Origin of the sequence: Planotetraspora thailandica, assembly GCF_016863335.1 — a bacterium.
In the GTDB taxonomy this organism is placed as follows: Bacteria; Actinomycetota; Actinomycetes; order Streptosporangiales; family Streptosporangiaceae; genus Planotetraspora; species Planotetraspora thailandica.
The window spans coordinates 113,000-170,670 of sequence record NZ_BOOR01000017.1 but is presented as its reverse complement, the minus strand read 5'-3'; the positions used below and the strand labels follow the sequence as shown (position 1 = coordinate 170,670).

General features: G+C 69.9%; 50 protein-coding genes (1 of these 50 cut by a window edge). 35 read left to right on the top strand and 15 right to left on the bottom strand.

From position 1 onward, the window contains the following. Positions 1-208: 208 nt before the first annotated feature. The 6 genes from Pth03_RS13955 to Pth03_RS13930 all read right to left on the bottom strand — a co-directional run bounded on the left by Pth03_RS13955 (position 209) and on the right by Pth03_RS13930 (position 5,902). On the bottom strand, positions 209-1,093 hold the full coding sequence (locus Pth03_RS13955) for an alpha/beta hydrolase family protein (RefSeq protein WP_203944657.1): 885 nt from the start codon (positions 1,091-1,093) through the stop codon (positions 209-211). 44 nt (positions 1,094-1,137) lie between these two features. After that, on the bottom strand, positions 1,138-2,328 hold the full coding sequence (gene kynU, locus Pth03_RS13950; protein ID WP_203944656.1) for a kynureninase: 1,191 nt from the start codon (positions 2,326-2,328) through the stop codon (positions 1,138-1,140). A gap of 13 nt (positions 2,329-2,341) precedes the next feature. After that, complete coding sequence (locus tag Pth03_RS13945) at positions 2,342-3,190, bottom strand: tryptophan 2,3-dioxygenase family protein (RefSeq protein ID WP_203944655.1); 849 nt, start codon at positions 3,188-3,190, stop codon at positions 2,342-2,344. A gap of 206 nt (positions 3,191-3,396) precedes the next feature. After that, on the bottom strand, positions 3,397-4,800 hold the full coding sequence (locus Pth03_RS13940; RefSeq protein WP_203944654.1) for an MFS transporter: 1,404 nt from the start codon (positions 4,798-4,800) through the stop codon (positions 3,397-3,399). 6 nt (positions 4,801-4,806) lie between these two features. After that, the gene (locus Pth03_RS13935; RefSeq protein ID WP_203944653.1) at positions 4,807-5,253 is read right to left on the bottom strand and encodes a MarR family winged helix-turn-helix transcriptional regulator; all 447 of its coding nucleotides are present in this window, start codon (positions 5,251-5,253) and stop codon (positions 4,807-4,809) included. A gap of 124 nt (positions 5,254-5,377) precedes the next feature. Next, positions 5,378-5,902 (bottom strand): DUF2306 domain-containing protein, encoded by a 525-nt coding sequence (locus Pth03_RS13930; RefSeq protein ID WP_203944652.1) that lies wholly within the window; start codon positions 5,900-5,902, stop codon positions 5,378-5,380. A gap of 87 nt (positions 5,903-5,989) precedes the next feature. Here Pth03_RS13930 and Pth03_RS13925 point away from each other — a divergent pair, with 87 nt between their 5' ends. Continuing rightward, a complete protein-coding gene (locus Pth03_RS13925; RefSeq protein ID WP_203944651.1) occupies positions 5,990-6,328 on the top strand; it encodes a PadR family transcriptional regulator in 339 nt (112 codons plus the stop codon). After that, on the top strand, positions 6,310-6,891 hold the full coding sequence (locus Pth03_RS13920; protein ID WP_203944650.1) for a hypothetical protein: 582 nt from the start codon (positions 6,310-6,312) through the stop codon (positions 6,889-6,891). Before Pth03_RS13925 ends, Pth03_RS13920 begins: the two co-directional genes overlap by 19 nt. Here the strand turns inward: Pth03_RS13920 and Pth03_RS13915 are convergent. After that, complete coding sequence (locus Pth03_RS13915; RefSeq protein ID WP_203944649.1) at positions 6,878-7,102, bottom strand: MmyB family transcriptional regulator; 225 nt, start codon at positions 7,100-7,102, stop codon at positions 6,878-6,880. The genes Pth03_RS13920 and Pth03_RS13915 overlap by 14 nt on opposite strands. A 230-nt stretch (positions 7,103-7,332) precedes the next feature. On the opposite strand from Pth03_RS13915, the gene Pth03_RS13910 reads away from it, so the two are divergent. From Pth03_RS13910 to Pth03_RS13900, 3 genes are all read left to right on the top strand, one after another. Then, positions 7,333-7,770, top strand: a complete 438-nt coding sequence (locus Pth03_RS13910; RefSeq protein ID WP_203944648.1) for a GFA family protein — start codon at positions 7,333-7,335, stop codon at positions 7,768-7,770. An 82-nt stretch (positions 7,771-7,852) separates the two neighbouring features. Next, the gene (locus Pth03_RS13905) at positions 7,853-9,223 is read left to right on the top strand and encodes an NAD-dependent succinate-semialdehyde dehydrogenase (RefSeq protein ID WP_203944647.1); all 1,371 of its coding nucleotides are present in this window, start codon (positions 7,853-7,855) and stop codon (positions 9,221-9,223) included. Positions 9,224-9,333: 110 nt separating this feature from the next. Next, positions 9,334-10,347 carry an LLM class flavin-dependent oxidoreductase gene (locus Pth03_RS13900; RefSeq protein ID WP_203944646.1) on the top strand — a complete coding sequence of 338 codons (1,014 nt, stop codon included), beginning with the start codon at positions 9,334-9,336 and terminating at the stop codon, positions 10,345-10,347. A gap of 74 nt (positions 10,348-10,421) precedes the next feature. Here the strand turns inward: Pth03_RS13900 and Pth03_RS13895 are convergent, their stop codons facing one another. The 3 genes from Pth03_RS13895 to Pth03_RS13885 all read right to left on the bottom strand — a co-directional run bounded on the left by Pth03_RS13895 (position 10,422) and on the right by Pth03_RS13885 (position 12,645). Then, entirely contained in the window at positions 10,422-10,808 is a 387-nt protein-coding gene (locus tag Pth03_RS13895; RefSeq protein ID WP_203944645.1) for an SCO5389 family protein, read from the bottom strand. A gap of 94 nt (positions 10,809-10,902) precedes the next feature. Beyond that, positions 10,903-11,835, bottom strand: a complete 933-nt coding sequence (locus Pth03_RS13890; protein ID WP_203944644.1) for an ATP-binding protein — start codon at positions 11,833-11,835, stop codon at positions 10,903-10,905. Between the two features lie 195 nt (positions 11,836-12,030). Next, positions 12,031-12,645: a CGNR zinc finger domain-containing protein gene (locus Pth03_RS13885; RefSeq protein WP_203944643.1), complete on the bottom strand. Its 615-nt coding sequence runs from the start codon at positions 12,643-12,645 to the stop codon at positions 12,031-12,033. Between the two features lie 93 nt (positions 12,646-12,738). Here Pth03_RS13885 and Pth03_RS13880 point away from each other — a divergent pair, with 93 nt between their 5' ends. Together Pth03_RS13880 and Pth03_RS13875 are read left to right on the top strand one after the other, a co-directional pair. Next, positions 12,739-13,485 (top strand): metallophosphoesterase, encoded by a 747-nt coding sequence (locus tag Pth03_RS13880; RefSeq protein WP_203944642.1) that lies wholly within the window; start codon positions 12,739-12,741, stop codon positions 13,483-13,485. Next, complete coding sequence (locus Pth03_RS13875; protein WP_239119016.1) at positions 13,482-14,147, top strand: LysE family translocator; 666 nt, start codon at positions 13,482-13,484, stop codon at positions 14,145-14,147. The genes Pth03_RS13880 and Pth03_RS13875 overlap by 4 nt, the downstream gene beginning before the upstream one ends. 10 nt (positions 14,148-14,157) lie before the next feature. Here the strand turns inward: Pth03_RS13875 and Pth03_RS13870 are convergent, their stop codons facing one another. Together Pth03_RS13870 and Pth03_RS13865 are read right to left on the bottom strand one after the other, a co-directional pair. Beyond that, positions 14,158-15,504 carry a dipeptidase gene (locus Pth03_RS13870; protein ID WP_203944641.1) on the bottom strand — a complete coding sequence of 449 codons (1,347 nt, stop codon included), beginning with the start codon at positions 15,502-15,504 and terminating at the stop codon, positions 14,158-14,160. Next, positions 15,501-16,673: an MFS transporter gene (locus Pth03_RS13865; protein ID WP_203944640.1), complete on the bottom strand. Its 1,173-nt coding sequence runs from the start codon at positions 16,671-16,673 to the stop codon at positions 15,501-15,503. Before Pth03_RS13865 ends, Pth03_RS13870 begins: the two co-directional genes overlap by 4 nt. 103 nt (positions 16,674-16,776) lie before the next feature. Between Pth03_RS13865 and Pth03_RS13860 the strand changes: the two genes are divergently transcribed. The 3 genes from Pth03_RS13860 to Pth03_RS13850 all read left to right on the top strand — a co-directional run bounded on the left by Pth03_RS13860 (position 16,777) and on the right by Pth03_RS13850 (position 22,832). Next, positions 16,777-19,626: a helix-turn-helix transcriptional regulator gene (locus tag Pth03_RS13860; RefSeq protein ID WP_203944639.1), complete on the top strand. Its 2,850-nt coding sequence runs from the start codon at positions 16,777-16,779 to the stop codon at positions 19,624-19,626. Between the two features lie 152 nt (positions 19,627-19,778). Next, a complete protein-coding gene (locus Pth03_RS13855; protein WP_203944638.1) occupies positions 19,779-20,105 on the top strand; it encodes a DUF6343 family protein in 327 nt (108 codons plus the stop codon). Between the two features lie 168 nt (positions 20,106-20,273). Beyond that, positions 20,274-22,832: a DUF4118 domain-containing protein gene (locus tag Pth03_RS13850; RefSeq protein ID WP_203944637.1), complete on the top strand. Its 2,559-nt coding sequence runs from the start codon at positions 20,274-20,276 to the stop codon at positions 22,830-22,832. A 111-nt stretch (positions 22,833-22,943) separates the two neighbouring features. Here Pth03_RS13850 and Pth03_RS13845 read toward each other — a convergent pair whose 3' ends face one another. Beyond that, on the bottom strand, positions 22,944-23,828 hold the full coding sequence (locus Pth03_RS13845; RefSeq protein ID WP_239119015.1) for an alpha/beta fold hydrolase: 885 nt from the start codon (positions 23,826-23,828) through the stop codon (positions 22,944-22,946). A 122-nt stretch (positions 23,829-23,950) separates the two neighbouring features. Here Pth03_RS13845 and Pth03_RS13840 point away from each other — a divergent pair, with 122 nt between their 5' ends. The 6 genes from Pth03_RS13840 to Pth03_RS13815 all read left to right on the top strand — a co-directional run bounded on the left by Pth03_RS13840 (position 23,951) and on the right by Pth03_RS13815 (position 30,577). Further along, positions 23,951-26,689 (top strand): helix-turn-helix transcriptional regulator, encoded by a 2,739-nt coding sequence (locus Pth03_RS13840; protein WP_203944636.1) that lies wholly within the window; start codon positions 23,951-23,953, stop codon positions 26,687-26,689. A gap of 24 nt (positions 26,690-26,713) precedes the next feature. Further along, a complete protein-coding gene (locus tag Pth03_RS13835) occupies positions 26,714-27,595 on the top strand; it encodes an alpha/beta fold hydrolase (protein WP_239119014.1) in 882 nt (293 codons plus the stop codon). Between the two features lie 18 nt (positions 27,596-27,613). Next, positions 27,614-28,450, top strand: coding sequence for an alpha/beta hydrolase (locus Pth03_RS13830; protein WP_203944635.1), 837 nt, complete (start codon positions 27,614-27,616; stop codon positions 28,448-28,450). A gap of 26 nt (positions 28,451-28,476) precedes the next feature. Then, positions 28,477-29,256 carry an MBL fold metallo-hydrolase gene (locus Pth03_RS13825; RefSeq protein ID WP_203944634.1) on the top strand — a complete coding sequence of 260 codons (780 nt, stop codon included), beginning with the start codon at positions 28,477-28,479 and terminating at the stop codon, positions 29,254-29,256. A 160-nt stretch (positions 29,257-29,416) separates the two neighbouring features. Next, the gene (locus Pth03_RS13820) at positions 29,417-30,193 is read left to right on the top strand and encodes an SDR family NAD(P)-dependent oxidoreductase (protein ID WP_203944633.1); all 777 of its coding nucleotides are present in this window, start codon (positions 29,417-29,419) and stop codon (positions 30,191-30,193) included. A 75-nt stretch (positions 30,194-30,268) separates the two neighbouring features. Next, positions 30,269-30,577, top strand: coding sequence for a dihydrofolate reductase family protein (locus tag Pth03_RS13815; RefSeq protein WP_239119013.1), 309 nt, complete (start codon positions 30,269-30,271; stop codon positions 30,575-30,577). Between the two features lie 62 nt (positions 30,578-30,639). Here the strand turns inward: Pth03_RS13815 and Pth03_RS13810 are convergent, their stop codons facing one another. After that, positions 30,640-31,548, bottom strand: coding sequence for an SDR family NAD(P)-dependent oxidoreductase (locus Pth03_RS13810; protein ID WP_239119012.1), 909 nt, complete (start codon positions 31,546-31,548; stop codon positions 30,640-30,642). 186 nt (positions 31,549-31,734) lie between these two features. Next, positions 31,735-32,184 (bottom strand): carboxymuconolactone decarboxylase family protein, encoded by a 450-nt coding sequence (locus tag Pth03_RS13805; protein ID WP_203944631.1) that lies wholly within the window; start codon positions 32,182-32,184, stop codon positions 31,735-31,737. 83 nt (positions 32,185-32,267) lie between these two features. Here Pth03_RS13805 and Pth03_RS13800 point away from each other — a divergent pair, with 83 nt between their 5' ends. The 19 genes from Pth03_RS13800 to Pth03_RS13710 all read left to right on the top strand — a co-directional run. Continuing rightward, positions 32,268-33,146: a sigma-70 family RNA polymerase sigma factor gene (locus Pth03_RS13800; protein ID WP_203944630.1), complete on the top strand. Its 879-nt coding sequence runs from the start codon at positions 32,268-32,270 to the stop codon at positions 33,144-33,146. A gap of 615 nt (positions 33,147-33,761) precedes the next feature. Further along, complete coding sequence (locus Pth03_RS13795; protein WP_203944629.1) at positions 33,762-36,818, top strand: AfsR/SARP family transcriptional regulator; 3,057 nt, start codon at positions 33,762-33,764, stop codon at positions 36,816-36,818. Between the two features lie 370 nt (positions 36,819-37,188). Continuing rightward, the gene (locus Pth03_RS13790; RefSeq protein WP_203944628.1) at positions 37,189-38,106 is read left to right on the top strand and encodes a hypothetical protein; all 918 of its coding nucleotides are present in this window, start codon (positions 37,189-37,191) and stop codon (positions 38,104-38,106) included. 6 nt (positions 38,107-38,112) lie between these two features. After that, positions 38,113-38,721, top strand: a complete 609-nt coding sequence (locus Pth03_RS13785; protein WP_203944627.1) for a hypothetical protein — start codon at positions 38,113-38,115, stop codon at positions 38,719-38,721. After that, positions 38,718-38,915, top strand: a complete 198-nt coding sequence (locus tag Pth03_RS13780; RefSeq protein ID WP_203944626.1) for a MerR family transcriptional regulator — start codon at positions 38,718-38,720, stop codon at positions 38,913-38,915. The genes Pth03_RS13785 and Pth03_RS13780 overlap by 4 nt, the downstream gene beginning before the upstream one ends. 287 nt (positions 38,916-39,202) lie before the next feature. Further along, positions 39,203-40,282, top strand: coding sequence for a histidinol-phosphate transaminase (locus Pth03_RS13775; RefSeq protein WP_203944625.1), 1,080 nt, complete (start codon positions 39,203-39,205; stop codon positions 40,280-40,282). Between the two features lie 15 nt (positions 40,283-40,297). Continuing rightward, the gene (locus Pth03_RS13770) at positions 40,298-40,933 is read left to right on the top strand and encodes a mycothiol-dependent nitroreductase Rv2466c family protein (RefSeq protein WP_203944624.1); all 636 of its coding nucleotides are present in this window, start codon (positions 40,298-40,300) and stop codon (positions 40,931-40,933) included. 38 nt (positions 40,934-40,971) lie between these two features. Beyond that, the gene (aroF, locus tag Pth03_RS13765; protein ID WP_239119011.1) at positions 40,972-42,042 is read left to right on the top strand and encodes a 3-deoxy-7-phosphoheptulonate synthase; all 1,071 of its coding nucleotides are present in this window, start codon (positions 40,972-40,974) and stop codon (positions 42,040-42,042) included. Positions 42,043-42,184: 142 nt separating this feature from the next. Beyond that, entirely contained in the window at positions 42,185-42,970 is a 786-nt protein-coding gene (locus Pth03_RS13760) for a DUF3050 domain-containing protein (RefSeq protein WP_203944623.1), read from the top strand. Positions 42,971-43,065: 95 nt separating this feature from the next. Then, the gene (locus Pth03_RS13755; RefSeq protein ID WP_203944622.1) at positions 43,066-46,911 is read left to right on the top strand and encodes an amino acid adenylation domain-containing protein; all 3,846 of its coding nucleotides are present in this window, start codon (positions 43,066-43,068) and stop codon (positions 46,909-46,911) included. A 42-nt stretch (positions 46,912-46,953) separates the two neighbouring features. Further along, entirely contained in the window at positions 46,954-47,178 is a 225-nt protein-coding gene (locus Pth03_RS13750; RefSeq protein WP_203944621.1) for a tautomerase family protein, read from the top strand. A gap of 9 nt (positions 47,179-47,187) precedes the next feature. Then, positions 47,188-47,790, top strand: a complete 603-nt coding sequence (epsC, locus tag Pth03_RS13745) for a serine O-acetyltransferase EpsC (RefSeq protein WP_203944620.1) — start codon at positions 47,188-47,190, stop codon at positions 47,788-47,790. A gap of 25 nt (positions 47,791-47,815) precedes the next feature. Continuing rightward, complete coding sequence (gene cysK / locus Pth03_RS13740; protein ID WP_203944619.1) at positions 47,816-48,784, top strand: cysteine synthase A; 969 nt, start codon at positions 47,816-47,818, stop codon at positions 48,782-48,784. Between the two features lie 41 nt (positions 48,785-48,825). Continuing rightward, a complete protein-coding gene (locus Pth03_RS13735; RefSeq protein WP_203944618.1) occupies positions 48,826-50,115 on the top strand; it encodes an ATP-grasp domain-containing protein in 1,290 nt (429 codons plus the stop codon). Continuing rightward, positions 50,112-51,371: an ATP-grasp domain-containing protein gene (locus Pth03_RS13730; RefSeq protein ID WP_203944617.1), complete on the top strand. Its 1,260-nt coding sequence runs from the start codon at positions 50,112-50,114 to the stop codon at positions 51,369-51,371. The genes Pth03_RS13735 and Pth03_RS13730 overlap by 4 nt, the downstream gene beginning before the upstream one ends. Next, positions 51,371-52,663, top strand: coding sequence for an MFS transporter (locus tag Pth03_RS13725; RefSeq protein WP_203944616.1), 1,293 nt, complete (start codon positions 51,371-51,373; stop codon positions 52,661-52,663). The genes Pth03_RS13730 and Pth03_RS13725 overlap by 1 nt, the downstream gene beginning before the upstream one ends. Beyond that, positions 52,660-53,964: an ATP-grasp domain-containing protein gene (locus Pth03_RS13720; protein ID WP_203944615.1), complete on the top strand. Its 1,305-nt coding sequence runs from the start codon at positions 52,660-52,662 to the stop codon at positions 53,962-53,964. Before Pth03_RS13725 ends, Pth03_RS13720 begins: the two co-directional genes overlap by 4 nt. Positions 53,965-54,038: 74 nt before the next feature. Then, positions 54,039-54,941, top strand: coding sequence for a DMT family transporter (locus Pth03_RS13715; protein WP_203944614.1), 903 nt, complete (start codon positions 54,039-54,041; stop codon positions 54,939-54,941). Positions 54,942-55,039: 98 nt separating this feature from the next. Next, positions 55,040-57,671 carry the start of a type I polyketide synthase gene (locus Pth03_RS13710; protein WP_203944613.1) on the top strand. Its footprint extends 2,879 nt past the window's final position, so 2,632 of the gene's 5,511 nt are visible here — the first part of the coding sequence; its start codon is at positions 55,040-55,042; its stop codon lies off the right edge, out of view.

Genomic DNA, 57,671 nt, shown 5'->3' with positions numbered 1-57,671 from the left:
CTGCTCTACCTGCTGTCAAGTAGGGAGTTCGCAGGTTTTGTGGTTGCTGGGGCGCCCGGCCTGGCGTGAAGCTGTGCGAGATCTGGAATCTCCCACGTTATTTGATTTTGGACAGCGGTGGCCTCCGGGGCCGGAAATGAAGTGGGGGAACGTGGACTGAGCCGAACACGGTGAGGCTGCTTCACCGCCCCGCCCCGCCCAGCGGTGGTCAGCCGACGACCGTCACCAGGCGCGTGATCTCCTCCGCGACCAGGGCGCAGGCGTCCGCCGCTGGATCGATCAGCGGGAAGTGCCCGGCATCGGCCACCTGGATGAGGCGAACCGTCTCGCCCACCTCGGCGGCCGCGCGTACGAAGGATTCGGCGACCTCGGCCGGGACGACGATGTCGGCGTCGCCCTGGACGACAGTGGTGGGGACGCCGGTGGGCAGCAGCGCCACCGGATCCGCCGACGGGCGCCGCTCCTCGAACCGTTCGGGCCCGCCGAGTAACTGGAGCGCGGCGTCGGAGCAGACGGACAGTTCGCCGGCCTTGATGAAGTCGGCGATCGGCGCGAGCGCGACGACTCCCGCGACGGACGGCCGGGGGCGCCACCAGGGCGACCCCTCCGGCAGCCTGTGGCGGGCCGCCGCCCACAGCGCGAGGTGCCCGCCGGCCGAATGCCCCACCACGACCGCGCGGCGCGAGTCCGCCTGAGGGAGAACGTCCGCCACGAGGCGGGGCAGTGCGTCCATGGCGGCGGCCACGTCGTCGAAGGTCTGCGGCCAGCGTCCCGCCGCACCCGGCTCGGCGCCGCCCCGCCGGTATTCGACCGAGGCGACCGCGAAAGCACGGCGTGCGAGGAAGGCCGCGAAGGGCGCGACGTGCCGCCTGTCGTAGGCGGCACGCCAGGCGCCTCCATGCAGGACGACGACTAGGGGCGCCTTCGCCTCACCGGGAGCCATGCGGGGCGCGTAGAAATCGACGACCTGATCGGCGTGGCCGCCGTAGGAGGCGGTGGCGTCCGGTTCCACGAAGGGATGGGAGAAGGCCGACTCCTGCTCTGCGCCGTCTCGTGCCTCAGCGTCCGTGGATACCGCAGGTGCTCCGGTCATGTACGCGATTCCTCCTTCGCCAGGGGGTGCGAACCGCACGCCGGTCAACGGGTTGAGATCACCTCTGCCAGCACCCGCGCCGCCCGCTCCACGTCCGCGAACGACACGTACAGCGGCGTGAAGCCGAAGCGCAGCACATCGGGCTGCCGGAAATCGCCGACGACCCCGCGGGCGATCAGCGAGCCCATCACCTCACCCGCGTCGGCGCGGCGGAGCGCGACCTGGCTACCCCGCTCCTCATGCCGGGCGGGGGTGATCGACTCCACTCGTCCCGCGGGCACGTACGCCGCGACGCACTCCAGGAAGAAGTCGGTCAGGGCCAGGCTCTTGTCCCGTACGGCCTCGATCGGCACCTCGTCCCACACCTCGAGCGCCGCTTCCAGCGCGAGCATCGAGAGGATGTCGGGGGTGCCCACCCGGCCGCGCGGCGCACCGTCCGCGGCCTCGTACCGCGGCGACATGCCGAAGGGGTCCCGGTGCGAGTTCCATCCGGGAAGTGGCGAATCGAAGCCGGCCTGCAGGTCTCGGCGCACGTACAGGAAGGCGGGGGAGCCGGGACCTCCGTTGAGGTACTTGTAGGTGCAACCGACCGCGAGGTCGACGCCGTGCGCGTCGAGCCCCACCGGCAGCGCGCCCGCGCTGTGGCACAGGTCCCACACCACCAGGGCGCCCGCGGCGTGCGCCGAGGCCGTCACACCGGGCAGGTCGTGCAGCCGCCCGCTGCGGTAGTCGACGTGGTTGACGAGGGCGACGGCGGTACGAGGCCCGAGGGCGCTCCGGAGTTCGCGCGGTTCGACGGCGACCAGACGGCGGCCCGTCATGCGCGCGGCGGACTCCGCGATGTAGCCGTCCGTGGGGAACGTGGTCGCGTCGACGACGATCTCGTCGCGTTCCGCGCCGGCCATCCGCACCGCGCCCACCAGCGCCTTGAAGACGTTCACGCTGGTGGAGTCGCCGACCACGATCTGGCCGGGGGCCGCGCCGACCAGCGGGGCGATACGGTCACCGATCCGTTCGGGCGCCGTCCACCAGCCGGACTCCGTCCAGGACCTGATGCGCAGCCGCCCCCACTCCCTGGCCACGACGTCGGCCATCCGGCCGGGCACGGTGGTGGGCAGCGCGCCCAGCGAGTTGCCGTCCAGGTAGACGGTGTCGTCGTCGAGGACGAACGCGGCGCGCTTGCCGCGCAGCTCATCCGCTTCGTCGAGTTTGCGGGCCTTCTCCGGGAGGTTCATGAGATGTACGTGATCAGACATGGCTGCGCGCCGTCCACAACTCGGGGAACACGTTCTTCGCGGCCCGTCTCTCCAGCCAGGCCACACCCGCCGAGCCGCCGGTCCCGGCCTTTGCGCCCATGGCGCGCCGGGTCGCCACGAGATGGTCGTTGCGCCAGCGCCATACCAGTTCGCCGACGTCCGTCAGCGCCTCGCCGAGCCGTACCAGGTCGGAGTCCCGGTCACCGGAGTAGATCTCCGTCCATGCCGCCTCGACCTCGGCCGAAGGCTCGTACCGCTGCGACAGATCCCTTTCCAGCACGGCTCGTGGTACGGCGTGACCGCGCCGTGCGAGGAGATGCAGCACCTCGTCGTACAGGCCCGGCTCGCGCAGCGCCTTCTCCAGTTCCGCGTGGATGCGCGGCGCGCCTCGGTGCGGCACCAGCATGGACGACGACTTCTCGCCGAGCAGGAACTCCATCCGCCGGTACATCGCGGACTGGAAGCCGGAGCCCTCGCCGAGCGCGGACCGGTACGCGTTGAACTCGGCGGGGGTGAGCTGTGACAGGGGCCGCCAGGAGGCGTTCAGCGCCTCCAGTTCGCGCACGCTTCGTTTGAGTGCGTCCATCGCGACGGGCAGCCGGTCCTCGCGCAGCGCGCGGCAGGCGGTCTCCCACTCGTGGACGATCACGGTGAACCACAACTCCATGACCTGGGTGGTGACCAGGAACACCATCTCACCGGGGTCGTCGGAGAGGGGGTGCTGGAGGTGGGTGAGGACGTCGGCTTGGACGTAGTCCTCGTACGGCGTCGTGCCCGCGAAGGCGAGGTTCGGAGACTCCGAACCGATGCCGGCTTCTCGGGACGCGGAGCGATGCGACATCGCGGTCTCCTCGAGACGTGCTGCCGGGTAGCGGTCCGCTCCCTTCCTCTCGGCACTGGAGCCCCGGTCCCCTCGGGTCCGGCCATCTCGGTACGGCCGGAAACCCACCAGGCATGATGCGGGATTGTGTCCTGATATGGCAAGAGTGATCCCATATTCGTGCGGATCGCTGTGGTCGCCGGCCGGCCGGCGCGGCATCCGCCGGTTCACGCCGTGGTCGCCGAGAGGCGTCGCAGGCTCCGGTCGAAGACGGTGATGAGGAGGTACAGGACTCCGGCGCCGAGCATGATCCAGGCGAGGTGGTGCATTCCGGCGGTGTCGGCGCGCTGCCCGAAGGACGCGGCGGTGGCAGAAGAGGCGATCATCGAGCCCAGGTAGGCGAAGGTCCGCAGCAGGCCGGCGGAGGATCCGGTGCGCTGGGGGTCGGCCTGGAAGTACACCGAGTTCTGCAGGGCCAGGCTGTTGGAGCCCTGCGGTACGCCGAAGACCACGGCGAGGACGACCAGCGCCCACAGGGGGCTGCCCGCGGTGAGCGTCAGCATCAGTGCGCAGGCGGCGATCTGGCCGACGGCGCCGAGCAGGAGCTTTCCGAAGACCCCGCTGTGCCGGCCGACGGTGACCGAGACGGCTATCCCCACGAGGAACATCGGGATCTGCACCAGTCCGGCGTGGAAGGGCGAGAGCCCGTAACCCTCCTCCGTCCACTGGGTGAACCCGTAGAGGAAGGCGTAGGAGACGACGTAGGCCACCAGTGCCCGTGCGTAGGTGGCCAGCAGCGGCACGTTGCCGCCGAGCACCCTGAGGTCGATGAACGGCGTCTTCGTGCGCAGCTCCCACACGGTGAAGCCGGCTCCGGCGGCGACCGTGATCACCGGCAGGTACCAGGTACTGACGTGCAGGTTCATCAGGAACAGCAGCAGCGAGACCAGCATGGCAGCGAACAGGCCCATGCCTGGCAGGTCGATCTGTGCAGCCGGCCTGCCCCGGGCCGCCCTGCCGGTGCTCGGCTGTTTGGGCAATCGCAGCGCGCCGAGGGTGACCGCGACCGCGGCCAGGGGGATGTTGAGGGCGAAGGTGGAGCGCCATCCGCCCAGCCCGATCAGCAGGCCGCCCAGTAGGGGGCCGACCACGGCGATGGTCTGGTTGGCGACCGCCAGAGTGGTCAGCACGCCCGCGGGGCTGTCCTGGCCGGTCCGCTCGGCCTCGCTGCGCAGCAGTGCCATGGCGGCGGGGTAGCCGGCGCATGTTCCGAAGCCGAGCAGGACTCGTGCTGCGATCAGGACCCCGAGGTCGGGGGCAAGGGTGCCGACGATGCCGGCGACGCCGACGAGGCTGGTGCTGAGGAGGAAGAGGCGGCGGGGGCCGAAGATGTCGATCAGCCGGCCGACGATCGGCTGTCCGAGGGCGGTGGCCAGGTAGAGGGCCGAGACCAGCCAGGCGGTCTGCGACGGCGGGGCCCCGAACGCGGCGCCGATGGGGATGAGCGCGACGGCGATGATGGTGGAGTTGATCGGGTTCAGGACCGAGCCCAGCATCATCGGGGGGATGAGGCGGCGGTCGAAGCCTGCCTTCCTGGTGTCGCCGCGTGCGGCGGTTGTCTGGTCAGTCATATCTGGTCAGTCATGGACGAGTCGCTCCAGTACGGCCATGGCCGCGATCACGGTCTGCCGTTCTTCTTCGGTGCACTTCTTCTGCAGTTCGGCGGCGAGCCATTCGCCGCGGGCCTGCCTGCCCTCCTCGGCCCGTCGGCGCCCCTCGGCGGTGAGCGCGATCAGCAGGCGGCGACCGTCGCCGGGGTCGCGGCGCCGTTCGACTAGACCCAGGTCGGCCAGAGCGGTGACCGTGGCCGCCATCGACTGGTGCCGCATGCCCTCGACGGCGGCGAGGTCGCTGGTCGTGAGCCCCTCGTTGTCCATGAGGCGGGCCAGTACCGATGCCTGGGTGAGGCTGATGCCCTCTGTGCCTGTGGCGGCGCGGATGCGGCGCCGCAAGCGCCCGATGACGGCCCGGATCTCCTGCGAGGCGCGGACGGCTGAAGGCGACGGCCCACGATCTCCACTCATGGTCATCCCTGGAATCAGATTGTACAGTTTACCTGTGCAGGTAAACTGTACAACTGGCTGGGACCGTGCGAAGCCGGCGCTCTGAAACCGAGGACGCCGCGGAGCGGAGATCGGCCGGAAATACCTAAGCGCCTTGGGTCGCTTCTTGTTGATCGCCTTCTGCTCGCGCGGGGCTCCGCCTCATTGCGCGTGCGATAAGGGGAAGGCCGACGAGACCGGGCAATACCCAGTACGCCACCTCGGGAAGCCGGTTCCACAGCGGCAGGTGTGGGCCGTTGTCCACGTAGAAGCCGGTCACCATCGCCACGAAGGAGAGCCCCATCCCGCCGGCGTGGAAGCGGGGCCGTCGCCGGCGGTTGAGGTAGCCGGCCAGGGCCGCGGTGAAGGCGAGAATGCCGATCGCGAACAGGTGGACGTTCTCGCGCCAGCGGATCGCCGACATGACGGTCAGTGTGACGAAGACGACAAGCAGGCTCCAGAAGTAGGCGCGGCCGAACCGCCGATGCGGGCGGCCTCCCTTCCGCGTCAGGGCGGCCACCGCGCCGCACGTCACGCAGGTGAGCCCGGCCGCGACATGGATCGTCAGCGCCGTCAGGAACACCGGTCCCGCGTCGGGGATCGGAATGCCCAAGATCTCAATGTCGCCCATGGGCCCTCCTATACGTAGCGTTGCTACCTATAGCGACGCTACTCCGGCTCTTGGGCCGTGGGAAGAGTAGGTATAGCGTTGCTACCTATGAGAGCCGAAGCGCTCAAAGGGCACCTCGACGGACTGCTGCTCGCCGCTCTGGAAGACGGACCGCGGCACGGTTACGCGGTGAAGGAAGCCCTGCGTGATGCCACTGACGGCAAGCTCGACCTGCCGACGGGAACCGTCTACCCGGCGCTGCACCGGCTGGAACAGGCCGGCTTGATCAGTGGAAGCTGGGTGGTGGTGGCCGGCCGCAGGCGACGAACGTACGAGCTGACGGAGGACGGACGGCGCTCCCTCAAGGGCGCGCGCGACAACTGGCAGGAGTTCGCCGCGGTCGTCTCCACCGCCCTGCGGGGTGCGCCATGGCCTGCCACGAGCTGATAGAGGGCCACCTCCAGGCACTCGCCAGGTCGCTCCCCGCCTCCGTCGTCGAAGAACTCCGCGACGGCCTCATCGAGTCCTACGAAGATCAGCTGGAGCGGCTCGGCGACGCGGAGGCGGCCGCCCACGCCGCGATCGCGGACTTCGGCGATGCGGACACGGTGACGGCCGCCTTTGTCCGGGCCTCTCCCGGCAGGGGGATCGCCGTACGACTGCTGCTCGCCGGGCCGGTCGTCGGTCTGAGCTGGGCGGCCGCCCTCATCGCCGGCCACTGGTGGACCTGGCCGATATCGCCACCATTGCGCCTGGCGGTCGGCCTCGTGCTCGGTCTCGCCGTACTCATGCTGATCGTCGCCGTCCGGGAACGGCACCACTACCGCACCGTACGGCTGGCCGCACTGGCCGGCGCGACCGGCGTTGCCGTCCTCGACACCACTCTGCTGGCGACGGTCGTCATGCTGCCGGCAGGACCTTCCGTATTGCTCGTGCCTGCGCTGGCGGCCAGCGTCGCGAGAGTTCTCCTGGTGGTGCGCGCCGTACCCGAGATGATCAGCGACCCGTGACCGCGCCGCCGGCCCAGTTCCGCTCCTGCGGGGCACGGGCGGCCCAGTCTCCGAAGACGGCGGAGGCAGTCTGGTTCCACGCAAGCACATCGGTGCGGCGGCCCCATACATGTGCCGGCACGCCTTCCATCGCCGTCAGCAGCTCGAGCACCGCGGGCCTCACCTGATGCCGCTTGGGCTGGGCGCCTGCCCCTGCCAGTGGTAGCCACACGAGACGTAGGCGAAGCGGGTGTCTGGCTAACACCGCGCGCCCGAAGCACGCTCGATGTGTCCTGAGCGACGGCTTGCAAGCCCCTGGCCTGGCCTCCATTGCGTTCGGCGGTTTCATCGGCGGTCTTCTGCCGGCCTGAGCAGCCGCCTCGATCGCATGGGCACCAGTGATCTTCCTGATCGCCGCAGCCGCACGGACAACCCAGCGGACCGAATAAGGGAGATCCTGAAATGAGCAATATCGATTTGGCGCCTGGCTCCAGGGTGCGAACCGGACACTGCCTGTGCGGCTCGATCAGCTACCGATTCGACGCAGAGCCCGAGACCGTCGTCCTTTGCCACTGCGCTCATTGCCAGCGAAACAGCGGTGGGGCGTTCTCAGTAAACGTTCTGGTGGCGCGTGATTCTCTGGAAATCAAGGGAACGCCCAAGTCCTACCAAACAGTCGGAGTCGAAAACGGCAACCTGCGGGACAGGCTTTTCTGCACCGATTGCGGTACTCCGATCTTCACGATTCTTCACGAACGGCCCGATCTCATGATTGTCAAGGCCGGAACCCTTGATGACCCCTCGGGGCTGAAGCCGGCCGCCGAGGTGTGGTGGCGTCGAGCCCAGGACTGGGTCGAACCGAACCCGAACCGAGCGAGGTTCGACGGCGACGCGAAGTGACGCGCGCGTCGAGGAGATCGCGGCGCTGAGAGGCTCGATCTCACCCGGCATCAATTCGAAACGCCAGAATGAGGAGCAGACCATGGGCTTTCGTACGATCAACCCGGCCACCGGCGAATTCGTGAAAGAGTTCCCGCTGCAGTCGGATGAAGAAGTATTTGCGGCACTGGAAACCGCGGACAGGCTCTACCGCGAAGACTGGAAGTTCAGGCCGGTTGCGGAACGGGCTCGAATCGTCAGTCGTGCCGCTCATATCCTGCGTGAGAATCGGGATGAGTACGTGGAATACCTGACCCTGGAGATGGGGAAGGTCACCCGCTTCGGCTACTTCGAAGTCGATCTTGTAGCCGATATTCTGGACTATTACGCCGAGCACGGGGAGAAATTCCTCGCGGAGCAGTCGCTGCCGGGCGAGCCCGGCGCAAAGCTGATCGCCGAACCCATCGGCGTCATCCTGGCGATCGAGCCGTGGAATTTCCCTTACTATCAGCTGGCCCGTGTGGCCGCGTCCCAGTTGGTGGCGGGCAACGTGGTCCTGATGAAGCACGCAGAGAGCGTGCCGCAGTGCGCTCTGGCCTTCGCTCGGCTGTTCGAGGAGGCGGGAGCGCCGGAAGGGGCTTACACGAATCTCTTCTGCGGCATCGAGCAGATCGCCAAGCTGGTCGACGACTTCCGCGTGCGCGGCGTCACCTTGACCGGCAGCGAGAGGGCGGGGACCTCGGTTGCGGAACGCGCCGGCCGCAACCTCAAGAAGGTGGTCCTGGAACTGGGCGGCAGCGACCCTGCTCTGATCCTGGAAGGCGCCCCTTTGGAGCATGCGGTCGAGCAAGTGGTGATGGGACGCACCTACAACTCGGGGCAGGGCTGCGTCAACATCAAGCGCGTGATCGTGGTCGGCAGGGAACGGGGCGAGGAGATGCTGGCCGCCCTGAAGGAGCGCTTTGCCGCGATCAAGGTGGGTGACCCGAAGGACGAGGCCACTTCTGTCGGCCCCCTGTCCAGTGAACGCGCCCTGGAGGGACTGCTTCGGCTGATCGAGGACGCAAAGGCTGCGGGAGCGCGAATCGTTCACGGTGGCAACCGCGTCGACCGCCCCGGGTTCTATCTCGAACCGACGATCATCACGGACATCGGCGAGAACAACCCGCTCTACCAGGAAGAGGCCTTCGGACCAGTGCTGTCCTTCTACGTCGTGGACAACGAGGAAGAAGCGATTCAGCTGGCCAACGCCACGAGGTTCGGCCTGGGCGGCTACGTCTTCGATGCCGACGTCGAGCATGCCCAGCAGGTGGCGACCCGCATCGAGTCCGGCATGGTGTACATCAATTCCTGCTTCGCCGACTCGCCGAGCCTGCCCTTCGGAGGGGTCAAGAACTCCGGATACGGGCGTGAACTGTCGGAACTGGGCATCGGCGAATTCCTCAACCGCAAGCTGGTGAGGGTCGCGCCGTAGCGCGAACGGATGGGCGGGCGACGTGGACGTGTGACGCCCTCGCCCATCGAACCCAAGCTGCCGGTGATCGAATCAGAGGGTCCGCACGGTTGATCGGGCAGCATTGAGGCATGCGTGTTGGCGTCTTCCTGATCGCCGCGGGCTTCCCCGGCATGGCTCCCGGTGAGGTGCTGAGTAACACGGTCGAGGCGGTCGTCGCCGCCGAGCGCGCCGGATTCGACGACGCGTGGATCGCCGAGCATCACTTCATGTCGTACGGCGTGTGCCCGTCGGCGACCACGCTGGCGGCCGTGGCGCTCGGCCGTACGACCCGGATCGGCCTGGGGACGGCGGTCAGCGTCCTGTCGACCGGGCACCCCGTCGCGCTCGCCGAGCAGGCGGCGATCCTCCACCACGTCTCGGGCGGCAGGTTCCACCTGGGCGTCGGGAGGGGCGGGCCGTGGGTCGACCTGGAGGTCTTCGGCACGGGCCTGGACCGGTTCGAGTCGGGTTTCGCCGAGTCGCTCGACCTGCTGTGCGCGGCGCTCGGCGGCGACTCGGTGTCCGCGGACGGAGACTTCTTCCGCTTCCGGGAGGTGCCCTTCGTTCCCGCCGTACGGATGTCGCCCGCCGTGGCCTGCACGTCGGCCGGCAGCGTACGCCTCGCGGCCGATCGCGGCCTGCCGATGCTCCTCGGCATGCACATCGACGACGAGGAGAAGGCCGCCATGCTCGGCGACTACCGGGCCAGGGCGTCGGCCCGCGGCGGAAACGCGTCCGTGGAGCCGGACGCGCAGGGCCACGTGGCGGCGGTGGTCGGCCACGTGGCCGACTCGACCGCCCAGGCGGTCGACGAGTTGAAGGACTCGCTGCCCCGGTGGCTCGGCCCGGGGCTCGCCGGCTACCGGCCGGTGGACGGCAGGCCGCCCCCTCAGCGCGATATCGCGAAATATGTGGACATGCTGTGCCGGATTCACCCGGTGGGTTCGCCTGAGCATTGTGTGGAAACGATCCGGGGGACGGTCGCACGGACCGGGTTACGCCACCTGATCCTCATGGTCGAGGGCTGCGGGACCCACGCCGGGACGTTGGAGAACATCGCCCGCCTGGGGGCGCAGGTGCTCCCCGCGCTACGCGCGCTCTGACTTCCTTCACGGGCGTCACAGCGAGACCAGGCCCGGGGCGGCCGTGAACGACCGGCCCCGGGCCCCTGTCGGGATCAGCAGTCGACCAGTTCGGGCTTCTGGTTGAGGATCTGGGCGCGGGGCGTCACGAAGTCCTCGTACGCCTCGGTCGCGGCAGGGTGGAAGACCGCCACCCGGTGGCAGTTCTGGAACGCGAGCCGGACGCCGAAGTGCCGTTCGATCGCGCCGCGCATGGCGTCGCTCGCCAGGCATCGGAGCAGCTGGCCGCGTGCGGCCTCGTCCGGCGGGGGAACCTGGTTGTCGGCGAACTCGGCGCCCGCGCGGTCGCGCCGCTCGGCCAGTTCACTGATCGTCGCCCAGGCGTAGGGGAGCGAGTCGCGGACGCAGGCCAGGAACGCCGCGTCGTCCACCTCGCCGGTGCGGGCCTGGTCGAGCAGCTCGTTGGGAACGGTCAGAGACATGAGACCTTCTTCTCTCGAGGGAACTTCGCGGATGGGACAAACGAGACGCTAGATCGGGGCGGCGGCGCCTCCATCTGGCCCCGGAGCGACAAGTTCATGGAGTGACGACGGCCGGGCCGTACACGAACCCGGGGTCGATCTGGGCGGCGAGGTCCTGGCCGGTCGCTCTGTTCGCCCAGGCGTGCGCGTTGCGCAGGTGGAATTCGGCCGCCTGCCTGCCGAACCTCTCCCAGTCCTTGGGCTGGGCGTCGAGCCGGTCGAGCAGGGTGCCGAGGGCTTGGCGGTTGGCCGGTTCGAGGTCGGCGAGGGTGAACGGCCGGCCCTGTTCCATGCCGCGGACGGCGGGGGAGTGCTCGAACCAGGTGAGCAGGTCGTCGCCGACGTGATCGCGGAGGAAGCGGACGTCGTCCGGTGACTGGATCTTGTTGCCGACGACCGCGATCGGGACGTCGAAGTCGGCGGCGTACTCCTGGTACTGCCGATACACGCTCACCCCCTGCCGGGTGGGTTCGGCGACGAGGAAGGTCAGATCGAACCGCGTGAACAGGCCGGAGGCGAAGGAGTCGGCGCCCGCGGTCATGTCGACCACCACGTATTCGCCGGGGCCGTCGACGAGGTGGTTGAGGTAGAGCTCGACCGCGCCGACCTTGGAGTGGTAGCAGGCCACGCCGAGATCGTCTTCGGAGAAGGGCCCGGTCACCATGAGTGACAGGCCTTCGGCCTGGGTCGAGGGGAAGAAGGGGTCGTCCAGGCGGACCAGCCGGGATCCGCGACCGGGCGGCGTGGTCTTGACCATCGACGCGGCGTCCTTGATCAGAGGGTTGTCGCCGCGGAGGTAGTCCTTGATCTCGGTGGTCATGGAGCCGAGGGGGCGCGGGGACGCGGTGGCGCCCAAAACGAGGCCGAGATGCTGGTTGATGTCGGCGTCCACCGCGACGACCTGGCCTCGTTGTGCCGCATATCTGGCGAAAAGCGATGACAGCGTGGTCTTGCCGCTTCCGCCCTTGCCGACGAACGCCACTCGCACGAGAGGTCATCCAATCTGATTATGAAAACGGTTGTGATTTTCGCTGTCGTCATGATGACAGAGAGTGACGGAGATCGCCAACTCGATGAGGAAATTCGGGGCGCGACAACGGCCCCCGCTTTGCCCGGCCGCCTCTAAGCCGGGCATTTCTGGACGTGTTGAAGGAATCGTCCAGCGGTTGAACGAGCCGGAGCCCTATGCCTGGTCGCCGGTGGTGTGGCGCTGGTAGTGGCGGGCGACCCGGGCCCGGTTGCCGCAGGAGGGCTTGCACCACTCCTGGCGCGGGTGCTCCTTGATGAAGTAGCGAACGCATCGCGGCGCCGGGCAGGCGCGCAACCGCTCGCGGGCCGGGCCGGCAAGAAACTCGATCGCGGCCCAGGCCAGTGCCGCTGCGAGCCGCCGCCGGTCGTCGGCGGGCCCGCTGCCCCGCCAGGCGGCGGCTGGTTCCGCACCCTCCGGCCAGCTCAGCATCGGGCTGAGGGGCAGCGTGGCGGCGGCCTGGTTGAGCCGCTCGACCGCTTCCGGCGGGGAGAGCAGTGACGAGGAGTCGGCCCGGCTGGGTGGTCCCGGCCGGACGGCCTCCGCGAACAGGGTGCGTACGGCACGGCGCAGCGCCACGACGTCGAGCCGCATCTGCTCGTCGGCCGCATCGGCGAATTGCTCGACGCCGACCGCGTACTCCCGCAGCGATGCCGCCTGCTCGCGAAGCCAGCCGGCCAATCCGGCGACATCGGCCAGGTCGTCGGCGACGCCGCCGTTGCCGTCATGCCGGATCGTGCCGGATAAGGCGAGGGCGAGCTGCTGTGACATCCGTTCTCCTCAAGTACCGGCTTGCGTGCCCAGTCGGGCCGACTGTAGCGTCCCTAACGTCTAAAGCTAATCCAACCATTAGTGAGGGTGTCCATGCTCGTCATCGCCCATCTCAGCGACACGCACATCGACGATCACCCCCGGTCGGCGGAACGGACCGCCCGGGTCATGGACTACCTCAACGCCCTGCCGCGGCCGGTCGACGCGATCCTGATCACCGGGGACATCGCCGACCACGGCGAGGTGACCGAATACGAGACCGCCGCGAAGCTCTTCGACTCCCCGTCGCCGGTCATGGTCTGTCCGGGAAACCACGACGTGCGCGCCGCGTACCGCAAAGGGCTGCTCGGCGACGACTCGGGCGGCACCGGACCGATCAACGCCCGGTACGACGTCGCCGGGGCGGTCTTCCTCCTCGCCGACTCCTCGATTCCCGGCCAGGACGACGGCCGTCTCGACGCGGAGACCCTGAACTGGCTCGGCGGTGAGCTGGACTCGCTCGCGCCGGGCACGCCGGCCTTCATCGCCTTCCACCACCCGCCGATCGCGCTGCACCACCCCGTCGTCGACCCGATCCGGCTGCTGCCCGCCGAGCCGCTGGCCGAGCTGGTCGCCGCCCATCCGCAGGCCGTCGCGGTGCTGACCGGCCACTTCCACACCGCCGCCGCCAGCACGTTCGCGGGCCGCCCGCTGCGGATCGCGCCCGGCGTCGTCTCCACCCTCCGGATGCCGTGGGAGGGCGAGGGCCGGTTGGCGACCCAGGAGCAGCCGCCCGGGGTGGCGTTCCACGTGTACGACGACACGGGACTGCTGACCACCCACTACCGGGTGGTGGTGTGAGCGTGCGCGAGGTCGCCGTACTCGGCTTCCTCGCGGCCGTCGCGCCCGTCACCACCACGCCGGGAACGAGCCTGACGTTGGTCGTGTCCCGGGTCGCCGCCGGCGGGCGGCGGCAGGGCTGGTGGGTGATCCTGGGGACGGTCACCGGGCTCTACACACACGCCACGCTGGCCGCGGCCGGCCTCGCCGCGCTGGTGCTCCGCTCGTCCCAGGCGTTCTGGATCGTGAAGCTGATCGGCGCGGGCTACCTGGCCGGGTTCGGACTCTGGCTTCTCTGGTCCGGGGTTCGCCGTCCCCCGCTGCCTGCCGTATCGGCCGCTGCGGCGACGAGCGGCTCAGGCCCCTCCCGGATACGGCGGCTGCCGTGGCGCGGGCACCACCCCTACCTGCAGGGGCTGCTCGGCAACGTGCTGAATCCCAAGGCCGCTGCCGTCTATCTCACCCTCGCTCCGCAATTCCTCGAACCGGGCCGCCCGGTGCTGATGCCGATGCTGCTGCTCGCCACGGCACACGCCGCCCTGCACACCTGCTGGCTCGCCGGCTGGACCGCCGTCTCCGGCGCCGCGGCCCGGCTGCTGCGTACGGCCAAGGTCCGCCGCCTGCTCGATCGGCTGACCGGGGCGATCCTGCTCGGCCTTGGCGTCCGTACCGTGATGGACTGACGGAACCGGATCACCGTCCGGCTTCGCGGGCGAGCTCGTCGAGCAGGAGCGTCTCGGCTAGGCAGGCGTGTTCGAAGTCGGCGAGGTGGAGGTTTTCGTCGGCGCTGTGCGCCCGGCAGGCGGGATCGCCCCCGGCGCTGGTGATGAGGATCGCCGCGTCGGGGAACGCACTGGCGAACTCCGCGACGAACGGGATCGCGCCTCCACCACCGATGCCGACGACGTCGTCGCCGTAGGCCGTCTTGTACGCCCGGCGTGCGGCGTCGTAGGCGGATCCGCGTGTGTCGACGGCATGCGGCTGCGCGAGCTCGGCCTTGCCGATCTCCAGCCGTACGCCCCAGGGCGCATGTTCGCGCAGGTGCCGGACCAGCATGGCCTGGGCGCGTGGGGCGTCGTCACCTGGCGCGACCCGCAGGCTGACCTTGGCCCGAGCCACGGGGACGAGCGTGTTGGACGCGTCGGTCACCGCGGGGGCGTCGATGGCCAGCACCGTCACGGCGGGCTTGGCCCAGATCCGCTCGGCGACGGTACCGGTGCCGACGAGCGGCACACCGTCGAGCACGGTGGCCTCGGATCGGAACCGCTCCTCCGGGTAGTCGATCGCCGGGCGACTGCCGGCGACGAGCCCGGCCACCGCGACGTCGCCGTGGTCGTCGTGCAGGGTGGCGAGCAGCCGGCACAGGGCGGTCAGAGCGTCGGGGGCCGCCCCGCCGTACGTGCCGGAGTGCACGCCGTGCTCGAGGGTCCGCACCTCGACCACGCAGGCCGCGAGACCGCGCAGCGCCTCGGTGAACGACGGGACGCCGATCGCGACGTTCTCAGAGTCGGCGAGCACCACCACGTCGGCCGCGAGCTTGTCGCGGTGACGGTCGAGGAACCTGCCGAGCGTCGGGGAGCCGATCTCCTCCTCACCCTCGACGAGGACGGTGACCCCGACCGGCGGCCGGCCGCCGTATGCCCGGATCGCCGCGAGATGCGCGGCGATCCCTGCCTTGTCGTCGGCCGATCCACGACCGTAGAGGCGCCCGCCGGTCTCGTGTGGTTCGAACGGCGGGCTCGACCACCGGTCTCCGGCGGGCTGAACGTCGTAGTGGGCGTAGAGCAGCACTGTCGGCATGCCCGGGGGCGCCGGGCAGCGGGCGAGCACGGCAGGTCTGCCGCCCTCGATGTCGTCCACGATCTCGACCTCGGGCGCGCCGGCGGTGCGGAAGAGCTCAGCGGTCAGTTCCGCGCAGCGGCGTACCTCCGCGGCGGCGCGGCTGTCGGCGCTGACGGAAGGAATGCGGATCAGGGCTTCGAGGTCGGCCCGCACGCCGGGAAGCACCCGCCGTACGGCCTGCCGCAGGTCATCGCTCATTCTTTTCCTCTGTTGTCCACCTCGATCCATGCCGGGACGAGGGCGGCGACCAGCACGGCGGCGGTCAGCGCGAATCCGGCCGGATAACCCACAACCCCGGCCGCCAGGCCGAAGCCGATGCCGCCGACGCCTATGCCGCCGTCGTAGGCGAGATTCCACAGCGCGCTCACCCGGCCGAACTCTGATTTCGGTGCTCGTTCGAACATCAGCGCCAGGGTGACGTTTTGGGCGGCTCCGAACCCGATCCCGAAAAGCGCCGCACCTACGACCACGACGAAGGAGTTGTCCAGCCAGACGAGCCCGGCCATGCCGATGGCGGCCGTCAGCACCGCGGGCACGAGCAGCCGAGAAGGTCCATGGCTGTCGCCGTACCTACCCGCGAGCCAGCGTGCGATCGGCATGGTGGACGCCTGGACCAGCAGTGCCAGCGCGGCCGTGTCGCGCGAGCCGGCAGGGACGGCGAGCGGCAGAAAGGTCATCAGGGCTCCCGCCGGCAGTGTGAAGGCGGTGAAGACCCCCGCCGGCCGGATCAGCCTGCGGTCGCCGAGCCGGCCGAGCACTCGGGTCCGGCGCTCCGTCTGTCGTCGCCGGGACGGCAGGCCGGTCACCGCGGCCAACGTGACCAGCGACACCGCCGCGCCGACGGCGAACACGGGTCCGTAGCCGACGAGCGCGCTCATCCACACGCCCAGCGGCAGGCCCACGATGGCGGGGATCGCGACGGCGACGCCGTACACCCCCAGTGCCTCGCCGCGGCGCTCGGCCGGCACCAGTTCGGCGACCAGTGCGGGGCCGGCCACCACCATGATTCCGAGCCCCGCCCCACAGGCCAGGCAGGCGGCCAGCACGAGAGGAAGTGCGGACGACGCGGCCAGCGCGGCCGAGGACGCACCGAGCAGCAGCGCTCCCAGCGCCATGCTCGCGCGGTATCCCCATCGGCTCAGCAGGCCCGGCATGGCGAGCTCCACCAACACGGTGGCCAGCATCATGGCGCTGGTGGACAGTCCGGCGCCCATGTCGCCCGCCCCGCCCGACGCCGCGTACAGCGGGACGACGGAAACCAGCAGGTAGAAGGTCGTGGGCGAGCCGCACGACGCCACCAGGAGCAGGACCATCGGACGGCTCAGGAGCGGCCGTGGCTTCGCCGACGGGATGTAGAGATCGGTCACCTGGCGAGCATTTCGCGGGGCGGACGTTCCGCGGATCGGGCGGATGCCCTATTCCGATTCCCTAAATATCTGATGAGTGATCCCTATCTGGGACGCTGGAGGCATGAGCACTTCGGGGAGCCCGGTCTTCGTCGGCAGAGACAGGGAACTCGCCACGCTGCACGCGGCGTTCGCGCGCGTCCAGGAGGGCTCGCCCGCCACCGTGCTCATCGGCGGTGAGGCCGGAGTGGGGAAGTCCCGGCTGGTCGAGGAGTTCACCGCGCCGCTGTCCGGAACCGCGCCGGTGCTCGTGGGGAACTGCGTGGAACTGGGCCGGCACGGCTTGGCGTTCGCACCGTTCACCACCGTGCTGCGCGGACTGGTCCGAGAGATCGGCGTGAACGGTGTTCTCGGACTGTTACCTCGCGGCGAGGCCGGAGAGCTGGGCCGGCTGCTCCCCGTTCTGGGGCCGTCCCGCGGTGACGCCGCCGTCGGACTGGCCAGGGCACGCCTCTTCGAAGAGTTCCTCACGCTGCTCGCGGCGCTGGCCGACCAGCGGCGCGTCATCCTGGTCATCGAGGACGTGCACTGGGCGGATCGATCCAGCCGGGAACTGCTCGACTTCCTCGTCCGCAACCAGCACGCCGCTCCTGGCCTGCTGACGATCGTCACGCACCGAAGTGATCAACTGCACCGGGCTCATCCGCTGCGCGTGCTGCTGGCCGAGCTGGACCGGATGGCGTGGGCGGTGCGGCTCGACCTCGGCCGGTTGACCAAGATCGACGTCGCGAGGCAGCTTCGCGGTCTCCTCGGCCACGAGCCGGATGCCGGGCTCAGCACCGTGATCTTCCGGCGCAGCGAGGGCAACCCGCTGTTCGTGGAGGCCCTGTCGGCCCGGACCGACGCGCCCGTGCCCGAGTCGATCCGCGATCTGCTGGTCACGCCGCTCGAACGGCTTCCTCCCCGGACCCGGCGGGTCGTCAGAGCCGCGGCGGCGGGCGGCGGCCGGATCGGCCATGCATGGCTGTCGGCAGTCACCGAGGTCGCCGACGCCGCGTTGGCGAACGCGCTGCGTCCCGCGGTGAGGTCGAACCTCATGCTGGTCGAGGAGGACGCCTATGTGTTCCGGCACGCGCTGATCCGGGAGGTCCTGTACGAGGACATGCTGCCCGGGGAGCGGGAACTGCTGCACCTGCGCTATGCGGAAACGCTGGAGAAGGACCCCTCCCTTGCCCCGCCCGGCCGTGCGGCGGTCGAGTCCGCCCACCATTGGCACGCCTCGAAGCGCCACCCTGCCATGGCGTTGACGGCCGCATGGCGCGCCGCCGCCGAGGCACAGGCGTCGCTGGCCTACGCCGAGCGGTTGCACATGCTCGCTCAGGTCATCGAGCTCTGGGAACACGTCCCGGATCCCGCCGGTCATGTCGCGACATCCCACGCCGACGTGCTTGAAGAGGCGGTGCGGGCCGCGGTGTCGGCCGGCGAGGGCACGCGGGCGATGGAGCTGATAGCCCTTGCCCTTTCGGATAAGTCCGATCCGGTCCGTGTCGGCCGGTTGCTCGGGTATCGCGGCGAGCTGCGCCATGCCCTCGGACTGCCGGGAGACCTGGCGGACCTCCGGGAGGCGGCGGAGCTGATACCACCCGTCCACCAGGCCCGCGCGCCCGTCCTCAACATGCTCGCCAATCGTCTGCTGACGATCCCGCGCGAAGAAGAAGGCTGCGCCGTCGCCCGGGAGGCGATCGCTGCGGCACAGGCCACCGGTGACGTGAGCTCGGAGACCATGGCCGCGATCAACATCGCGTACGCGGAAGCGCGGGCCGGCGACGTCGACGGGCAACTGCCCCGCCTCGCGGCCGCGCGAGCCGTGGCCGGCCGAATCCGCGACCACGGCGCCGTCATGCACGCCTACCGGTGCGAGGCGGATGTGCTGCAGGGCGCCGGCCGATACCAGGAAGCGGTCGAGGCGGCCCGGCATGGTCTCGCCACGGCGGCCGAAGCCGGGCTGGCCCGCACGTCTGGTCCCACCCACGCCGGCAACCTCGCCGAGGCACTGATCGCACTGGGCCGCTGGGACGAGGCGGTCGAGATCATCGAGCACGCTCTCGCCCTCACCCCGACCCCCAGTCTTCACGCCTACCTCCTGGTGCTCCGCGGAACGATCGCGCTGGCCCGAGGCGACCTCGACGTTGCCCAGGCCTCCACGGACTACGCTCGCGAGGTCTTCACCAGAGGGACCTCCTACGCCCAGGACCACCTTCTGCTGATACGCCTCGAGGTGGATCTGCGGCTCGCCCAAGGGCGGCGGCCGGATGCCGTACGGGTTGTCGAACAGGCGCTGGAGACCGACGAAATCGAATCGAGTCCGCGCTATCTCTGGCCCGTGATCGAGGCCGGAGGGCGAGCAGCCGCGACCGGCCTGGATGAGGTGGCGTCCAGGCTGCCCGTCATCGGTCCCGTCCAGCGTGCCCACCAACTCGCCTTCGCCGCGGAGACGGGGCAGCCGGACCTCTGGGATCACGTCGCCACCGCATGGGCCGGTCTGCGGCAGCCGTACCCGCAGGCTTTGGCGCTCGTACGTGCGGCGGAGACCGCCATCGAAGCCGGAGACCGCGCCGCGGCCACCGCACGCCTCCGCCGTGCCGCCGCGCACGCCGATCTCCTGTCCGCCGGTCCTCTGCGTACCCGGATCGATCAGTTGGCGAGACTGGCGCGTGTCCCCTTGGACGGCCTCGCGTCGGACGGCGAGTCGCAGGCCGGGGACCGGCGGCAGGACTTCGGCCTGACCTCGCGTGAGCGTGAAGTGCTTCACCTGCTCGCCGAGGGCCGCACCAACCGCGAGATCGCCGAGCAACTGTTTATTTCTGTCAAAACGGCCGGAGCGCACGTCTCCAGCATCCTCGCCAAACTCGGCGTGACCAGCCGCGTCCAGGCCGCCACCGCCGCACATCGGCATCGGCTCCTTGAGCACTGACCGGCTGGGTTGACGGGCGGGTCGTCGAAATCCATGACCTCGGGAGCCACCGGAGGCCGTGGAGTCATCCCCGGTATCGCCAACACGCGTGTGCCAGGGAGGGCGCCCGCTGCGTGGGTAGGGGAGCGGTGCGAGGAGGGATGGTGAGCGAAATGAAGGATCCGCCCCACAACAGCCGGTCCGGGACCGGCGACAGCGGACCGGTGGAGCGGCGCGAGAGCCGTACGGGCGCCCGTGACAACTTCTGGGCGATTTTCTCTCCGACCGCAGAACCACCACGCAGCGCATTGAATCTGCGAATCGTCCTGGCAGCCTTCGGACTGGTCGTCTGCGGCGTATTCGCGGCGGCGGCGTTCGCGGCGGGGCTGACCGTGCTGGCGATCTGCCTGGCCGTGCTCGCCCTCATCGCCGTCGTCGACCTCGTTGTGGTCATTCGGCGCCGCGTCAGGCGCGGAGACGGGCACTCCCTGTTCGGCTGACACCCCGCCCTTGCTCGAAAGGCGTATGGATCGCGTCAAGATTCGCGCCAGGCTCGTACGTAGGCCGTCAAAATCCGAAATATCTCCCCAATCTTGAACTTTGCTTTAAACCCGGGATTCGCCTGCTCGGGCGGCTGACAGCCCGTTTTTCAGGAGTGGTGATCGCACGTGCCACGTGGGCGGTTACGGGTCTACCTCGGGGCGGCTCCCGGTGTCGGGAAGACGTACGCGATGCTCAGCGGGGGGCGCCGGGCCATGGCGCGTGGCAGGGACGTGGTCGTGGGTCTCGTGGAGACCCATGACCGTCCTCGCACAGCCGAAGTTCTTGACGGCCTGGAAATCGTCGCCCGCAAGACGATGGTCTACCGGGATACCACCTTCACTGAACTCGACGTCGACGCCGTCATCGATCGCGCGCCCGCGATCGTGCTGATCGACGAGCTGGCGCACACCAATGTGCCCGGCTCGCGCAACGCCAAGCGCTGGGAGGACATCGAGGAAATCCTGGCCGCCGGCATCGACGTCGTGTCAACCGTCAACATCCAGCACCTGGAGTCGGTGAACGACGTCGTCGAGCAGATCACCGGCGTTCAGCAGCGGGAGACCGTACCCGACGAGGTCGTCCGCCGGGCCGACGAGGTCGAGCTGGTCGACATGTCGCCGGAGGCGCTCCGCCGCCGCATGGCGCACGGCAACGTGTACGCGCCGGAGAAGGTCGATGCGGCACTGTCGAACTACTTTCGGGTGGGCAACCTGACCGCCCTGCGCGAGCTTGCGCTGCTCTGGGTCGCGGACAAGGTGGACGACCAGCTCGACCGCTACCGGGCCGAGCACGGCATCGCCACGACCTGGGAGGCGCGCGAACGAGTCGTCGTCGCGCTGACGGGCGGGCTTGAAGGCGACACCCTGGTGCGGCGGGCCGCCCGCATCGCCGCACGAACCAAGGGCGCCGACCTCCTTGCCGTCCACGTCACCAGGGCCGACGGCCTGACGGGAGGCGACGCGGCAAATCTGGCCCGTCAGCGAACCCTGGTGGAAAGCCTGGGAGGCACGTACCACCAGGTCGTGGGCGAGGACGTCCCGCGCGCGCTGCTCGATTTCGCCCGCGGCGTCAACGCCACACAGCTCGTGCTCGGTGCGTCCCGACGGGGCAGGCTCGCCCAGATCTTCTCCCGTGGCGTGGGTGTGGAGACCACCGCGCAGTCCGGATCCATCGACGTCCACATGGTGACGCACGACGAGGTCAGGAAGGGGAGGCGCCGTCGGGCAGATTCTCCCGCCGCACTGACCCGGACCAGGAGGCTGATCGGCTGGGCCGTCGCGGTTGCCGGCGTGCCGGGGCTCACGGCCGTGCTCGTCCCGTTCCGGGACTCGTTGTCGCTGCCGAGCGAGATCCTTTTCTTCCTGCTCATGGTCGTCGGCGTCGCACTCATCGGGGGCATGTGGCCGGCCATGGTGGCAGCGGTCGGCGGCTCGCTCCTGCTCAACTACTTCTTCACGCCTCCCATCGACACCTTGACGATCTCCGATCCGGAGAACTTCTTCGCCCTTGTCGTCTTCGTTCTGGTCGCCGCCGCGGTGAGCGCGATCGTCGACGTCGCGGCGCGCCGTACCCGGGAGGCCGCGCGAGCGGGAGCGGAGGCCGAGATCCTGTCCACCCTGGCCGGGCATGTTCTGCGGGGCGAGGCGGCGGTGTCCTCCCTCCTCGCACGGATGCGTGAGACTTTCGGCCTGGCCTCGGTCGCATTGCTGGAGCGCCGGCCGGAGGCGGGAAACAAGCCTGATGATCGCTCCGATCCGGACGCCTGGCGCACCGTCGCCACGTCCGGCGGGACTCCCTGCGCGTACCCCGGGCTCGCCGACACCGACGTCGCCGTCGACGACAACCTGGTCCTCGCCGCGCGCGGGCGGCTCCTCGACGCCTACGACCGCCGGATGCTCGAGGCGTTCGCAGCCGAGACAGCCGTGGCGCTGCGGCAGGAACGGCTGAGGGAGGAGGTCGAGCAGGTCGCACCGCTTGCTGCGGCCGACCGGATGCGTACGGCCCTGCTCGCCGCCGTCAGTCATGACCTGCGCACGCCGCTCGCCTCGGCGAAGGCCGCCGTGGAGAGCCTGCGCACCACCGACGTCGAGTGGTCCCCTGAGGATCGCGAGGAGCTGCTGGCCACTGCTGACGAGTCTTTGGCCAGGCTGGCTCGCCTGGTTGCCAACCTGCTCGATATGAGCCGCCTGCAGGCCGGGGTGCTCGGCCTGGCACTGCAGCCCGTGGCGCTGGACGAGATCGTCCCCATGGTGATCGACGATCTCGGGGTTCCCAGCGGCGCGATCGAGACCGACATCCGCACCGACCTGCCCGAAGTGATCGCCGATCCGGCCCTGCTCGAACGGGTACTGGCCAACCTGACGTCCAATGCGGTCCGGTACACCCCTCCGGGGCAGAAATTACTGGTCACCGCCAGCCGGCACGGCGACCACGTCGAAATCCGGGTCATCGATCGCGGACCCGGGATTCCGCGCGAGGCCTATGACCGTGTGTTCATGCCGTTCCAGCGCCTCGGCGACCGCGACAACCAGACGGGTGTCGGACTTGGCCTTGCCCTGTCCCGTGGCCTGTCTGAGGCGATGGGCGGAACTCTCGTGCCTGACGAGACTCCAGGGGGAGGACTCACCATGGTCCTGTCCCTACCCGTGGTGTCGGCGGTGCGTTCCGATCAGGTGTCCTTGTGACGCGTGTTCCTGCCGTCGGCGAAGCACAGATCATCCGGGCGTTCCCGGAGCGGCAAGCGAAACAGCGCTGAGCTGTCCGGCACCGAGCACGCCCGGTGCCGGACAGGCCGGCTAGCGGGCGGCCCGCAGGATCAACTTCGTCACCACGTCGGGGTGGCTCATCATCGCCACGTGTGAGCTGTCGATCTCGACGGTCGTGGCGCCGGCTCGCTTCGCCATCACGCGCTCGGCCTGGGGCGGGATGATCCGGTCCTGCCGGGCGACGAGATACCAGCTCGGCACCGACTTCCACGCCGGCGGACCGGACGGCGTGACGAGCGCCGCCAGCGCGCCGGGCCGCTGGGTCGCGGCCATGACGCTGGTCGTGCTCCGCGGAAGGTCCTGCGCGAACAGGCCGGGGAAGGAGGCGGGGTCGATGTAGGCGTCCCCGTCTCCGGGGGCGGCGCCCGGGTAGGGCCGCACGACGAGGTGGTCGGTCACGTCGGTGTGGCCGCCGCCCAGCGTGTTGGCGGCGGCGACGCTCTCGCCCTCGGCGGGGGCGTAGGCCGCCACGTAGACCAGGGCCTTGACGTTCGGGTTGCCCGTGGCACCGTTGCTGATCACCGCCCCGCCGTAGGAATGGCCGACGAGCACGACCGGGCCGTCGACGGTGGTCAGGAACTGGCGGAGGTACTCGCCGTCCGCCTGCGGTCCGCGCAGCGGGTTGGGGAACGCGATCACCTTGTAGCCGGCCGCGAGCAGCCGGCCGGCGACCGCGTTCCAGCCGCTGGCGTCGGCGAAGGCACCGTGGACCAGGACGATCGTCGGCTTCGCCGACGGCGTCCGGTGCGTCTGTGCGGCGGCGGCGAGCGGTGACGCGTTCGCGGAGGCGGTGGGCCCGGTGAGGGCGAGCCCGCCCACGAGGGCGGTGGCCACCGCGCCGGCGATCGTCCCGAGCATCCGGCGTCGCGGACGGGAGCGTAAAGGCGGGCCGGCGTGGGAGCTGTGTGATGGCATGAGGACTCCTCGGTTCGATGGAACCCGCACATCGTCGGCCGGTGGACACGAGCCCCGGACCACGTGATCTTCGTAGTCCTCCGGCGCTGGTGCCTTCTGCACGCGTGGCCTAACGTCGTCGCGTGATCAGAATCGGTGGGCTTTTGGGTCGCGATGACGAGCGGAGGCAGTTGGGCCTGCTGCTCGGCAACGCGCGCAACGGTCGCGGTGGATCACTCCTGATCACCGGAGAACCGGGAATCGGTAAGACGGCTCTGCTCGAGGCGGCCACTGCCGCCGCGGCCGGTTTGTCGATGCTCCGGCTCGACGGTTTCGAGTCGGAGATGACGCTTCCCTTTGCGGGCATCCAGCGGCTGACCATCCCGCTGAGCGAGCATTTACCCGCACTTCCTGAGCGCCAGCGGCAGGCGATCGAGGTCGCATCGGGCGTCGCCGAGGGCCCGCCGCCGGATCGTTTCCTGGTGGGACTGGGAGTGCTCGGACTGCTTGCCGCGGCCGCCGCCGAGACGCCCGTCGTGTGTGCCGTGGACGATGCGCACCTGCTGGATCAGGAGAGTCTGGACGTCATGGCGTTCGTGGCCCGGCGTCTCGCAGTCGAGCCGGTCGCGATGTTGTTCGCCGCCAGGCACGAAGAAGGCGTCTCCACACGCATGGGCGGCGTTCCCGAGTTGGCGCTCGGCGGGCTCGATCAGGAGTCGGCCACCGCGCTTCTCAGCAGGTCGCTCGCCGCTCCGGTCGACCCGGCCTCGGCGGCCGCGATCGCGCGGGCCACGGGAGGCAACCCGCTAGCGCTCATCGATCTCGCCGAGGGCCTGTCCGCACAGGAACTCGGCGGTCTCGGACTCGGCACCGATCCGATCCCGGTGGGCCCTCGGCTCGAGGCGCACTATGTGCGGCGGGTGCGGCAGACCGACACCCCGGTCCAGCAGTGGGTGCTGCTGGCCGCCGCGGACACCACCGGCAATGTCGACTTCATCGGCTCCGCGGCACGCACGATGGGTCTCGGTGAGGACGTCGTCGATCAGGTCGAGACCGCCGGGCTGGTGGAGCTGCGGGGAACGGTTCGGTTCCGGCACCCTTTGGTGCGATCTGCCGTCTACAACGCGGCCTCGGGTGCGGACCGCAGGAGGGCGCACCGGGCCTTGGCCGGAGCCGCGGACCGGCACGGGATGGTCGAGCTCGAGGCATGGCATTCCGCGAAGGCCACCCTGGGCACGGACGTACACGTGGCCGACCGGCTGGAACACACCGCCGACCTGGCCGCGCGTCGTGGTGGTTTCGCGTCTCGGGCGACCATCCTGACCCGTGCCGCGGAGCTGACCCCGCCCGGCCGCGTCAAGGACTCGCGCCTGGTCGGCGCGGCAGAGGCCGCGCTCGTCGCGGGAGCCGCCCAGATCGCCCACGAACTGCTTGAGATGGTCGACGCGGAGTCCGCCGATCGCGTCGATCGTGGGCGGATGATCGTCGTCCGCTGTGAACTCGGCATGTTCCAGGGGGCCCCGGCCGTGTTGTTGCCTGCGGCGGCCGAACTCGTCCGCGCCGCGGATGAGTTCCACGGGCGCGACACCGAGCGTGAACAACGAACACTTCTCAAGGCCTTCGAGTTCTGTGTGAACGCCGATCGGCTCATGCAGGGCATCTCGCGGCACGACTTGGGCCGGCGCATCGAGGCCGCGTCGAAGCTGGGTGGCGGACCGGACGCGACCATCCTGGCCGGCCTCGGGTCACTCATGCTGGAGCCGTACGCGGAAGCGGTTCCACGTGCCAGGGCGGCGTTCGACGCGATCGTGGAACTGCCGGACCACGAGATGATGCACATGGCCTCGGCGATCGCCTCGCTGGGGACCTTCCTGTGGGACGACACCGGTCGCAGGGCCGCGCTTGCGCGCGCCGCCGCGGCGGCGCGCGGCGCCGGCGCCCTTGCGGCCCTCGATTCGTTGACGTGGACCACTTCGCTGTGCGAGCTGACCGGTGGGACCGTGCGACGCGCCGAGGAGGCCATCGAACAGGTCCGCGAAGTACGGCTGGCGATGGGCTACGACGCGGAGAACGTGATCAACGCCGCCCTGATGGCGTGGACTGGTTCACCGCGCCATGTCGTGCTGGCCATCGCGGACGGTGCGAACTCCGTCGGCTTCGGCGGTGTCGGCGCCTCCGCGATCGCGGCCGTCGCCCTTCGCGACATCGCCGAGGGCAATTACCGTGACGCCTACGACCGTCTCAAGCCGCTGCTTCAGGACCTGTTTCTCCAAGTGACGCCCACCTACTACAACGACTTCGTCGAAGCGGCGGTCCGGAGTGGGCACGCACACGAGGCACAGCCGTACGTCGACCAACTTGTCAGCAGGGCCGGGGTGAACGGCTCGCTGTGGTGCCGTGGAGTCGCCGAACGTTGCCAGGCGCTGACCAGCGAGGACTCAGCGGCGGAACCACACTTCGTCGCCGCCGTCCAGGCGCTTGAGCGAACAGATGCGGAGATCGACCTCGCCCGTGCCCACCTGCTCTACGGCGAGTGGTTGAGGCGGATGCGACGCCGTCGTGAAGCAGGCGAACAGCTGCAGCTGGCGGTCCAGCACTTCGAGCACAGCGGGGCCCAGATATTCGTCCCGAGGGCCCGCGCCGAGCTCGAGGCCGTCGGGGCGAAGCCGGTGGCCCACAGCGGTCCCGGGACGCCCGATCTCACCACTCAGGAGCTGACCATCGCCCGGCTGGCGGCGGTCGGACACACGAATCCAGAGATAGCGGCCAACCTCTTCATCAGTGTGAACACGGTCGACTACCACTTGCGCAAGGTGTTCCAGAAGCTCGGCATCTCCTCACGGCGCCAGCTCGCAGACAAGCTGGAGGCCGCCGACCGCTGAGCGACTACGTGAATCACGTGGTCCGTGACGACGGGCGCCGGCGGCACGCTCGATCCACCCATCGAGCCCAAGGAGGCCGCAGTGCCCTACGTCACCGCCGACGACGGAGCCAAGATCTTCTACAAGGATTGGGGGACCGACGGGTCCCCGGTTCTGCTCAGCCACGGCTGGCCGCTCAACTCCGACGCGTGGGAGGCGGCCGCCCTCTTCCTCGCGGAGCACGGGCACCGCGCCATCGCCCACGACCGGCGTGGCCACGGCCGCTCGTCGCAGACCTGGCACGGCAACGAGATGGACACCTACGCCGACGACCTGGCCTGCCTGATCGAACACCTCGACCTGCGGGACCTCACCTTGGTCGGGCACTCGACCGGCGGCGGGGAGGTCGTCCACTACATCGGCCGCCACGGCAGCGCCCGTGTCTCGAAGGTGGTCCTCGTGTCCGCCGTACCGCCGCTGATGCTGCGCACCGACGACAACCCCGAAGGGCTGCCGATCGAGACCTTCGACGAGATCCGCGCCGGCGAGGCCGCGAACCGGTCCCAGCTCTACCGGAACCTGGCCGACGGCCCGTTCTTCGGGCACAACCGCAGGCACGACGTCGACCAGGGCTTCCGCGACGCGTTCTGGCTGCAGAGCATGGCATGCGGGCACCGGGCCGCGTACGAGTGCATCGCCGCCTTCTCCGCCACCGACTTCCGGCCGGACCTGGCGAAGATCGACGTCCCCACCCTGGTCGTGCACGGCGACGACGACCAGATCGTGCCGTTCGAGGTCGGGGGCAAGCGGTCGGCCGAAATGATCGACGGCGCCGTCCTGAAGGTCTACGAGGGCAGCGGACACGCCCTGCCCGACACCGACCGCGACCGCCTGCACGCCGACCTGCTCGCGTTCATCGACGCCTGACCTGCCGAAGGAGCCATCATGGATCACAACAACCGTCCCGACACCGTGGTGCTCGTTCACGGCCTGTGGGTGACGCCCCGCAGCTGGGAGAACTGGGTCACGCACTTCGAGGCCAAGGGCCTCACCGTGCTCACCCCCGCCTACCCGGGCTTCGAGATCGAAGTCGAGGCACTCCGTGAGAACCCGGACGTCATCGCCAAGCTGACCGTCAACGAGACCCTCGACCACCTCGCCGCCGTCATCGAGGCCGTCCCGACCCCGCCGATCATCATGGGTCACTCCTTCGGCGGCACGCTCACCCAGCTGCTCCTGGCCCGCGGGCTGGGATCCGCGGGGGTGGTCATCGACTCCGCGCCCACCGAGGGAGTCAGGGTCAACCCGCTGTCGCAGGCGAAGTCGCTGTTCCCGGCGCTGAAGAACCCGGCCAACCGGCACAAGGCCGTCGGCTTCACTCCCGAAGAGTTTCACTACGCCTTCACCAACACCCTCACCGAGGACGAGTCGCGCAAGGCGTGGGACCGCTACGCCATCGCGGCCCCCGGATACTGGGTGTGGGAATACGGGCTGTTCGCGAACTTCAAGCCCGGGCATCAGGACACGTGGGTCGACTACTCCGCCGACCGCGCTCCGCTGTTGTTCATCGGCGGCGAGAAGGACCACATCATGCCGCCGTCGGTGAACAAGTCGAACGCCAAGCACTACGAGAAGTCCCCGGCGGTCACGGAATACCACGAATTCGAGGGCCGTGACCACTGGACCTGTGCCGCGCCCGGATGGGAGGCCGTGGCCGACTACGCCCTGGCCTGGGCCTTGGAGCACGCGACGTCCTCCCGCGGCACCCACGCGGGATCGTGATCCACGTGGACAAAGGTGGCCCGCCCATGACGACCCTCACTCACGTGGGCGGGCCCACCGTCCTGATGGAGCTCGACGGCTGGCGCATCCTCACCGACCCCACCTTCGACCCGGCAGGACGGCGGTACGGATTCGGATGGGGCACCTCGTCCGTCAAGCAGAGCGGCCCGGCCCTGGCGGCCGGGGACGTCGGCCCCGTCGACGTCATACTGCTCAGCCACGATCACCACGCCGACAACCTGGACGACCTCGGGCGGGCCCTGCTTCCCGGCGCGACCACGGTCGTGACGACGAGGCCCGGGGCGCGACGCCTGGCCCTGCCCAACGCCCGCGGCCTCGCGGCAGGGGAGACGACGCGCCTCACCGCACCGGGCAAGCCGTCGTTGACCGTCACCGCCACCCCCTGCCGGCACGGGCCACCCCTGAGCCGTCCCGTCGCCGGAGCCGTGGTCGGGTTCGCCCTCGCCGTCGGCGACCGGCCAGGCGTCGCGGTGTGGATGACGGGCGACACCGTTCTGCACCGGCCGCTCCGCCGGGTGGCACGCACCCTGGACGTCGACGTCGTGCTCCTCCACCTCGGCAGCGTCCGCTTCCCGCAGACCGGCCCCCTGCGCTACTCCATGGACGGCCGGGACGCCGTCGACCTGCTCGCCCTGTCACGCCCGCGGGTGGCCGTCCCCGTCCACTACGACGGCTGGTCACACTTCGCCGAACCACCGCAACACCTGCGCAGCACGCTGGCGGCCCACCCCGGTTCTCGCGCCGTCGTCCGCTGGCTCGAGCCGGGGATCCCGACCGGCGTCTGACCTTGACGCGCCCCGCACGCCGGCCTGGGGCGCCGATGGGAGACGCGCAGGTCATCGATACCCGGGGCGCATCGCCGGATACCCGAGTCGTCATTGGTAATCCATGATCCTGGTGGTGAACTCGAAGCGTTCGAAACGAGTCAAACAGCAGGAGTTCACCATGGGACAGCTCGCCGGCAAGGTCGCGGTCGTCACCGGCGGCAGCGCGGGGATCGGCCTCGCCACGGCACAACGGTTCGCCGAGGAGGGCGCGCTCGTCTACATCACCGGCCGCAGGCAGGAGGAACTGGACGCCGCGGTCGCGGAGATCGGCCACGGCGCGGTAGGCGTACGAGGCGACGTCGCCATGCCCGCGGACGTGGACCGGTTGTACGCCAAGGTGTCCGAGGACGGCCACCGGATCGACGCCGTCGTGGCCAACGTCGGGTACGGCGAGTTCGTCGGGCTGGCGGACGTCACCGACGAGCACCTGGACAAGGTCCTCGGCATCAACGTGAAGGGCACCGTGTACACGGTGCAGAAGGCCCTGCCGCTGCTCAACGACGGCGCGTCGGTCGTGCTGGTCACGTCGATGGCCTCCACCAGCGGCCAGAAGGGGCTGAGCGTCTATTCCGCGTCCAAGGCCGCGGTCCGGTCGTTCGCCCGTTCCTGGGCCAACGAGCTGAGCGGGCGCAACATCCGCGTCAACGCGCTGGCCCCCGGCTCCACGGAGACGCCCGCGGTCGACGCCGCGCTGGAGGCGTCCGGCCTGGACGCGGCCGGGCGCGAGAAGTGGCGGGTGGATCACACGGCGCCGATCCCGCTCGGCCGCCTTTCACGGCCCGAGGAGCAGGCCGCGGCCGTGCTCTTCCTCGCCTCTCCGGCCAGCAGCTACATCACGGGTGTCGAGCTGGCGTCCGACGGAGGCGCGACCCAGCTCGGTTTCGGACTCGTCTAAGCCGCCGACCAGGATCCATCGCTCGACGACTCAAGGCTCGTGTGGGCCGCGATCTGGAAGTCGCTCCCAAAGGTGGTGTTCGCCACCACGCTGCCGGCGGTGCAGGGCAATGCCCGCCTGGCCTCCGGCGGCCTGGCGGAGGAGATCGAGCGGCTGCGAGCCGAGCCGGGGGAGGGCGACATCGCGATCGGCGGCGCGACTCTCGCCGCCGAGGCGGCCGCGTTGGGTCTGATCGACGAGTACCGGGCCCGGGTCTGCCCGGTGCTGGTCGGCGGTGGCATTCCGTTCTTTCCCCAGCGCGAGCGCCGGGTGGATCTCGAACTCGTCGAGACCCGCACCTTCAGCTCGAAAGTCGTCTACCTCCGCTACCGCGTGGCGCGCTAGCAACTATGGCCAGCCTGGACACCGCGATGAGCCGGGTGCGACGTGGGCTCACTGGCTGGTGATCATCCGTTGAGTGTTGCTTTGAGCGCGTGGTCCCAGAGGCGGTCGGCGACGGCCGGGTCGACCGCCCAGTCCGCTACGCCGCCGGTCGCGTCCGGGCCGCCCGGCACCACCCCTTCTTCCTGGTTGTCCAAGAAGTAGCGGCCGGTCACTCCGTCGAGCAGCGGGGACGCGGCAAGCAGCACCGAGGTGGCAGCGCCCTGCTCCGGGGTCTTGTAGTAGTCCGGGGTCAGGAGGTTTCCCTCGTCGTCCATCGCGCCAAACGCCCGCATGGTGGCATCGTCGAGATGCCGCTGCAGGTTGGTGTGGATATAGCCGGGGTTCAGCGAGTTCGCGGTGACGCCGTCGGCGGCCCAGCGCCGGGCCACGCCGACGACGAGCAGGACTTCGGCCGTCTTCGACTGCCCGTACGCGGCCCATGGGTCGTACGGGCGTCGCTCGAAGTGCGGGTCGTCGAAGTCGAACGGCACGCCCAGATGAGCGCCGGAACTCACCGTGACCACCCGCGCGTCGCCAGCCTGCCGCAGGTTCTCGTGCAGGCCGGTGACCAGCGCGAAATGACCGAGGAAGTTCGTCGCCAACTGCAGCTCCCAGCCGTTGGCGGCGACCTGGCGGGTGGGCACCGCCATGATCCCGGCGTTCGCGACGATCGCGTGCACCGGCCCGGTCCAGCCGGCCACAAACGCGCGCACCGAGCCGAGGTCGCTCAAGTCCAGGGCCCGCTCGCCGCTGGCCGGGTTGCGCGTCGCGACGGTGACCTCGGCCCCCGCGCCCCGCAGAGCCCGGACGGTCTCCAGACCGATCCCGGAGGCACCGCCGGTGACGATGATTCGTCGCCCGGTGAGGTCGACGCCTGCGAGGATCTCGGCGGCCGTGGTCTTGGCGTTGAACGGAGTGCTAATAAGTGTCACGACCCCTACGGTAGGAACCGGGGTCTGGACTTGGAATGCCTCAGGCTCCGGCATAGTTGCGTGAGCGTCCAGCAAGCCGATCCCCTCGAAGAGGTCCTCACGCGCAGTTCGGATGTGACCTCAGGTTGGCGATGTAACTTCCTATCGGCTACATCGCCCAGCGTTCCCGCTACTAGGCTGCCCAGCTCACCAGGTCTTGCCCGCCTGCTCCCGGATCGTACGGTTGATCCGGTTAAAGAAGTTGGTCAGTGCGATCTCCAGGTTGATCGCGGACAGCTGCTTCTCTTCAAAGTGGGCGGCGGCCGCGTCCCAGATCTCGTCGGTCACACCTGGCGCGCCGTCCTGGATCCGGGTGGCGGCCTCGGTCAGCGCGAGCGCGGCTCGCTCCGCCTCGGTGAAGAAGGGCGTCTCGCGCCAGGCGACCACGTTGTGCAGCCGCTCGTCGGTCTCTCCGTGCTTCTTGGCCGCCGCGACCCCGGCGAAGACGCACGGGCTACAGCCGTTGATCTGGCTCGCCCGTAGGTGGACCAGTTCGAGCACGAGCGGATCGACGCCACCGGCGTGAATCGCCTTGTAGAGGTGCTGGATCGCCGTCATCACGTCGGCGTTCGCCGGGCTCTTCATGCGTGCTTCCATCGGTATTGCTCCTTCATCGGTTACCTGCGCCCGTCCGGGCCCGTCATCACCCATGACGGAGCAGATCCGAGGAAGGTAACAACATGTCCGACACCAGCCCGACGGACCCGGTGGGCGAGACGTTCGAGGCCCAGCGCGACCGGCTCCGCGCGGTCGCCTACCGAATGCTCGGATCGCACGCCGACGCCGAGGACGTGGTCCAGGAGGCCTGGCTGCGGCTCTCCCGCCAGGACACGGCGACGATCGACAACCTGGCAGGCTGGCTGACCACGGTGGTCGGCCGGATCAGCCTCGACGTCCTGCGGTCGCGCCAAGCCCACCCTGAGGCGTCCTACGACGACCGGCTGGCCGAACTCGTGGTGACGGTCGACGACGGCCCTGCGCCAGAGGACGACGTGGCGCTCGCCGACTCGGTCGGGCTCGCGCTCCTGGTCGTCCTGGAGTCGCTCCGGCCGAGCGAGCGGCTGGCGTTCGTGCTGCACGACCTGTTCGCGGTGCCGTTCGACGAGATCGGCCAGATCCTCGGCAAGTCCACCGACGCCACCAAGATGCTCGCCAGCCGCGCCCGCAGGAAGGTGCAGACGACCGAGCGGCCGACGGCCGCCGGACGCGAGCAGCGCGAGGTGGTCCAGGCCTTCCTGACGGCGGCTCGCCGCGGAGACTTCGAGGGGTTGCTGCGCGTGCTCGACCCCGAGGTGAGGCTGACCGTCGACACTCCCAACGGTGTGGTCGTCACCCTCGGCGCCACCAAGGTCGCCGCCGGCGCGCGCCTGGGCGCCGGCGCAGCCGCACGGCATCGGGCGGTGCTCGTCAACGGCCTTCCCGGGTTCGTCTCCTGGCGCGAGGATGGAACTCCGCTCTCGGTCGTCGCGTTCACCGTCGCCGACGGCCGGATCGTCGCCATCGCGACCGTGGTCGACCCGGCCAGGCTCGCGTCGATGGACCTGCCGGATCCGGGGTGAGTCGCGGCGCACAAGCCTCCTGAGTCGATTGTCAAGGGGGCGGATTCCGTTTTATTGGTGTTGAGGCGCAAAGAAGGTGCCATTGACGCATATGCCTTCCACGCCGAAGATAATTCATTCATCGCCGAAGTCGGTGGCCGGTACTTACGAGAAGGGAGGCCGCCGGCACCGTTAAGGTCGCGGAGAAGATTGCCCGCGTTTCATATGCCGGACACGGGCCATTGGTCGGTGTGGACCGCGGCTTGGCGGCGCGCGAAGAGCTTGCCGAAGCGGTGACCATTTTGAGACGGCCGAATCCGCATTTCACGACATGGCGCTGTTTGTGCATCTCGGGGTCGAAGGCCGTGGCCACCTGCCCTTCGACCCCGCCGCCGCTCGACCTGGGCACGTACGGCCCGGCTGAATATGAACGCAGACACGCCAATGCCGTTACACCGCTACGTCGCCACAAACCTCGACCTGTCACATTAAACCGAGATAATTCCGATATAACTTTAATTGGGTGTCTAGTCAGGTGTAACCCACATGTGGTGATGTGGGATTTCTAATTCCACTGGGCGGTGGGGAACAATGAGGCGGCACGGCACAAATGGGCTCGATGCTCCGGAGGGTCTGATGAAGCTCCGTCTTCTCGGGCCGCTTGAACTCGTGGAGGACGGTCACACCCTCAACCTCGGCGGTCCCCGGCCGCGGGCCATGCTCGCCGTACTGGGACTCAACGTCAAACACGTGACCACCATCGACCAACTCGTCGAGGCCGTCTGGGACGAGTCCCCGCCACCGTCCGCACGCGGGCAGGTCCAGGTCTGCATTTCCCGGATACGGAAGCTCTTCGCCAAGGCGGGGCACCCGGAGGCGATCAAAACCGAGAGCGCCGGCTACATCCTGCGCCTGCCCGAGGAGCACGTCGACAGCATGGTGTTCGCGGACAGGCTGCGGACCGCGAAGAAGCAGACGGACGGCAAGGAGGCCGTCAGGACACTGCGTACCGCGCTGGAGTTGTGGCGTGGCCCCGCGCTCGCCGGCCTGGACAGCACGCTGATACGCCGGGCGGCCGCGGCGCTCGACGAGCAGCGCATGGGGGCGATCGAGGAGAAGATGCGCCTGCAGTTCGAGCTCGGCCTGCACGAGGAGCTCATCGCCGAACTGGTGGTCCTCGTGGCCCAGCATCCGCTGCGGGAGCGGTTGCACTACTACATGATGCTCGCGCTGTACCGGACGGGCAGGCAGGCCGAAGCCCTGGAGACCTACCGCCGGGCCCGGACGACACTGATCGACCAGATCAGCGTGGAGCCCGGGCGGGAGCTGCAGGAACTGCACCAGGCCATGCTCACGCGCGATCCCGCGCTCAATCCTCCGCAGCGGGCCACGATGATCGTCCGCGCGCCGCTCGCACGAAAAGAAGAGGTCAGAAGGCCGGCTCCCGAGCCGCATCAGTGGGCCGTGCCGCGGCAACTGCCCGCCACCATCGCGGACTTCACAGGCCGTACGGAGGAGGTGGCCGAGATCAAGTCGGTGCTCACGGGCGTCGGCGTGGCGCCCTTCCCCGGCTACGCCATGCCGATCGTCGCGATATGCGGCAGGGCGGGAATCGGCAAGTCCACCCTGGCCATCCGGGTCGCGCACGAGTTGCACGACGTGTTCCCCGACGGGGCGCTCTACGCCGAGCTGCGAGGAGACGCGGCCGGCGACCGGACGTCCTGGCAGCTGGCGAGATTCCTCCGCGCGCTCGGTGTGGCGGGCAACGCGATCCCCGACAGCCTGGACGAGCGGGTGGAGTTGTACCGCAGCTGCCTGGCTGCCAGGCGGGTGCTGGTGGTACTCGACGAGGTCCATGACGAGGAGCAGGTACGCCCGCTGCTGCCGGGTAGCCCGACGTGTGCGGTGATCACGACGAGCAGGCACACGCTGACAGGCCTGCCGGGTGCCCATCACGTCGACGTCGAGCCGTTCGTTCCCGAGAACTCCACGGAGATGCTGACCAAGATTCTCGGACCCAAGCGCGTCATGGCGGAGGCGGACGCGGTCGCGGAGCTGTACCGGCTCTGCGGCGGGCTGCCGCTGGCACTGCGCATCACGGGGGCGCGGCTGGCCGCGCGCAAACGGTGGCCGATCAGCCGGCTGGTCGACCGCCTTCGTGACGAGGTGCGGCGCCTGGACGAGCTGGAGCATCGCGGCTGGGCGCTGCGCTCCAGCATCGACATGACCTACCAGGTCCTCGACGAGCCCGCCAAGCGACTGTTCCGGCTTCTGGCGATCATCCAGGCGCCCGATCTGCCGTCGTGGACCGCGGCCTCGCTGCTGGACACCGATCTCGCCGAGGCGGAGGAGGTGCTGGAGCGGCTGGTCGACGCCCAGGTGCTCGAGGTCGTCGACTATCCCGACGCGCGGCACCTTCGTTACCGGTTTCATGACCTGATCCGCGTCTACGCGCGGGAGCAGCTGCTGGCGGTCGAGCCTGAGCACGCGCGGTCGGCCGCGCTGGAGAGGGTGCTGGGCATGTGGCTCGCGCTGGCCGAGGAGGCACACCGCATGGAGTACGGCGGCGACTTCACGGTCATCCACGGCGGCGCGCCGCGGTGGCGGCCGCCGGACGTGGATCTGGCCGAGATCGTCCGCGTGCCCATGCACTGGTGGGACGGCGAGCGCACGTCGCTCGTGGCCGCGGTGCTGCAGGCGGCGGAGGCCGGTTTCGACGAGCTGTGCTGGGACTTGGCGCTCACCTGCGTCACGCTGTTCGAGGCCAAGGCCTATTTCGACGACTGGCGTCAGGTCGCCGAGGCCGCCCACGAGGCGGTCGTCCGGGCGGGCAACGTGACCGGTGTCGCGGCCATGACGTATTCCATGGGCACGCTGCACATGTTCCAGGGCCGCCTGGGGCAGGCCGAGCAGAACTTCCGCGGCGCCATGGAGTTGTTCGAGGCGCAGGGCGACGACCACGGCTACGCGCTCGTGTTACGCAACTGCGCCAACGTCGACGGCTTGCGCGGCGACCACACGGAGATGATCGCCAAGTACGAGCAGGCGCTGCGGCTCCTGGAGCGGGTCGGTGACAAGATCGGCGCGGCCCATGTCATGCGGACCCAGGCCAAGCACTGGCTTCCGCTCGGCGAGATCGAGCGGGCGCGCGCGCTGCTGGACCGCGCGCTGGAAATCTGCCGCGCCGTACACTGCGTCCGGGTCGAGGCGCAGGTCCTGCACACCTTCGCCGAGCTGCGCGTGCACACGGGGGAGCTGGAGCGGGCCCGCCAGGAGCTGCACCGGGTGCTCCGGATCGTGCGCGACGGTGAGGACCGGCTCGGAGAGGCGCACGCCCTGTACGGCCTCGGCGTGGTCCGGCACCATGAGGGCCGGCTGGACAGCGCGGAGAGCACGATCGTGCACACCGTCGAGCTGGCGCGGTCCATGGGGGAGCGGCTGATCGAGGGCAAGGCCATCTACACGCTGGGCGAGATCGCGCTGGCCAGAGGCAACGCCGCCCTCGGCAACAGGCACATCGAGCAGGCCAGGCGGATCTTCGTGGAACTGGGATCGACGGTGTGGGCGGTCAAGGCCGCGATGCTGCTGTCCGATTCCCATGTCGCCGACGGGGAGCTCGCCGGCGCGCAGGGGGCCGAACGAGGCGGTCGTCATCCTCACCCCGACGGTTCGGCGGGGCGCATCGGCTGCTGACGGAGCCGGACGGGGTACGGTCCGTGCTCCGCGCCGATCTTCTTCGGGCGGAGGCACGGACGAACGCCGGGGCGAACGGTTACCGCTGAGCGGCGACCGAGACGCTGCCGCCGTTCCAGTGGGTGTCGGCCGACGCGCCCCTCGTCTCGGACCGCAGGCCCATCGGGAACGTCGTACGGTTTGTGATCATCACTTCGAACTCCAGGAGTGAGCCGCTGACTCGAACACCATGATTGGACCGGTGGCGGCTTACCGCCCGGCTCCCGCCGGCTTTCCCTCGGTGGAAAGCGTTTGAGAAGCGGACGGATAGCGGGCGCGTCCATGGTGGAGCACGACCAGTACCGGACGCGATCCCCCCGGTGAGGAGACGATGACCTCCGCCCTCTGGCTCGACGACGACGACGTCCAGCGTGCACTGGGCGCTTTCGACCCAGTGACGCCGGTCGTCCAGGAACTCCTGGCGCTCGCCGGCCGGGAGCTCCAGCCGTGTGCCGGAGCTGACGGTGTGGAGCATGCCGTCGTCGTCCGCGACGCCGGCGAGAAGTACGTGCTGCCGCTGCGGGCGATGCGGGCCGTGTACCGGGCGTGCCTGGCGGCCGCGGCCGCGCGGCGGTTGATGGGGCCGAGCATCGCGACCGTGTGCGTCGTGGCCCCGCGCTACGCCGCCACCGCGCACCTGCGGTTGATCGCCAAGTACGTCAGGGACGCGGCGCACGTCGCGGTGTGCGTGACCGACGGTCCGGCAGGGCAGGGGGTCGAACAGTGGGTCATGGACGAGTTGTTCATGACGGGGGTCAACCTCACGATCGGGACCGACGTGGGGGAGGCGCTGTTCGGGGCCAACCTGATCGTGATCGACGCTCTCGACGCCGAGGTGCGGATCGAACAGATCTCGGCGGGCGCCGTCATCGTCAACGCGAGCGGGCGAGACCTGCCCGGCGCCGTGGTCGACGCCGTGGTCGTGATCTACGTTGAGGACGTGCGGTCGCCGGACGGGAACGTCCCCCGCGACCTTGCCCGGCGGAATCGCCTGACGGGACCCGGCTATACGGGCGCCACGCGCGCATACCGCAGGACGCCTCCTGTCTGCGACCTCAGGGCGCTGTTGCGGGCGGACGACGGTGTCCGCCCGCATGTGTCAGGGGTCGTCCTCGTTGAGATTCGCGGTGCGGAAGCGGCCGGCGAAGCGCTCGCACTCCACACCGGCAGGGCCGCCAGAAGTCTCGGCCTGGGCCGCCGGATCGACGACAGCCGGTCAGACACGCCGCCAAACAAGTACGGAGAGTGATCACTAATGCTCTGCCACGGATCCTTGTGCAACCGCCGGGTCTCGCCGGGCTTCCGCCTCTGTCAGGAGTGCAGGCAGGCGTTGCGGACCGGCCTGTGCTCCCTGCCCGGCCTTTTCCGTGAATGCGAACGGAGGCTGGCCTACCTGCCCTGCAGCAGCACGCAGCGGGTCAGCGGGACCGGGCCGAAGGGCATCGCGCTCAACGAGGCCGCGATGAACGCCCGCGCCAAGATCGCGGACGTGCTGTCCTCATGGTGCGCCCTGGTCGCCGCGCAGAAACAGGTCGCCGGCCCCGGCGTCGTCGGTGTCTCCGATCTGGCCGCCTTCCTCGAACGGCATCTCGACTGGCTGGCGGCTCACCCGGCGGTCGGGGAGTTCGTCGCGGAGATCGCGCAGCTGGTGGAGACCGGCCAGGCGGTGATCGAGCCCGGCCGCGCGCGCCCGCGCGCCCTGGGCCCCTGCGACAGGACAGGTTGCGGGCACACGGTGTACCTGCGGTACGACGACGGCGCCCAGGTCAGATGTACCGCAGGGCACAGCTGGCTCCCCCATGAGTGGCTGGCCCTCAGTCTGCACATCCGGCAGGCATCGCCCCACGCGGAGCGTGCGGTGTGACGACGCATGCCGGGTCGGCCCGGCCACGACGCGTCGTGTCCACTGAGCTGGCGGCGCTGGCCGTGGGCGTCAAGGAGGCCACGATCCGCAAATGGGCGAGCCGCGGAAAGATCCGGAGATATGGCTCTCCGGGGCGCGCGGAATACGACCTCGACGAGATCCTTCTCATGGTGGTGAAAAAAACCACTCATTGAATTCGGCAACTTTTGTCAACCCGTTCGGCGCGGTAGAGCCGGGCGGGTTCGGCGCGTTTGCTGAAAAGGTACAACGGTCCTGAGCTGCTGGTTCTCTCACAGGAAATCGGCGCAGGGGTATTGACCGACACCCTGGGAAAGTGTCACGATTTCCGGCGTGGCACCATTGTGCCCACTCCCGGGAAATGGCCCATACGGCGACCCCGGTCTTTCTCCTGACAATCCCGAGGCGATTGTCAGGACCACCCCCGCAGACTCGGAACTTTCCCATCCCTTAAGGAGGGACGATGAGCATTGTGCTGCCCCGGCTGCGCCCTGTTCTCGCGGATCTGGCCGGGCACCGGCCCGGCCCGGTGGTCGCGGCCCCCTCCGGGATCCCCGTACTGCTCGGCAACAACGAGTCGCCGCTGGAGCCGCTCCCTTCGGTGGCGGAGGCCATCGCGAAGGCCGCCGGCGACGTCAACCGCTATCCCGACGCGGCCTGCGCGACGCTCACCGCCGACATCGCCTCGTGGCTGGGTGTCGAGGCCGGGCAGGTCGTCGTCGGCTGCGGCTCGGTCGGCGTGCTCCAGATGCTGTTCGAAGCGGTGAGCGAGCCGGGGGCCGACGTGGTCTACGCCTGGCGCTCGTTCGACGCCTATCCGACGCTCGCCAAGCTTTCCGGCATGCGGCCGGTCACCGTGCCGCTGCGTGCCGAGCACCACGACCTGGCCGCGATGGCGGCCGCGATCACGCCCGCCACGCGCATGGTCATCGTCTGCAACCCCAACAACCCCACCGGTACGGCGGTCCGCGGCGAGGAACTCCAGGGATTCCTGGACCTGGTGCCCGACGACTGCCTGGTCGTACTCGACGAGGCCTACCGCGAGTACGTCAGGGATCCCGGTGTGCCCGACGGCCTGACCCTGGCCGGGACGAGAGCCAACGTGGTGGTGGTTCGCACGTTCAGCAAGGCCTTCGGCCTCGCGGGCCTGCGGGTGGGCTACATGGCCGGCCACCCGGCGGTCGCCGCAGAGGTCCGCAAGACCCGCCTGCCGTACTCGGTGAACCATGTGGCGCAGGTCGCGGCCGGCGCGTCGCTGCTCGCGCACGACGAGCTGATGGACCGCGTCGAGCAGACGGTCAAGGAGCGCGAGCGCGTCCGCGCCGCGTTGCTGGACGCCGGCTGGCCGGTCGCGCCGAGCGAGGCCAACTTCCTCTGGTTGCCCCTGGGGGACCGGACCGCCGAGTTCGCCGCCGCGTGTGCGGCCGAGGGCGTGAACGTCCGCGCCTACCCCGGCGACGGGATTCGCGTGACTATCGGAACTCCCGAGGCCGACGATACGTTCCTCCTGGCCACTCAGAGGCTGTCCGGCACACGAGATTAGCGAGGCGGCAACACGATGACGACGACACAGCAGCTCGAGCGCGACGGCGAAAGGCCCCAGGTCACCTTCTACTTCGACCCGGCCTGCCCGTTCGCGTGGATCACGTCCCGGTGGATCCTGGAGGTCGAACGCGTTCGCGACATCGATCTGCGGTTCCGGGTGATGAGCCTTTCTGTGCTCAACGAGCACAAGGACATCGAGCCGTGGTACCGCGAGTTCTGTGACCGGGCCTGGGGGCCGGTGCGCGTGGCCATCGCCGCCGCCCAGCACCAGGGCGACGATGTCCTGCGCGACCTGTACACCGCGATGGGCACCAGGATCCACAACCAGGGCAACAAGGACTACGCCGTGGTGATCGCCGAGTCGCTGGCCGAACTGAACCTTCCGGCCGAGCTGGCCGAGGCCGCCGACTCCGGCGAGTACGACGAGGCCCTGCGCAAAAGCCACCTCGAAGGCATGGAGCCGGTGGGTGAGGAGGTCGGCACGCCGACGATCCACATCGACGGCGTCGCATACTTCGGCCCGGTGCTGACCGCGATCCCCAGGGGCGAGCAGGCCGGCCGCCTGTTCGACGCGGCCAGGGAACTGGCCTCGTATCCCAAGTTCTTCGAGCTCAAGCGTTCGCGAACGGGTGGGTTCGACTTCACCTGACATTTCGACCACTCTTGCCCACCAGGGAAGGCGCCGTCATGCCAAGTTCCGAGATGCTGCATGTCTTCCAGCCCACCGTTGAGGTCCCCGAGCTCAACGAATGGCTCGCGCTCCTGTCCTCGCGCGGTGCCGACTCGTCGCTGATGTGGCTCGGCGCCACCCCGGTGATCGTGACCACGGAGACGGCGACGATTCCCGCCCCGCCGCGACTGGCGCGGCCCGTCGTGACGGTGCCCTCCGGTGACGGCGTCCGCCTGGGCAGGCGCGAGCTCCGTCCGGAGGGGACCGTCGTGTCCATCGGCCCTGCGAAGATCGGCGACGGAAGCGTCGCGATCTTCGCAGGGCCGTGCGCGGTCGAGAGCAGCGAGCAGATGGAGGACGTCGCGCGGGCCGTGGCAGGACGCGGGGTGGTGGGCCTGCGCGGCGGCGCCTTCAAGCCGAGGACCTCGCCCTACTCGTTCCAGGGGCTGAAGTGGTCCGGGCTGGAGATGCTGGAGGAGGTCAGGCTCAAGACCGGGTTGCCCATCCTCACCGAGGTCGTCGACACTCGCCACGTCGCCTCGGTCGCCGAGGTGGCCGACGCCTTGCAGATCGGTGCGCGCAACATGCAGAACTTCGAGCTGCTGCGTGAGGTGGGCGCGGCCGGGCGGCCGGTGGTGCTCAAACGCGGCTTCGGCTGCACCGTGGACGAGGTGCTGGGCGCCGCCGAGTACATCCTCGCCACGGGCAACGACCAGGTGATCCTCTGCGAGCGGGGAATCCGGACGTTCGAGCAGGCCACCCGATTCACGCTGGACATCTCCGCGGTGGCCCTGTTCAAGCAGCGCTCCCACCTGCCGGTCATGGTGGACCCCAGTCATTCGACCGGGCTGCCCAAGCTCGTGGAGCCGGTCGCGCTGGCCGCGGTGGCGGCCGGCGCCGACGCGCTGCTCGTCGACGTGCACACCCAGCCGGAGAAGGCGCTGTGCGACGGGGCCCAGGCGCTGCGGCCCTCCGGATTCCGCGAGCTCGTGGGCCGGCTGGAGATGCTCGCCCTCGGGCTGGGCCGGAACGTGAGCGTCGTGGTGGACGTGGACGTGCGCGACGCACCGGTCGCCCAGTCCGCCTGACCGCATTTCTGAATCGCCGGCGCGCCGAGCAGGCCAGGCGCCGGAGGGCTGTCCGTACAACGAGCCCACATTCACCTTGCCCCAATCCGGCCGCGTCGGGTGGTCGGAGCAACACGGAGCGCGACTACCCAAGGAGGACGAGATGTCGCGGTATCAATGGGGAGACACCCATCCCGGAATCGAGGAACTCACAGCACGCATCAAGCCGGCCAGAGACCGAGTGGTGGCGCACGCGCTCTACTCGGCGCTCGACACGCCCAAGGCGATCAACACGTTCATGGAGCACCACGTCTACGCCGTCTGGGACTTCATGTCGCTGCTCAAGTCGCTGCAGGGCAAGCTGACCTGCGTCACCGTGCCGTGGGTGCCCTCCGGGCCGACCGGCAGCCGCCGGCTCATCAACGACATCGTGCTCGTCGAGGAAAGCGACGAGCTGCACGGCGGGTTCATCAGCCACTTCGAGCTCTACCTCAACGGCATGGCTCAGGCGGGTGCGGACCGCTCCACCATCGACCCCTTCATCGACGAGCTTCGCCGGGGCACCGGCGTGCCTGAGGCCTTGGTCGCGGCAGGCGTGCCCGCGCCGTCGGTCGAGTTCGTCAAGGCGACCTGGCAGCTGATCCAGGACGCACCGGTGCACTGTCAGGCCGCCGCCTTCGCCTTCGGCCGGGAGGACCTCATCCCGGAGATGTTCGAGCAGGTCGTCAAGGTGAACGCCGACCATGGCGGGCGGCTGGACACGTTCGTCGACTACCTCGCCCGGCACATCGAAGTGGACGGTGAGGAGCACACTCCCATGGCCATGCAGATGCTCGCCGATCTGTGCCAGGACGACGAGACGAAATGGCAGGAGTGCGCGGAGACCGTCAACCGGGCGCTCGAGGCCCGCATGCGGCTCTGGGACGGCATCCTCGCGGCCATCGGCTGACCGGTCGAAAGCCGGCGCAGCTGACAGAGAAACCTCGCTCCGGCGCCGCGGTTTCGCGCCGGGCGGGGTTTCGTTCGACGACCAAGGAGGTCATCGTGGACCGTGCGGGTTTCCTGTACACAGAAGACCGGCACACGGCCGCGACCGGCGGACCGGCCGTATTGACGGCAGGTGGCGAATGCCTCCCCGAGCTGCTGTGGGAGCAGGTCTGGACGCAGCCGGACGGCACCGCGGTCAGCTGCGCGGATCAGCGCCTCACCTTCCGGGAGCTGGCGGAACGTGCCGCCGGCGTCGCGGCCTACCTGCGGCACCTCGGCGTCGGCCACGACGACAGGGTGGGGCTGTTCGCCCACCCGTCGATCGACATGGTGGTCGCCGTCTGGGGGATCCTGCTGTCCGGTGGCGCGTACGTGCCCCTGTCTCCCGGCTATCCCGCCCAGCGGCTGCAGTACATGATCGAGGACAGCGGGGCCGCTCTCATCGTCACGCAGGAGGGGCTTGTACCCGAGCTGGCCGAGCTGACCGAGGCCCGCAGAGTCACCCTGGAGGACGCGGCCCGCTTCAACGACGGTCGCGGCCCGGTCGCCGAGTGGGAGCTGCGCGGTTCGGCCCGGCCGGACAGCCTCGCCTACGTCATCTACACCTCGGGCAGCACGGGCAGGCCCAAGGGCGTGATGATCGAGCATCGCGCCATCGTGAACCAGATGCGCTGGTTGAACACCGAGCACAAGCTGGACCGGCGGCGGGTCGTGCTGCAGAAGACGCCGATCAGCTTCGACGCCGCCCAGTGGGAGATCCTCGCCCCTGGCTGCGGCAGCACGGTCGTCCTGGGGGAGCCGGACCTGTATCGGGACCCCGAGCGGCTGATCGACACGATCGTCGCCCATGGCGTCACGACTCTGCAGTGCGTGCCCACGCTGCTCAAGGCGCTGCTCGACACCGAACGATTCGCCGCCTGCACCTCGTTGGAGCAGGTGTTCAGCGGCGGCGAGGCGCTGCCCAGGACGCTGGCCCGGCGCTGCCTGCAACTGCTGCCCGGAGCTCAGCTGATCAACCTGTACGGTCCCACGGAATGCACGATCAACGCCTCGGCGCACGTCGTCGGGCCGGACGACGACGGCCCGCAGACGATCCCGATCGGCAGGCCGGTGCACAACACCCGCTTCTACATCCTGGACGAGCACCGTGCTCCCGTGGCGATCGGTGAGGTCGGTGAGCTCTACATCGGCGGCGTCCAGCTGGCTCGCGGCTACCTGAACCGGCCGGACCTGACCGCCGCGAGCTTCACCGGCACCCCCTTCGCGCTGGACTACAGCTGCCCCACGCTGTACCGGACCGGAGACCTGGCCTACTGGACCACCGACGGCACCGTTCAGTTCGTCGGCAGGGCCGACAACCAGGTGAAGGTGCGTGGCTTCCGGGTGGAGCTGGACGAGATCAGGCAGACGATCGAGTCCCATGACTGGGTGCGAAACGCGGCAGTGGTGGTCAAGCGCTCTCCCCGCACCGACGTCCAGCAGCTCGTCGCCTTCATCGAGCTGAACCCCAAGGAAGCCGCCCTGATGGACCAGGACAGGCACTCCGCGCATCACCTCTCCAAGGACAGCAGGCTGCAGGTCCGCGTCCAGCTGTCCAACGGCGGCTGCAGGGACGACGCGGAGATCGGCGGCAAGCAGGTGCTGAACCTGCCCGGCCGGGAGCCCACCCCCGTGCAGAGGCGGCGGGTTTTCGCCCGCAAGACCTACCGCTTCTACGAGGGCGGCGAGGTCACCAAGGACGACGTGCTGCGGCTGCTGGCCAGACGGCCGCCCGCCGCCCGCCCGCGACGGCCGGCCACGCTCGGCTGGGAGGAGCTGGGCGGAATCCTCAGATACTTCGGCCAGTTCCTCAGCACCGAGCGGCTGCTCCCCAAGTACGGCTACGCCTCGCCGGGCGCGCTCTACGCCACCCAGATGTATCTGGAGATGAACGGGGTCGCGGGGCTGGAGCCCGGCCACTACTACTACCACCCGGTCAGGCACCAGCTCGTGCTCATCCGGCCCCTGCCCGGGCGAACCGGCCCGGTGCTGCGGCTGCACTTCGTCGGCAAGCAGCGGGCCATCGAGCAGGTCTACCGCGACAACGTCCGCGAGGTGCTGGAGATCGAGGCCGGCCACATGGTCGGCCTCCTTGAGGAGATCCTGCCCGAGCACGGGCTGGACATCCGGCCCCTGGGCTACACGCCGGGGGTCATGGACCACCTGGAGTGCGCGCAGGGCGACGAATACCTCGGCACGTTCGAGGTCGGCCCCCACCAGCCGGACGAGCATGCCGGCCCCGCGGTCGAGCTGTACGTGCAGGCCCATCCGGGCCGGGTGGCCGGGTTGCCCTCCGGGCTGTACCACTACACCCTCGGTGACCTGGAGCCGGTCTCGCCGGACATTCTGCAGCGCAAGCACGTCGTCGCCATCAACCAGCGGGTGTACGAGCGCGCCAGTCTCGGCGTCTCCATGGTCAGCGCCCGCCCGAGCTGGCTCAGCTACGTCGACCTGGGCAGGACCCTCCAGCGCCTGCAGATGAACGACCTGAACCTGGGCTTCATGTCCTCGGGCTACAGCTCCAGGACCGGTCACGACCTGCCCTCGGCGCTCAGGCTGGACCACATCCTCCGCGGCTGCGGCCGCCAGACCGGCCCGTCCTACTTCTGCGTCGGCGGAAAGGTCGCCGACGAGCAGGTCCGCAGCACGGACATGAGGGAAGACGTCGTGCACATGAAGGGGCCGCGGGAGATGATCAGGGACGACCTGGTCACGCTGCTGCCCGACTACATGGTGCCGAGCCGGGTGGTGATCCTGGAACGGCTGCCTCTCACCCCCAACGGCAAGATCGATCTGACGGGGCTGGAGGCGATGGATCCGGCCGCCGACGCCGCCGGCCGGCCCGTCGTCCCTCCGCGCACGCCGGCGGAACGGCGGATCGCGGCCGTTTGGCGCAGGCTCATGAACGCCGGGGAGCTCTCCGTCCTGGACGACTTCTTCGACAGCGGTGGCGACTCCCTCGTCGCGGTCGCGCTCGTCAACGCGGTGAACCGTGATTTCGGCAGGTCGCTGCCGCTGCAGGTGGTGTTCGAGGCGCCCACGATCGAGCAGCTCGCGCTGCGGGTGAGCGGCTCACCGCAGGCGCCGTACTCGCGGCTGATCCCGCTGCACCCGCAGGGCGAGGGACGTCCGGTGTACGTCTGGCCGGGGCTCGGCGGCTACCCGATGAACCTGCGTGTGCTCGCCGGACGGGTCGGCCTGGACCGGCCCGTGTACGGCGTGCAGGCCCACGGGATCAATTCCGGCGAGGTGCCGTACCCCACCATCGAGAAGATGGCGGCGGCCGACGTCCAGCTGATCAGGGAGGCCCAGCCCGCAGGCCCCTACACGCTGTGGGGCTACTCCTTCGGCGTGCGGGTCGCCTACGAGGCGGCGTACCGGCTGGAGCAGGCGGGCGAGAAGGTGGACCACCTGTTCCTGATCGCACCCGGTAGTCCACGTGTCGCGGGCGGCCGTCCCAGCACGACGGGGTACGGCGACCCCGTCTTCCTGACGATCCTGTGGTCGGTCTTCGCGGCCTCCACCAGTGGTCCGCTCCTGGACGAGTGCCTGCGCACGGTCCGGGACGCGGAGGGTTTCGTGGCGTTCGCCGCCGAGGCGTTCCCCAGCCTCGGCCGGGACCTCATCCGGCGGATCGTGCGAATCGTCCAGCTCACCTACAACCTCGGATACGGCCCGGCCGAGCTGGCCGCCCGACCGGTCGAGGCGCCCGTGACGGTCTTCCGCTCGCGCGGAGACGAGCCGTCCTTCGTCGAGGGCCGGGCCCCCGTCGTCGCCGACCTGGTGGCCGACCACTACGGGACGCTGCGGGAGCCCGGCGTGGACGAGCTGGTTCAGGCGATCAGGGACCGGCTCGGCGCATGACCGCGAGCCACGACAGGCCCACTACACATAAGGAGGCCCGTGATGCCGCACGTGTCGATCAAGCACTTTCCGGCTGACCTCACCAAGGAGCAGGAGACCGCGCTGGTCGGCGCCCTCACCGAAGCGGTGCGCATGGCCTTCGGCTGCGACGAGGGCGTCATCTCGATCGCGCTGGAGCCGGTCGACCCCGGCGCGTGGCAGGAGCGCGTCTACCAGCCCGAGATCATCGAGCGCAGGCACCTGCTGCGCAAACAGCCCGCCTACTAGGAGGGCACAGTGAACCCGCCTGGACTGCTGGCGGTCCTCAGGGAGGACCTGCACACCGTCGTCGAGCGCGACCCGTCCGTGCGCAGCGCCGCCGAGGCCCTGCTGCATCCGGCGCTGCCCGCGGTGTGGGCGCATCGGGTCGCCCGGCGGCTCCACACCCGCGGCAGGCGCATGACCGCCCGGCTGATCATGGTGCTGGCCCGGGCGGTGACCGGTGTGGAGATCCACCCCGGCGCGGAGCTGGGCCGCAAGGTCTTCATCGACCACGGCTCCGGCGTCGTGATCGGGGAGACCGCGGTGGTGGGCGACAACGTCACGCTTTATCACCAGGTGACGCTCGGCGCGGTCGGCTGGTGGCGCGACAACCTGCGCCCTGCCGGCCAGCGGCGCCATCCCATGGTGGGCGAGGGGGTGGTGATCGGCGCCAACGCCACCATCCTGGGCCCGGTGACCATCGGCGACGGCGCCGTCATCGGCGCTCAGTCGTTGATCGTCACCGACGTACCGGCCGGTGCCCGGGCGCTGGCCCCCACCGCCGCGCTGAAGCTGCGGCAGGAGGGGCGCCAGACCTACGAACTGCTGCGCCACAACGCCTCCGCCGGCTCATGGTGACAATTCACGTCCCTAGGGAGAGACCATGCTGGGTCAGACCGACGTCGTCACGCCCAGGATCGCCGACAGCATCGAGGATCTGATCGGCAACACCCCGCTGCTGCGGCTGCCCGTCGACGGCGTGGCGCCGGGCGCGCAGATCCTGGCCAAACTCGAGTCCGTCAATCCCCTGTCCAGCATCAAGGACCGGGCCGCGCTGTGGATGATGCGTGCCGCGGAGGCCGCCGGTAGCTTACGCCCCGGTGGAACCGTCATCGAGGCGACCTCGGGCAACACCGGGATCGCGCTGGCGGCTCTGGCTGCCGCGCGGGGCTACCGCTGCGTCATCGTGCTGCCCGACAGCGCCACCGCCGAGCGGGTCGCGCTGCTTCGGGCGCTCGGCGCGGAGGTGGAGACGACCCCGCGCGAGCTGCGCTACCAGGGTGCGGTCGATCGCGCCGAGGAGCTGAATCGGGCCATACCCGGTTCCTGGTTCGCCAGGCAGCACGAGAACTCCGACAACGTCAGGGCGCACCGGGAAACCACGGGCCCGGAGATCTGGGCGGACACCGCGGGCCGGGTCGACGTCCTGGTGTGCGGCATCGGGACGGGCGGCACGCTCTGCGGCGCAGCCGGCTATCTCAAGCAGCTCAACCCGAGCGTGCGGGCGGTCGGCGTCGAGCCGGCGAACTCGCCGCTGCTGACCGAGGGGTGGGCCGGCACTCACGCCATCCCCGGGCTGAACGGCGGCTTCGTCGCCCCCACCACCGACGTCGAGCTCATCGACGAGGTGCTCACCGTGACCGACGAGCAGGCCATGGACACCGCCCGCCGACTGGCCCGAAGCGCGGGAGTGTTGGCCGGCATCTCGTCCGGCGCCGCGGTGCACGGTGCGATCCAGGTGGCCGGCCGCCCGGAGAGCGCGGGCAAGACCATCGTCACGGTCCTGCCCGATACCGGTGAGCGCTACCTGAGCGTGTGGTTTCCCCCAGGAGAACTGGCGCAGGACAAGTAGCGCAGGACAACTAGAGCCGGACAACGAGCGAAGGATCAGTCATGGACAAGACCATCCTCCTGGTCGGCGGAAACGACGACGCCGTACGCAAGGCCGCGCGGCTGGGCCTGCGCGTGTTGTTGCTCCAGCACCCCACCAAGCTGACGGCCGAGCAGGAGCAGTTCGCGGAGGAGATCCGGATCGTCGACTACACCGAGTGGGGCCAGGTCGAGCGCGCGGCCAAGGAGTTGTGGGACAGCCCCGGCTTCTCTGTGGCCCTGTCGCTGACCGAGCCCGGGCTGGAACCGGCGGGCCGGATCAACGACATGTACGGCCTGGGCGCCACGGGTTACGAGGTCACGAGGAGGTTTCGCGACAAGCTGGCCATGCGGCGGCACCTGGAGAGCGTCGGCGCGGGCGCGGTTCCTGCCGAGCCGCTGCTGCGACGCCAGGACATGGACGCCTTCGCCGCCGCCCACGGCTACCCGTTCATCGTCAAGCCCACCGACGCCACCGCGAGCATCGGGGTGTTCCGGGTGGACGGCCCCGTCGACTGCGACCGGGTGTGGGGGAGCACCTCACGGCTGCGCGGCACCCGCACCGACCGGGTGTCGTCGATGTACGTGCTCCAGGACTTCATGATGGAGAAGTACGTCGAAGGCCCGGAATACAGCGTCGAGTCCTTCAGCTTCGCCGGCCGCCACGTCGTGGTGACGCTGACCGAGAAGTTCGTCGACACCGGCTCGTTCGCCGAGGTCGGGCATGCCGTACCGGCGAGGGTGCCCGAGGGGGTCCGTGAGTCGGTCCGCGTCTGCGTCACCCGGTTTCTGGACCAGATCGGGCTGCGGGACGGCGTCGCCCACACCGAGGTGCGCGTGGGCCCCGACGGCCCGGTGATCATCGAGAGTCACAACCGCATCGCCGGCGACGCCATCCCCGAACTGGTCTGGGGCGCGTACGGCATCGACCTGAGCACATACGCGTTCGGCTGGCCGTTCCGGCTGGTCCCCGAGCTGCCCGACCGGCCCGAGCCGCACGCGGGGGCCTGCACGAGGTTCATCGTGGCGGGGCCCGGGCGGGTGGAGTCGGTCGCCGGGGCCGAGGCGGCCCTGGCCGAGCCCGGCGTGCTGGACGTGCGCATCACCGCCAAGCCCGGAGACGCGACGCGCCCGCTGCGCGACAACTGGGACCGGCTCGGTCTGGTCGCGGTCACCGGCGCGGACGCCGACGCGGCGATCGAGCGTGGCGCAGAGGTCATCGGCGGCGTGGTCAAGATCGGCATTCTCGGGGACGACGGCCGGCAGCGGCTCGCGCACGCGGCTCCCGTCGGCGGTCAGGAGGTGCCGGCGTGAGCGTGCTAATTCTCCAGCGCAACCCGCTGGAGCCGTTCCCGTACGAGCGCTGGCTGGCGGACTACCCGGGCGACGTGGTCGTCCTGGTGGCCAGGGACAAGCTGGAGGCCGTCGGCGAGGAGGTGCCGCAGGGGGACCTCGGTTACACCCGCCTGGAGGTGCTCGACGACTTCTCCGACGAGCAACTCCTGTTCAAGCGGGCGCGCGAGCTGGCACAGGAGTTCGGCACGCGGTACGTCGTCGCGCACAACGAGGCCGACGTCGTGACGGCCGCCAGGCTTCGTGAGCGGCTCGGACTGCCCGGTCCGTGGACGGCCGATGTGCTCCCGTTCCGGGACAAGGCGCTGATGAAGCGGCTCGTCGCGGCGGCGGGCGTCGAGGTGGCCACGCACGTCGTGCCCCGCACCGCGGCCGACGTGCGCCGGTTCGCCACCCGCCACGGACTGCCGGTGGTGCTCAAGGAACGAAGCGGGTTCAACGCCATCGGCCTGCGCATCCTGCGCGACCCGGACGAGCTGGAGACGTGCCTGGCCACCGCCTTCGCGGCGGGCCCGCGCGACGACCTGCTGCTGGAGGCCTACGTCGAGGGCGCGATGTGCCACGTCGACGGCCTGGTCGTCGACGGCAGGACCGCGCTGGTCTGGCCTTCGCAGTACCAGTACCAGCTCGCCACCTTCGGCAGCGACTCCGGTGCCCGCATCGATCTGACCCTCGACACGGACGACCCGCTCACACCGCGGCTGCTCGAACTCACCGAGCGGGTCCTGGCGGCGCTGCGCGATCCGGAAGGCCGGCTGCGCCACCACGCCTTCCACGCCGAGATCTTCCACACCCCCGATGACCGGCTGGTGTTGTGCGAGATCGCCTGCCGTCCCGCCGGAGCCAAGATCAAGGAAGTCTTCCGCGCCGTCTTCGGCATGAACCTCGGCGAGTACGCCACCCGGGCCCAGGTGGAGCTGCCGCTGCCCGGGCTGGACCCGGCGGCTGCGCCGCCGCGGCCATTGCGCATGGCGGGTCAGGTGCTCATGATGAAGCGGCCAGGCATGATCCGCGCGGTTCCCGCCGCACCCGAAGAGCCGTGGGTGGAGGGGTTTTGGCTGTACGGCAGGCCCGGCCAGGTCGTGCCCGCGGCCGGCGGCTCCTCCGACTTTCTGCTCGCGGCCGTGGGATCGGCGCCCACCCGGGTGGAGTGCGAGCGGAGGCTGCGCGCGCTGGGCGCGCGGTTCGAGGGTGAGACGGAGAACGTGGAGGTGTGATGAAGGCACCGTCGATCCAGGTCAGGTACATGCTCGGCATGGTGGTCGACGCCACGGGCAGCGGTATGTACCTGCCGCTGTCCCTGCTGTACTTCCATCACGTGACCGGGCTGCCGGTGACCCAGGTCGGCGCCATCATGAGCGCGGCGGCCGTGCTGGGCCTGGTGAGCAACCCGCTGACCGGCTTGCTGATCGACAGGTTCGGGGCGCGGGCCGTCGTGGTCGGCGGCTACCTGCTGCGCGCCGTCGGCTTCGCGACGTACCCGCTCGTGGACGGCGCGCCGGCGATGTTCGCGGCCGTGGCGCTGGTCGCGTTCGGCGACGTGTCGTTCCCGCCGTCGATCCAGTCGTTCGTCGCCGAGATCGTCAAGGGGCCGGCCCGCGACAAGATGCTCGCCGTGCAACGCAGCACGCGTAACGCCGGGCTCGGCGCAGGCGGCCTGCTGGCCGGTGCCGTGCTGACGTGGGGGAGCGACGCCGCCTACCACGCGATCGTCCTCAGCGCCGGCGCCGCGTACGTGTGCGCCGCCGTGATCATCCGGTCGATCCCGGCGCCGGGGACGCGCGGCGCGGGCGCCGCTCCTGTGCGGCGCGGCTACCGGCTGGTCGCACGCAACCGTCCATTCCTGACGCTCACGCTGCTCAACGTGCCGGTGGCGTTCGGCTACATGGTGCTGGCGGTGAGCCTGCCGGTGTATCTGACGCAGGAACTCGGCGCACCCGAGTCGCTGGTGGGGGTGCTCTACGCGGTCAACACCGTGGGCATCGCGCTGCTGCAGATCCCGGTGACCCGGGTCGTCATCGGCTACCGGCGCACCCGTGCCACCGCGCTCGGCATCTCGCTCTTCGCGCTGTCGTTCGTGGCCTTCGCGGTGCTCGGCGCGGCCACCCCCGCGCAGTCGGTGCTGCTGACCGGCGTGTTCGCCGCCACCGCGGTGTTCACGCTCGGCGAGCTGCTGCACGGTGCGACGGCGTCGGCCCTGGTCGCCAGCGCGGCACCGGAGGAGACCCGCGGCCGCCACCTGGCCGTCTACCAGCTGTCGTGGGCCATCCCCACCGCGCTGGCTCCCGCCGTACTGACCTGGCTGCTCACGCTGTCGGTGACCGGCATGTGGCTGGTGCTGACGGCAGGTGTCGCGGCCTCCGCGATCACCATGCTCCGGCTGGAGCCCCGGCTGCCGGCCCAGGCGGTGCGCCCGACGCCCCCGTCCCTCCAGGAAGCCGCACCGCCTGACTCGCCATCCCCATCCCGGCCTTCCGGGCCGGTCAGCATCGGGCAGGAGACCTCGTGAAACCGAACGCCTTCCTCCTCACCGGATCCTTCTACGTCATCAGCCGCGCGCCCCGCTACCTGGAGGAGCTGGCGGCGCGCGGGCTGAAGATCCTGGTGGTCACACCGTCCGAGTGGCGGGACGAGGCGCTGCGCGCCGTCGCCGTGCCGGGCAGCCCGGCTGCGGCGATCACGGATTTCGCCTTCACCGACGGCGACCTCAAAGTGGAGAACTCCTACATGCCCGGCGTGATCGCGGGGGTGCGGCGCTGGCTGGACCAGTACACGATCGCCGGCATCTGCGCGGTGGGGGAGACGCTGGTCGAGCCGACCGGCGTGGTCGCCGACGCGCTCGGGCTGCGGTCACCCGGCCTGCGGGCGACCCGCGCGTGCCGCAGCAAGTACCTGCAGCGGCTCTATCTGCCGGAGTTCAGCCCGGCCTCGCAGGTCGTCCCCGCGGGCGGCCGCGACGGTCTGACGCCCGCCGTCGGCTACCCGGCCGTGTTGAAGCCCGCCACCCGGCACTCCAGCTCGGGGGTGTGGACGATCCACGATGAGGCCGAGCTCCGCGCCAGACTGGCCGAGTACCCCCCGTACGAGACGCTGCTGCTGGAGGAGAAGGTCCTCGGCCCCGAATACTCGGTGGAGAGCCTGGTCCAGGACGGCAAGACGATCTTCGCCTCGGTGACGCGGAAGCGCACCAGCGACGCGCACGCCGACACGTTCGTCGAGCTGTCGCACACGGTCACCGACCAGCCGGGCAGCCTGCAGGACACGCTGCTGGCCGCCAACCGGCAACTGCTGGAGAGGCTGGACTTCCAGGACGGCATCGCCCACGCCGAATGGCGGCTCGCCGCCGACGGCCGGCCGTACCTGATGGAGGTCGCCGCCCGCACCCCCGGCGACGGGATCACCACGCTTTATCACCTGGCCACCGGCAGTCCGGTCGAGCCGGAGGTCGTTCGTATCGCGCTGGGGGAGCCCGCGTCGTACCCGCAGCTCACCCGGCACGCCCGCGAGGTGTATCTGGAGCACGCCCCCGGCGTGCTGACCGACGTGACCCTCGACTGGCCGGGCGTCACCCCGCATTGGGTCGGCGACACCACCCTGTGGCCCGAGGTGCCGCCCGGCTCGCCCGCCGACCCGCCGGCGCTGCGCGCGGTGTTCGTGCTGAAGAACCGCGGCTACCACATCCAGCCGTTGCGCAGCTCCGAGGACCGGGTGGTCAGCTTCTTCATCGACGCGCCCACCCCCGGCGAACTGGATTCCCTGGAGAACCGGGTCCGCGCCGCCCTCACCGTCCACGTGCGTCCCGAAAGCTGACATGAGCGCGGGCCGCGCCGCAGGCCCGCCGTCCCGCAGTCCCATGTGGCCGGCGTGAGGACAAGGAGAGATGCATGAGTGCACGAGGATGGGCGCTCTTCCTGATGATGTGCGTCATCTGGGGCATCCCGTACCTTCTGATCAAAGTGGCCGTCGACGGCGTCTCCGTGCCGGTGCTGGTGTTCGCCCGCACCGTCATCGGGGCGGCCGTCCTGTTGCCGCTGGCGTTCCGCGCCGGCGGGTTCGCCGTGGTGCGGCGGCACTGGCGGCCGCTGCTCGTCTTCGCGATCATCGAGATCATCGCACCGTGGTGGCTGTTGTCCGACGCCGAGCGCCGGGTGGACAGCTCGCTGGCCGCGCTCGTCATCGCGTCGGCCCCGATCATCGCCGTGGTCATGCTGCGGGCGATGGGTGACTCCGAAAGGCTCACGCCCATGAGGTGGGCGGGCCTGCTGGTCGGGCTGGCCGGCGTCGCCGCACTGGTCGGGCCCAACCTGCGCGGCGGGGATCCGTGGGCCGTCATCGAGTTGCTGCTGACGACGTGCGGTTATGCGGCCGCGTCGCTGCTGGTGGCGCGGAAGCTGGGCGACGTGCCGGGGATTCCGATGACGGCCGTGTGCCTGGCGTCGACCGCCTTGGTGTACACGCCGGCGGCGGTTGCGACCTGGCCGGCGGCGATGCCGTCCGCCGGCGTGCTGGGCGCGTTGGCGGGCCTCGGCGTGATCTGTACGGCTGTGGCCTTCGTGACGTTCTTCGCGCTCATCCGCGAGGTCGGGCCCACCAGAGCCATGGTCTTCACCTATGTGAACCCTGTGGTCGCGATCGCGGCGGGCGCCGTCGTGCTCGACGAGCCCGTCACGTGGCTCATGGTGGCCGCCACCGCGCTCATCCTCGGCGGTTCGGCCATGGCCGCGGGGAAGCGCAAAGAAGAGCCCGGCCGGCCCGCTCCCGTCGCCGCCGTGGCGGAAACGAACTGATCGCCCGGGCGCGCGAGTGAACACGCACCGCGCCGCCGTGCATCCCGCTGGTCGCTGAACACGACAGCAAACCCCAAGGTCGGAGGGACGATTTCGCCATGCCAGAAACCGTTGACGGACATCACATCGCGGTGATCGGCATCGCCTGCCGCTTTCCCGGAGCCGCGAACCCCGCCGAGTTCTGGCGGCTTCTTCGGTCGGGCACCGAGGCGGTCACGGTGTTCTCGGACGAGGAGCTGGCGGCCGCCGGCGCTCCTCAGGATCTGATCGACGATCCGCACTACGTCCCGGCCGCAGGCGTGGTGGCCGACTCCGACGGGTTCGACGCCCGGCTGTTCGGCGTCAACCCCAGGGAAGCGACGCTAATGGACCCCCAGCACCGGGTCATGCTGGAGTGCGCGTGGGAGGCGCTCGAGGACAGCGGCCACGACCCGAGGAGCCCGCGTGGACGGGTCGGCGTGTTCGCAGGGGCCTACAAGAACGCCTATCGCACGTTGCTCGGCCCCCTCACCGAGCCGTCGGAGCAGTTCCTGGCAGGGGTGTCGACCGACGACGACTACCTGGCGACCAGGATCTCCTTCAAGCTCAACCTGACCGGTCCTGCGGTGTCGGTGCAGACCGCCTGCTCCACGGCTCTCGTGGCGATGCACACCGCGTGCGAGTCGCTGCAAAACGGGTCGTGCGACCTGGCACTGGCCGGTGGGGTCACGATCCGGTCCGGCGAGGTGCCCGGCTACCACTATCACGAGGGAGGCATCTACTCGCCCGACGGGCACTGCCGGGCGTTCGACGCGGCGGCGCAGGGCACGGTCATCGGGGAGGGCGCGGGGATCGTCGTGCTCAAGCGGCTGTCCGACGCGCTCGCCGACGGCGACCGGATCCGTGCGGTCATCAAGGGATCGGCGATGGGCAACGACGGTGCGGACCGTGTCGGCTTCTCCGCGCCCGGCGTCGCGGGCCAGGCGCGGATCATCGAGGCGGCCCTGCGCCGCGCCGCCGTACACCCCGGCACGATCGGGTACGTCGAGACGCACGGCAGTGGCACCCCGCTCGGGGACAGGATCGAGATCGACGCGCTGACCCGCGCCTACCAGGCGACCGGATGGACGTCCGGCACCCGCGCGATCGGCTCGGTCAAGACCAACGTCGGCCACACCCACGCCGCCGCCGGCATCGCGGGCCTGATCAAGACCATCCTCTGCCTGGAGAACCGGCAGTTCCCGCCGAGCCTCCACTTCACGCGGCCCAACCCGCGCATCCGGTTCGACGAGTCGCCGTTCCGCGTGGTCACCGAGCTCACCCCGTGGGAGCCCGACGGCATGCCGCGGCGAGCCGGGGTGAGCTCCTTCGGACTGGGCGGAACCGGCGTGCACGTCGTCCTGGAGGAGCCCCCCGCCGCGCCGCCGGCGACAGGGGACACACCGGACGCACAGGAGCGGTGGCACGTGCTTCCTCTGTCGGCGGGCGATTCGGAGGCACTGGAGGCGGCCACCGACCGCCTGGCCGAACACCTGGCGCAGCACCCCGAACTGCCGCTGAGCCAGGTGGCCAGGACGTTGCAGACCGGCAGGCACGCCTTCACGCACCGGAGGGCCGTGGCGGTCCCGGACAGCAAGGGCGCCGTCGAGGCGCTGAGCACGCCGCAACGGCTCCTCACCTTCAGCGTGACCAACACCGCCAGGCAGGTGGCGTTCCTGCTGCCCGGGCTGGGCGAGCAGTACGAGCACATGGGCCGGGAACTGTACGACTCCGAGCCCGTCTTCCGCCACCACCTCGACCGCTGCTTTGAGATCACGCGGGAGCGCGCCGGGCTCGACCTGCGTTCCGCCCTCTTCCCGCAGCACGGGCAGCGTCCGAAGGACGCCGGCGCGGGCACGGTCGACCTGCGTGCCCTGCTGGGCCGGGGCGGCGCCTCCTCCACGCTGGACCAGACCCGCTACGCCCAGCCCGCGATGTTCGCCGTCGAGTACGCGCTGGCGCAGCTCTGGCTGGCCCGCGGCGTGCGGCCGGAGGCGATGATCGGCTACAGCCTCGGCGAGTACGTCGCCGCCACGCTGGCCGGGGTGTTCACCCTGGAGGACGCGCTCTACCTGGTGGCCGAACGCGCCAAGCTGATCGACGGGCTCCCCGGCGGCGCCATGCTGGCCGTGCAGCTGCCGGAGGCGGACCTGGCGAAGGCGCTCGGCTCCGAGGTGTCCCTCGCCGCGGTCAACGGCCGCGATCTGTGCGTGGTCGCCGGGCCTGACCCGGCGATCGCGGCGCTGCAGGAGCGGCTGGCCGCCGACGGTGTGGCGGCCAGGAGGCTGCGCACCACGCACGCCTTCCACTCCAGCATGATGGAGCCGATCGTCAGCCGGTTCACCGAGCTGGTCGCCACCGTGCCGCGCACGCGGCCGAGCGTGCGCTACCTCTCCAACGTCACCGGCGACTGGATCACCCCCGAGGAGGCCGTCGACCCCGCCTACTACGCGCGCCATCTGCGCCACGCGGTCCGGTTCTGGGACGGCGTCCGCCGCCTGTGGGAGCAGCCGGGCCGGATCCTTCTGGAGCTGGGGGCGGGCCAGTCACTCGGCTCGCTGGCACTGCAGTCCAGACCCCGTACGGCGGACGCGGGCGCGCAGGTGCTCGGCTCTCTACCCGGAGTGGGGGACACCACCTCCGACACGGCGGTCATGGCCACCACCACCGCCAAGCTCTGGGTGTGCGGAGTCGAGCTGGACTGGGACGGCG

Coding starts and splice junctions, on each gene's coding strand:
- Pth03_RS13955 (WP_203944657.1), bottom strand. CDS start 1,093: ATGACCGGAGCACCTGCGGTATCCACGGACGCTGAGGCACGAGACGGC.
- kynU (WP_203944656.1), bottom strand. CDS start 2,328: ATGAACCTCCCGGAGAAGGCCCGCAAACTCGACGAAGCGGATGAGCTG.
- Pth03_RS13945 (WP_203944655.1), bottom strand. CDS start 3,190: ATGTCGCATCGCTCCGCGTCCCGAGAAGCCGGCATCGGTTCGGAGTCT.
- Pth03_RS13940 (WP_203944654.1), bottom strand. CDS start 4,800: ATGACTGACCAGACAACCGCCGCACGCGGCGACACCAGGAAGGCAGGC.
- Pth03_RS13935 (WP_203944653.1), bottom strand. CDS start 5,253: ATGAGTGGAGATCGTGGGCCGTCGCCTTCAGCCGTCCGCGCCTCGCAG.
- Pth03_RS13930 (WP_203944652.1), bottom strand. CDS start 5,902: ATGGGCGACATTGAGATCTTGGGCATTCCGATCCCCGACGCGGGACCG.
- Pth03_RS13925 (WP_203944651.1), top strand. CDS start 5,990: ATGAGAGCCGAAGCGCTCAAAGGGCACCTCGACGGACTGCTGCTCGCC.
- Pth03_RS13920 (WP_203944650.1), top strand. CDS start 6,310: ATGGCCTGCCACGAGCTGATAGAGGGCCACCTCCAGGCACTCGCCAGG.
- Pth03_RS13910 (WP_203944648.1), top strand. CDS start 7,333: ATGAGCAATATCGATTTGGCGCCTGGCTCCAGGGTGCGAACCGGACAC.
- Pth03_RS13905 (WP_203944647.1), top strand. CDS start 7,853: ATGGGCTTTCGTACGATCAACCCGGCCACCGGCGAATTCGTGAAAGAG.
- Pth03_RS13900 (WP_203944646.1), top strand. CDS start 9,334: ATGCGTGTTGGCGTCTTCCTGATCGCCGCGGGCTTCCCCGGCATGGCT.
- Pth03_RS13895 (WP_203944645.1), bottom strand. CDS start 10,808: ATGTCTCTGACCGTTCCCAACGAGCTGCTCGACCAGGCCCGCACCGGC.
- Pth03_RS13885 (WP_203944643.1), bottom strand. CDS start 12,645: ATGTCACAGCAGCTCGCCCTCGCCTTATCCGGCACGATCCGGCATGAC.
- Pth03_RS13880 (WP_203944642.1), top strand. CDS start 12,739: ATGCTCGTCATCGCCCATCTCAGCGACACGCACATCGACGATCACCCC.
- Pth03_RS13870 (WP_203944641.1), bottom strand. CDS start 15,504: ATGAGCGATGACCTGCGGCAGGCCGTACGGCGGGTGCTTCCCGGCGTG.
- Pth03_RS13860 (WP_203944639.1), top strand. CDS start 16,777: ATGAGCACTTCGGGGAGCCCGGTCTTCGTCGGCAGAGACAGGGAACTC.
- Pth03_RS13855 (WP_203944638.1), top strand. CDS start 19,779: ATGAAGGATCCGCCCCACAACAGCCGGTCCGGGACCGGCGACAGCGGA.
- Pth03_RS13845 (WP_239119015.1), bottom strand. CDS start 23,828: ATGCCATCACACAGCTCCCACGCCGGCCCGCCTTTACGCTCCCGTCCG.
- Pth03_RS13830 (WP_203944635.1), top strand. CDS start 27,614: ATGGATCACAACAACCGTCCCGACACCGTGGTGCTCGTTCACGGCCTG.
- Pth03_RS13825 (WP_203944634.1), top strand. CDS start 28,477: ATGACGACCCTCACTCACGTGGGCGGGCCCACCGTCCTGATGGAGCTC.
- Pth03_RS13820 (WP_203944633.1), top strand. CDS start 29,417: ATGGGACAGCTCGCCGGCAAGGTCGCGGTCGTCACCGGCGGCAGCGCG.
- Pth03_RS13805 (WP_203944631.1), bottom strand. CDS start 32,184: ATGGAAGCACGCATGAAGAGCCCGGCGAACGCCGACGTGATGACGGCG.
- Pth03_RS13800 (WP_203944630.1), top strand. CDS start 32,268: ATGTCCGACACCAGCCCGACGGACCCGGTGGGCGAGACGTTCGAGGCC.
- Pth03_RS13795 (WP_203944629.1), top strand. CDS start 33,762: ATGAAGCTCCGTCTTCTCGGGCCGCTTGAACTCGTGGAGGACGGTCAC.
- Pth03_RS13790 (WP_203944628.1), top strand. CDS start 37,189: ATGACCTCCGCCCTCTGGCTCGACGACGACGACGTCCAGCGTGCACTG.
- Pth03_RS13785 (WP_203944627.1), top strand. CDS start 38,113: ATGCTCTGCCACGGATCCTTGTGCAACCGCCGGGTCTCGCCGGGCTTC.
- Pth03_RS13775 (WP_203944625.1), top strand. CDS start 39,203: ATGAGCATTGTGCTGCCCCGGCTGCGCCCTGTTCTCGCGGATCTGGCC.
- Pth03_RS13770 (WP_203944624.1), top strand. CDS start 40,298: ATGACGACGACACAGCAGCTCGAGCGCGACGGCGAAAGGCCCCAGGTC.
- aroF (WP_239119011.1), top strand. CDS start 40,972: ATGCCAAGTTCCGAGATGCTGCATGTCTTCCAGCCCACCGTTGAGGTC.
- Pth03_RS13760 (WP_203944623.1), top strand. CDS start 42,185: ATGTCGCGGTATCAATGGGGAGACACCCATCCCGGAATCGAGGAACTC.
- Pth03_RS13750 (WP_203944621.1), top strand. CDS start 46,954: ATGCCGCACGTGTCGATCAAGCACTTTCCGGCTGACCTCACCAAGGAG.
- cysK (WP_203944619.1), top strand. CDS start 47,816: ATGCTGGGTCAGACCGACGTCGTCACGCCCAGGATCGCCGACAGCATC.
- Pth03_RS13735 (WP_203944618.1), top strand. CDS start 48,826: ATGGACAAGACCATCCTCCTGGTCGGCGGAAACGACGACGCCGTACGC.
- Pth03_RS13725 (WP_203944616.1), top strand. CDS start 51,371: ATGAAGGCACCGTCGATCCAGGTCAGGTACATGCTCGGCATGGTGGTC.
- Pth03_RS13715 (WP_203944614.1), top strand. CDS start 54,039: ATGAGTGCACGAGGATGGGCGCTCTTCCTGATGATGTGCGTCATCTGG.